Here is a 57469-nt window from a genome sequence, read left to right on the forward strand (position 1 = left end):
GCTGCGCGCCGAGACCCTGGAACAACTCCCGGAGCTGCGCATGGTGGCGGTAGCCGCTACGGGCACCGACAACGTCGACCTGGCCGCCTGCCGCGCGCGCGGCATCATGGTCGCCAATATCCGGGATTATTCGCTCGTCTCGGTGCCCGAGCACTGCTTCACCATGATGCTGGCGCTGCGCCGCAACCTGCGTGCCTACGTCGCCGACGTCGAAGCCGGACGCTGGGAACGCTCAAACCGTTTCTGCCTCCTCGACCACCCGATCGGCGACCTCTCCGGCAGCCGGCTCGGCATCGTCGGCTTCGGCGCGCTGGGACGGCGCGTGGCGCAGATCGGCCAGGCCTTCGGCATGACGATCGCCACCACCTCGCGCTCGAAGGTAGAGGAACCGGGCGTGGTGCAGCTGGAGCTGGACGAACTGCTGGCGACTTCCGACGTCGTCAGCCTGCACCTGCCCCTGACGGACGCCACGCGCCACATGATCGGCGCGCGCGAACTGGGCCTGATGAAGCCGACGGGGCTCCTGATCAATACCGCCCGCGGCGGCCTGGTCGACGAGGACGCGCTGGCCGAGGCGCTGATGCGGCGCACGATCGGCGGCGCCGGTTTCGACGTATTGAGCAAGGAACCGCCTTCGCAGGACAACCCGCTGCTGGGACTGCGCCTGCCGAACTTCATCCTGACCCCGCACGTGGCCTGGGCCAGCAGCGGCGCGATGCAGACGCTGGCCGATATGCTGGTCGATAACATCGAGGCCTGGGAAGCGGGACGGGCGACGAACCTGGTCGGGTAAGCGCAATACCGTGTTGGCAGGGCGGGCACGCCCTGCCCTCGATCACTGCAGGCGGATCGCCATGTCGAAAATCCAGGTACGCCGGATTTCTACCACGTCGTACTGGCGCGCCAGCGCCGGCGGGAACGGGCCATACGGCGCCTGGCTCGCGACAACCTGCCGGATCGCTTCGTCGATGGCCGGCACGCCGCTCGACACCACGAAGGTCACCTTCTCCACCGAACCGTCGGCACGCACCGCCACCGTCACGACCGGCTGGGTGTGGCGCTGCTTGACCAGTTCGCGCACGGAATCGAAGGCCATGTTCATTTCGATCTTGCGGCTCATGGCCTGCGCATAGTCGACCAGGTCGGCATTCGCGTCGGCGCGGCCGAACAGCCAGCCGCGGCGCAGGCTGCTGGTGGTGGGCGTCGTGCGCGGCGCGTCGGGCTGGGCCGCTTCCTGGTTCAGCTGCCGGCCGATGGCGCGCAGCCGCTCCTCGCGCTCGGCCTCCTGCGCGGCGCGTTCGCGTTGGGCCTGCTCCTGTTTCGTCCGTTCCTGGCGGGCCGCGTCTTGCCTGACAGCGTCTTCGCGCGCGGCCGCCTGCTTGGCGGCGTCCTGGCGGGCGGCTTCCTGGCGCGCCGCGTCCTCTCTAGCTGCTTCTTGTCTTGCCGCTTCCTGTCGTGACGCTTCCTGTCGAGCCGCTTCCTGGCGTGCCGCTTCCTGTCTTGCCGCATCCTGGCGCGCCGCTTCCTGGCGGGCTGCTTCCTGTCGTGTCGCGTCGTCGCGGGCGGCCGCTTGTTTGATTGCGTCCTGGCGCGCTGCCTCCTGCCTTGCCGCTTCCTGGCGGGCTAGCTCTTGCCTCGCCATTTCCTGGCGCGCCGCTTCCTGTCTCGCCGCGTCGTCGCGTGAGGCCGCTTGTTTGAGTGCGTCCTGGCGCGCCGCCTCCTGCCTTGCCGCTTCCTGACGGCCAGCCTCTTGCCTTGTCGTATCCTGACGGGCCGCTTCCTGACGGGCCGCTTCCTGACGGGCGGCTTCTTGCCTTGCTATTTCCTGGCGGGCCGTCTCCTGTCTTGCAGCCTCCTGGCGCGCGGCGTCCTGCTGCGCCGCCTCTTGCCGGGCCAGCGCCTGCGCCGTCGCCCGCTCCTGTTCCTGTTCCTGCTCCAGCCGGGCCTGTGCGAGCACGCGTTCGCGTGCTTCCTGTTCGATCTGTTTCTGGGCCGCCAGGTCCGGAGCCGGCATTTCCGCGCCCGGTGCGGGAGGATTGGGCGCTTCCGTCGCTGACGAAGCGCGCACGGCGGGGGCGTCGACCGCGAGCGGCAGGTTCACTTCGGGGCGCATTCCGGCAGGCCGAACGGGTTCCAGCACGGGCGCAGGAGCGGGTTCCGGCAAAGGCGCGGGGACGGGGGCTAAAGCGGCGGGTGCCGGAGCGGATTCAGGTGAAGGAGTCGATACGGGGGCGGCTTCGGTTTTCGGCGCAGCGGGTAGCGGCATGCGCATGGGCGCGGCAGCGCTCTTTTCGGCGACGGCAGGCGCAGGAGCAGCCGGCGCGGGTGCAGGTGCCGGTTCCGGTGCAGGCGGCTGCGCCGGCGCCAGCACGACGCGCAGATCGTCCGCCCCCAGGCGCCGCTCCTGCCACGGCAAACTCAGGCCTGGTAGTCCAAAGGTCTCGCCACCCAGCACCAGCGAGAGCAGCAGCACATGGGCCAGCAGGGACAGCGAAAAGGCGGTATTGACCCGGCGCGGGCTGCGCGCAAGGAGGAAAGCGGGCGCCGCCCCGAAAGCCACGGGCGCGGGCTCGTGCGGCGGCGCCGGTTGTACTGAGTGGACGAGTTGGAGCGGTTTGGCCATTGGGACGAATGCAAAGCTGCCAAAGAGGCAACGAACTGAGCGATGCTATCACAGGGCAGGCGCGAATCGCGCCCGCGCGCCGGCTCAGACGTGCAGGGTCCCCTGCGGGTCCGGCAGCGGGCGCGTCACGGGCGCGCGCAGGGGCAGCTCGAGCACGAACACGGTGCCGCTTCCAGGCGCGCTCTCGACCCGGATCGCGCCGCCCAGCAGCGAGGTCGCGATCGTGTGGGCGATGTTCAGGCCCAGGCCCGTGCCGCCCTGCCCCATGCGCGTCGTGAAGAAGGGATCGAACACGCGCGCCAGGTGCTCGCGCGCGATGCCGCGGCCGTCGTCGGCGAACGCGATCCGGACCCAGTCGCTGTCGATCAGCTCGGCCGACAAGCGCATGCTGCCGCCCGGGCCCTCGAAGGCGTGCAGCAAGGCGTTGTTGACGAAGTTGATCAGGACCTGGCCCAGCGGCCCGGGATAGCTGTCCATCGCGATCCCGCCCGGCACCTCCAGCACCAGGGCGTGGCCCGCCAGGCGCACCTTGTTCATCAGGGTCGCGACGATTTCCTGGCAGGCCAGCCCCAGCTCGAAACGGCGGCGCTGGGCGCTGGCCTGGTCGACCGAGACCTGGCGGAAGCTGTTCACCAGGTCGGCCGCCTGGTGCAGGCTGCGCACGATCAGCTCCGACGCCTCGCCGGCCGCACCGACATAGCCGTCCAGTTCCGAGCGCCGCAGCGCCGAGGTCTCGAGCGCCTTGCGGATGCCGAGCGTCTTTTCGTGCAGGGTGCTCGCCATTAAAAGGCTGTTGCCGATCGGGGTATTGAGTTCGTGGGCGACGCCGGCCACGAGCGAACCGAGCGAGGCCAGCTTTTCCTGGGCCGCGAGCTGGCCCTGCACGTCTTTCAACTGGCGATAGGCCTGGGCATTGTCGAGCGCGACGCCGACATAGGCCGCCAGCGTGCGCAGCATGTCCAGGTGCACGCGCTGGTAGGCGCGCGGCGCGAAACTCTGCACGGTCAGCGCCCCCAGCACGCGCTGGCCGACCGCGACCGGCACGTAGAGGAGCGAGCGCGGCAGCCTGGTGGCCGGCGCATCGGCGGCGCAGGGCAAGGCCTCGGAGGCGGCATCGGCCGGGTCCACGCCCGGCAGGTAGCGCGCCGCCTCGAGCGCCAGTTCGTTGATGAACACCTCGCGCCCGTGCTCGATGCACCAGGCGGCCAGCTGGCACGGATCGCGCCGCTCGCGCTGCGAGGGCGCGCTGCGGCGGCCCTCGACCACCGCGTAGGCGAAATCGAACAGCAGGCCGTCGGGGCGGGCCACCGCCACCGCGAACACCGGCGCCTCCATCAGCACCTGGACGTGTTCGTAGAGCGTGGCCATGATCGCCTCGGTGTCGAGGTTGGCGGTCAGGCGGCGGCCGATGTCGGACAGGAGCGTAATGTTGCGGCGTGCGCTGTCGGCGGCCTCGCCCTGCTCCTCGGCCTCGCGCTTGCGCAGTTCGGCCGCGTCCTTTTGCAGCACCAGTTCGGCCGTGCGGGCGCCGACCTCGCGCGCCAGCACTTCCTTTTGCTGCACCAGCGCGCGAAAGCGCAGGCGCCAGGCTGCCGCGGCGGCGGCCGCGATCGCGCCCAGCACGAGCAGGCGGAACCACCAGCTGCTCCACCAGGGCGGCGTGATCGTGATCGTCAGCGCGGCCGGCGCCTCGCTCCAGACCCCGTCCTTGTTGCTGGCCCGGACCCGGAACACATAGCTGCCCGGATCGAGGTTGGTATAGGTGGCGAAGCGCCGCCCGGCATCGGTCTCGACCCAGCCGGCATCGAAACCCTCGAGCCGGTAGGCATAGCGGTTGCTGGCCGGCGCGGCGTAGTGCAGGCCCGCGAATTCGAGCGAAAACACCGACTCGCGCTGGGTCAGCGTGATCTCGCGCGTGCGCTCGATCGGTGTGGCGAGGCGCTGCGGCTTGTTAAAGACGAGGAAATCGGTAATCCGCACGACGGGTGGGAAAGGATTGTCGCGGATCGCATCCGGGTCGAAGGAACTGAGCCCGTTCACGCCGCCGAAGTGCAGGCGCCCATCCGGCCCGCGCGCACTCGAACCGACAAAGAAGGTGCCGTCGATCAGGCCATCCTTGGCCGTGTAATGCTTGTACTGGCCGCTGGCCGGATCGTAGCGGCTCAGGCCATCGGTCAGGCTGGCCCACACGCGCCCGCGCTTGTCCTCGAGGACGGCGTCGATCGGCATCGGTTTGCGCGAGTCGTGCAGCTTCACCAGGCGGAAGGCCGTCCTGCCGGCGCGGTCGACTTCCATCCAGTGCAGCCCGCCGGCGCTGCCGACCCAGAGCCGGCCGTCCTTTGCCAGCGCCAGGCTGTAGATGCGGTTGTGGCGCAGGCTGCCCGGGTCGGCCGGATCGTGGCGGTAGTGCGTGAAGACGCCCGTGCGGCGGTCGAACCGGTCCAGGCCATTGTCGGTACCTATCCAGAGCATGCCCTGCGCGTCTTCCAGCATCTGGAACAGGGTGCTGTCGCCAAGGCCCTGCGGCTGGCGCGGGTCGTGGCGCCAGCTTTGCCGCACCGTCAAATCCTCGTTCAGCTGGTACAGCCCGGCGCGCGTGACCACCCACAGCGCTCCGTCGCGGGTACGCACGACTTCCTGCACCGCGGCCGTGCCCAGGCCAGGGAGCGCGATCCGGTGAAAGCGCGTGCCGCGCAAATCGCTCCAGGCCAGTGCCCCGGTGCTGCCCACAAACAGGCGTTCGCCCGCAATCGAGAGGCTGTGCACGACGTCGCTCGGAATGGTCGCCTCGTCTCCCTCGCGGTGGCGCAGCTGCATGGTGGCCCCGCTGTCGGGATCGAACAGCACCAGGCCGCCGCCGGTGGTGCCGATCCAGCTCTTGCCGTCGGGGCGCACGGCGATGTCGCGCACCTTTTCGAAGCCGATCCGGTAGCTGCCTTGCGGCCGGAAGCTGAAGTTCGAGAAGCCGCCGCTGGCCAGATCGGTGCGCGAGAGACCGCGAAAGCGGGTGCCGACCCAGAGCGTGCCGCTGCGGTCGATCCGGATCGAGCCGACCTGGTTGTCGGCCAGGCTGTGGGCGTCGAGCGGCTGGTTGTTATAGGTGACGAAGCGAGCGATGGTCGGGTCCAGCCATTTCACGCCATCGAGGTCGGTGCCGGCCCAGAGCGTGCCGCCGGCGTCGTGATAGAGCGCACCCACGCGCATCTCGCCCATGCCCTCGGCCGCGCCGATGGTGCGCCGCTCTGGCATGGCGCCGGCCAGGTCCCAGGCTTCCAGGCCGGCGTCGGTGCCGACCCAGAGCGTGTCGCGGGGCCCCATCGAGAGCGCATTGATGCGGGCGTGGCGCGGGTCCTTGCAGAGCGGGGCGATGTGTTCGAGCTGGGTGGCGCCAGGCGCCAGCCGCCCCACCCCGCGCGCCGTGCCGGCCCACAGCACGCCGTGGCCGTCGAAAGCGAGCGCGCTGACGGCATTGCCCTGGGCGGCGTGGTCGTGGCCGGGATGGCGGATCGTGGTGAAGGCGCCGCTGGCCGGGTCGAAGCGGGTCAGGCCTTCGCTCGTGCCCAGCCAGAGCATGCCCTGGCGGTCGGCGACGATCGCATTCACGCTGCGGTTGGCGCTTGCGGGCGCGCCGGCATCGGTCAGCGCATAGCGCACGAACTTGCCGGCGGCCGCATCGAAGCGCGCCAGGCCCCCTTTGGTGCCGAACCAGAGCCGTCCCTCGCCATCCTCGAAAGACGCATTGATGAAGCTGTCGGGAAGCGAGCGTGGGTCTTGCGGGTCGGTGCTGTAGACGGTCATCTTGTAGCCGTCGTAGCGGTTCAGGCCGGCCTGGGTGCCGAACCACATGAAGCCCTGGCGGTCCTGCAGGATGGTCAGCACGGATTCCTGCGACAGCCCATGCTGGATCGACACCTGCTCGAAGCGCAGGTTGCGCGCTGCGCTGGCGCCCGCAGTGGCGTGCAGCGCCAGCGTGCACAGGACCGCCGCAAGCAAGCGCAAGGTAATGCCAACCATAATCTCGTCACATCGAAATGCAGAATGGCTAATCTACCAGAGGAGCCCAAAGAGTTGCAATGAATTAAGACTTCCGGATTGCCGGCAGCGCTGCTATAATTCGTCTCACGGGCGGCTGTAGCTCAGCTGGATAGAGTACTTGGCTACGAACCAAGGGGTCGTGGGTTCGATTCCTGCCAGCCGCACCACGAATATGAAGGCCAGATCGCGAGATCTGGCCTTTTTCGTTTGGCCGTCTATCACCAGATGAGCCGTGCTTTGCGAGCCCTTCCCAATTTGCCGATGCCCCGCTATAATGCGTGCTCGGGCGGCTGTAGCTCAGCTGGATAGAGTACTTGGCTACGAACCAAGGGGTCGTGGGTTCGATTCCTGCCAGCCGCACCACGAATATGAAGGCCAGATCGCGAGATCTGGCCTTTTTCGTTGGGCCGTCCATTAACCGGATAAACCGTGCTTTGCGAGCCCTTCCCAATTCGCCGATGCCCCGCTATAATGCGTGCTCGGGCGGCTGTAGCTCAGCTGGATAGAGTACTTGGCTACGAACCAAGGGGTCGTGGGTTCGATTCCTGCCAGCCGCACCACGAATATGAAGGCCAGATCGCGAGATCTGGCCTTTTTCGTTTGGCCTCCATTCACCGGATCGGCAGGGCTTCGCGAGCACTTCCCAATTTGCCGATGTCCCGCTATAATGCGTGCTTCGGGCGGCTGTAGCTCAGCTGGATAGAGTACTTGGCTACGAACCAAGGGGTCGTGGGTTCGATTCCTGCCAGCCGCACCACAGTTTCAAGGAAATGGCTCAGAAGAGATTCTGAGCCATTTTTCTTTTCCGCTTCCCTTTTCCTCCCGCACCTGTCGCCGCGACAATCCGCCGCTTTGCATAAACACGCGAGTCTTAATCAGGGCTTAGCTCAGCAGAGGACGCGCCCTTTCATTTTCGTAGGAAGACGCTGACGTGTTTCGAGCAATTCGTCCGCATTTTCCACTCAACAATTGCCTCATCGGCGGCGTCCTATGAGCAGACTGCCTTTCAACGCATCCCCGCTGAAAATGTCCGAGCAGTATCGAGTGTCGCCGCAGAGTCACAGCTCTTGCAAATGACGCAAATCGGCCCTCCCCTTTGCTAGCATGAAGTCCCCGATTGCCATAACCCGGCCGCAGGACGCGGCTGATTTTCGCGAGAGGACGTTATGAAAAAATCGTTAATAGCTGCAGCGGTGCTGGCAAGCGCTGCATTCGCTGCGCCCGGAGCCTGGGCGCAGTCCGATGTCAGCAGTACGCCGCAAGCCCTCGACCTGGTGGACAATTCCGCCTTCTTCGGCGACAGCTTCGAAGCCGACAACAGCGGGAATACTTTTGCCGACCGCTTTACCTTCAGTGTGACCGGCACCGTCGGCCAGAACCTCGATGCCATCGTCGCTTCGGTCAGCCGCACGGCCGACGTCGGGCTCGATATCACGAGCATCTCGCTATTCGACGGCAACGACACCCTGCTCAGCCAGGGAACGTCGCTGGAAACCGGTGCGGTGGATGTCTGGTCGGTCGCAGGGGGCAACCTGAGCGCGGGGGACTATTACCTGCGCGTGAACGGCACCATCGTGTCCGATGATGGCGCATCCTTCGGCGGGGCGATGATGCTCATGCCGGTACCGGAACCCGGCGCCTACGGCATGATGCTGGGCGGCCTGGGCATCCTGGGCTTCCTGGCGCGGCGCCGCAAGGCCAAGCGCGAGGGATAAAGAAGTGCCGGTACGGCGGGACGCAGGCGCTCCGCCGTACCTTTTCAGGTCCGCAGCTTTTTAATAATGCTGCGGTTGCTGAGGATTTCCTCGATCTGCTCGAAACGCACCGGCTTGACCATGTGGTGATCGAACCCGGCCTCGAAGGCGAGCTGGCGGTCCTTTTCCTGGCCCCAGCCGGTAACCGCGATCAATACCGTCATCGGGCCGCAGGAAAGCTTGCGGATGCCGCGCGCCAGGTCGTAGCCCGACATCGCCGGCAGGCCGATGTCGAGGAAGGCGTAGTCCGGGCAGAAGCGCGCCGCGGCCGCCAGGGCGTCGGGACCGTTGTGGGTGATCACCACGCTGTGGCCCATGGCAGTGAGCAAGGCGCCGATGCTGTTGACGAAGTCGACGTTGTCGTCGGCCAGCAGGATGCGGTAGGTCTCGGTGCTGATGAAGGCGGCCGGCGTCGGTTTCGTCGGCAGCTCCGGTTCGACCACGATCGGCAGGCGCACCGTGAAGCGGCTGCCGCGGCCAAGGCCTTCGCTCGATGCCGCGATCGTGCCGCCGTGCAGCTCGACCAGCTTGCGTGCCAGCGACAGGCCGACACCCAGGCCCGCATTCGTGCGCTCGAGGGTCGAATCGACCTGCACGAACATCTCGAAGACCGAATCGAGCATGTCGGGCGCCAGGCCAATGCCGGTATCGGCCACGTCGAGCACCAGGGTCTTTTCCTCGACATGGGCCTTCAGGGTGACGCGCCCGCCGCGGTTCGTGTACTTCGCCGCATTGTTCAGCAGGTTCGACAGGATCTGCGCCAGGCGCGTGGCGTCGCCGTGCAGGAACACCGGACGGTCCGGCAAATCGATCGCCAGTTCGTGCCCGTGCAGCTCGATATAGGTGCGTACCACTTCGAGCGCATCGTTCACGACGGCTTTGAGTTCGACGCGGCCCATCTTGATGGCGAACTTGCCGGTATTGATGCGCGAAACGTCCAGCAGGTCGTCGACCAGGCGCACCATCTGGCGCAGCTGGCGTTCCATGATGTCGGTCGCGCGCTGGGTGGCCTGGGCGTCGCCGCTCCTGATGCGCAGGATGTCCAGGCCCGTGCGGATCGGCGCCAGCGGATTGCGCAGCTCATGCGCGAGGGTCGCCAAAAATTCGTCCTTGCGGCGGTCGGCCACGATCAGCGCATCCTCGGCCTTCTGGCGCACGTCCATTTCGTGTTCGAGGGTGCGGTTGGCCGTCTGCAGGGCCTCGGCGCGGCGCCCGATCTCGGCCAGCATGTCGTTGAAAGCTTCGACCAGCACGCCGATCTCGCCGCTGTTATTGCCCGGCACCCGCAGCGTGAAATCGCGCTGCTGCATCACCTGGCGCGCCACGTTCGTCACCGCCTCGAGCGGACGCGTGATCGCCGCCTGCAGGCGCGAGGCGACCAGGGCCGCGATCACCAGCGCGCCCAGCATCACGCCACCGAGGATGGCGCCGTAATTGAGAAGACGCTCGAGCAGGCCGTAGCGCGCGCGCAGGAAGACGGTGCCCACCAGCTCCCCGTTTTCGACGACCTTGTGCCAGACCTCGAGCTGGCCGCGCTCGATCCGGTAGCCGGCCGGCTGCGGGCTCGACGGCAGGGTCTGCTCGGTGCCGGCCTTGGCATAGGTGGCAAAGCGCGCGCCGGTGTTGGCATAGACGGCGCCGGCCAGGATCTGCGGACGCGCGCGCAGCACGGAGAGCTGCTGGCGCGCGGTCACGGCATCGTTGAAGGCCAGGGCCGGCGCGGTGACGCTGGCCATGATGTCGGCCTGGGTGGTGAGGTCGTCGACCCAGTAGCGCTGGAAGGTGCGCAGGTCGAGCAGCAGCATGGCGATCGAGGCCGACAACAGGGCCGCCAGCGTCGTGAAGACCGCCATCTTGATCAGTTTGCTGCGGACGGAACCGCCGTCGTGGGAATGCTGGCGTGACTGCATCAGCTGTTTCCCTTTACCACGCGATTAGCGACCGTCAACAGGCGCGAACTGAGTTTCACGTTATTCCTCTCTGCCGAGTCGAGCGAGACGTCGAACCGCACCCGCTCCTCGATGATCCTGAAATTGATGACGCTGCCCTGCTGCAGCCCGAGCTCGCACTCGGTGACCGGCAAGGGAGCGGACGAGGCCGCGCGCAGGATGCGTCCCGAGCGGGCGCTGTCGCCGCCGGCCACGAACAGCAGGTGCACCTGGGCCTGCTCGCCTTCGCGCAGCGTGCGCACGATGATCGGGCGCCCGCGCACCTGGCGCCCGGCCACCACGCGCGACAGTTCGGACGCCATCTCGTCCGAGCCCACCACGCCGATCGTCACCGGGGAGCCGCTGTCGGCAAACGCCGCGGCGGGAAAGTCGGCATAGCCGAGAAACTTGTAGAGAAAGGCGGCCTTGACGCGGCGCTCGAGCGCCTGGCTGGTTCCGCCCTGGGCGAAGGCCGGCACGACCGGCAGGGCGCCGCCCGCGAACAGGGCCGCGGCGCAGGCCAGCGACCAGCCGACGGCGCGCCGCCGCTGCCGGAGCGCGGGGGACGACAGCGGCGGGGTTTGGAAGAAGCGGTGTCGGGTCATTGGCCGGGGTTAAATTTGCAGGTCACGCTCATTGCCGATGCGTTCGAAGGTCTGGCACACACCCGGTTCGCCAGACTCGTCATGTCCGTGCCGAAGCAACGGGCGTGCAACCACCACCCGCCATACGGCATGCATCGAACGCATGATAGCCCGGCAAGATCAATTCCGACAGTGCGGGCATGGAAACCCGCCGCTCGCTGGGAGGCCCGATGTTGCGCAGCGATGAAATGTTTCGTGACATATATGTCATGGTAAAACATTTTCTTCAATGCACCAAGCGAGTGCGGGGGATCGCCTCCGCATGCAGCGCGCATATGCAACAGCCATATGAAACATCAATGACCGTCATCAGAAATCTAAATTGGCAATCGGTATTGCAATGCAACATAATTCTTCCTGTCTCCTCTATTGTCCTTCTCGGAAAATAGATTCAGCCCGCTTCTCTGGAGTGGGCTTTTTTTTAGGCGCTGTTCGCGTTAAGTGTGGAATTCTCCGGAACGGCTGAGGTCCAACCTCGACCGTACTGAGACCGGAGACGCCATGCAAGCACTTCCGTTCGAGCACTTTCTCAAGCAACTTTCCACCCTGACCCGGCGCCAGCGCGAGCGCTTGCTTGCGCTGCTGGTGCCGGCGGCCAAACGCGACCAAGCCGTCGACCTCATCGAGCAGGCGGCGGCGCAGCGCCTCGTCTGTCCAGGCTGCCACTCGCGCCAGCTGCACCGGCACGGCCGCGCCCACGGCCTGCAGCGTTATCGCTGCACGGAATGCGGACGTACCTGCAACGCCTTGACGGGCACGGCACTGGCGCGCCTGCGCCACAAGGAGCGCTGGGTCGACTACCTCGGCGGCATGCTCGACTCGCGCAGCATCCGCCGTGCCGCCGCCGAGCTGGGCGTGGCCGGCGCCACCAGTTTTCGCTGGCGCCACCGTTTCTTAAAGGTGAGCAAGGACGACCGGCCGCAGTGCCTGGGCGGCATCGCCGAGGCCGACGAGATGTATGTACTGGAGTCGCAAAAGGGATCGCGCACGCTCGATCGCCCATCGCGCAAGCGCGGCGGCAAAGCAACAAAACGCGGGATATCGAACGAGCAGATGTGCGTGCTGGTGGCCCGCGACCGCACCGGCCAGACCCTGGACTGGGTCCCGGGCAAGGGCGCATTAACGCTGGCGCAATTGCACCAGCACCTGCTGCCGCGCCTGGAACGCGATGTCCTGCTGGTCTCCGACGGCCATCCCGCCTACCGGGCCTTCGCCCGGCAAGCCGGCATCACCCATGAGGCGGTCAACCTGAAAGCGGGGATCCGGGTACGCGGCGCAATTCACGTGCAGAACGTTAACAGCTACCACAGCCGGCTGCGCGGCTGGCTGCTGCCGTTTCGTGGCGTGGCCAGCCGTTATCTGAGCAATTATCTGGGTTGGCGCTGGGCGCTCGATGGCGGGCGCATCAACACAGCCGAAGGATTGCTAAGGACGGCGCTCGGCATCGGGCGCGCGACGGATCTCCACACTTAACGCGAACAGCGCCTTTTTTTACCTCTCGTCTTGGCGATTTGTTATCATTTCCCGATCAGCCCGGGAGACGCCATGACCCAGCCCATCGAATTCTGGTTCGAGTTCGGCAGCAACTACAGCTACCTGTCCGCAATGCGCATCGAGGCCCTGGCATTTGATGCCGGCGTCGATGTGCTGTGGCGCCCTTTCCTGCTCGGTCCCATCTTTCGCGAACTCGGCTCGAGCAGCTCGCCCTTCGTGCTGCAGCCGGCCAAGGGCCGCTACATGTGGCGCGACATGGAGCGCCAGGCCGAGAAATACGGTTTGCCCTGGCGCCGCCCGAGCGCCTTCCCGCGCAGCGCCGTGCTACCGATGCGGGTGGCCGCGCTGAGCGCGGGCGAACCCTGGATCGGCGCATATTGCCGGCGCGTGATGCAGCAGAACTGGGTGCAGGACCGCGAAATCGACGACGCGGCGGCCGTGCGCGAGGCCCTGGACGGCCTGGTGCCGGACCCGGAAGCCGTCCTGGCCGCCGCCCTCGCTCCTGACAACAAGCTGCGCCTGCGCGCGAATACCGAAGCGGCGGCGGCGCGCGGCATCTTCGGCGCGCCGACCTTTTTCGTGGGCGACGAGATGTTCTGGGGCAACGACCGGCTCGAGGATGCCATCGCCTGCGCCGCCGCGCGCCCATCCTGAAGGCCGAAACCGGCCGCGCCCGCCCGGGCTGCCGCACTCCCCGCTTCAGCGCGCCGCCAACAGGCCATCATTTAGTGTACGATTCGGCCATGTTTTTGAATACACAACAGGCCGTCTCCATGCACGCTCCAGGTAATTCCCTCCGCACCGTTTCCTCCTACGACTGGAGCGCCAGCGCGCTTGGCGACCCCGCGGGGTGGCCGCTGGCGCTGCGCACGGCGGCAGACCTGATGTTCAATACGCCGCTGCCGATGCTGCTGGCCTGGGGCCCGCAGCCCCTGGTGCTGTGCAACGAAGCGTATGGCGAACTGGCCGGACCGGGCTTTTGCCGCGTGCCGGGTGGCTCGGTGCCGGCGGTGCTGCCCCCGCCCTTTGCCGCCGCCGGCGAGGCGCTGGCTGGCGCCTGGCGCGGCGAAGCGGCCTGCGCCGCCGGAACCCGCGTCAACTTCGGCGCCGCGGCCGCCCATTTCGACCTGTATTTCACCCCGCTGGCGGGCGAGGCCGGCCAGATCGGCGGCGTGCTGTGCGCGCTGAACGCGACGCAGGCGGCGCAAGCTGCGCCTGGCGAGGAGGCCGGGACGCTGTCGATCCTGGTGGTCGAAGACAACCTCGATTCGCAATACCTGGTCTGCGAGATGCTCAAGGCCTTCGGCTACGAAGCCGACGGCGTGGCCCATCCCGACGACGCGCTGGCGCACCTGGCCGCGCGCCACTACCACGTGCTGTTTACCGACGTCAGCCTGCCCGGCATGTCGGGCGTCGACCTGGCGCGCCTGTCGCTGGGACGCTACCCGCACCTGAAAGTGATTTTCGCGTCGGGTTATGGCGACATGCTGCTGCGCCATCTCGACTTCCCTTACCAGTCGCTGCAAAAGCCGTACGAGCTCGATCAGCTGCAGGATGCGCTCGGGCGGGTCTCCGGCGCGCTGCAGGCGGGCGCCTGAGTGGCGCGCACGCGTGTGCAGGCATTCAGGGCGGCCGGGCTAGAATGCCCGGAAGCCGCGCCCCTGCGCGCGCGCCGCATCCAGCCAGGCCCCGCTCTTGCCATGACCTTCATTCCTATCTCGTCCCATGGGGCAGCGCGTGAGCGATAACCGCGACGACCTCGAACTGATGCGCTCGGCCGCGCTGCGCAATGCCACGACCGTGCTGGCCGCGCGCCAGCAGGCCGAAGCCGAGCTGGCCGCCGCCAAAGAAGCGCTGCGCCTGGCCAATGCGCGCACCGAAAACATGCTCGAAAGCCTGACCGACGCCTTCTGCGCGGTCGACTTCGACTGGTGCATCACCTATGTCAACGGGCGCGCGCTGCAGCTGCTGGCGCCCCTGAACAAGTCGCGCGAAGGGCTGCTCGGGCGCTCCCTGTGGGAGGAGTTCGAGGAACTCAAGGGCACCAACCTGGCCTCCGAACTGGAACGCGCGATGCAGACGCGCCAGGCCGGCAGCCGCGAATTCTTCTATCCGCGCCTGGCGATCTGGGTCGAGGCGCGCATCTATCCCTCGCCGGACGGCCTGACCCTGTATTTCCACGACATCACGCGGCGCCGCGCCGACCAGCAGGCCCTGATTGACGGCAACAGCCGGCTGCAGGTGGCGCTGGCCGCCGGACGCCTCGGCGACTGGCGATGGGACGCCGCCAACGACCGCGTCAGCCTGGGCGAGCGCGCCGCCGAAATCCTCGGCCTGGACCCGATCGCGGCGCATGCCTGGCCCGAGCTGCGCGCGCGCCTGGACGAACCGGACCGCGAAACCGTGCGCCGCGAAGTGCTGCATGCCTTTGCCACCCACACCGGCCTGAACATCGAATGCCGGCTGCTGCCCGATGGCGGCCCGGCGCGCTGGATCGCCCTGGTCGGACGCGCCGACTATGCCAACCCGGCCGTGCGCGACAGCGTCACCGGCATGACCGGCGTAGTGCAGGACATTTCCTCGCGCAAGAGTGCCGAAGACAACCTGCGCCAGAGCGAGGAAGTCCTGCGCGCGCTCGCCAACACGATCCCGCAGCTGGCCTGGATGGCGCAGGCCGACGGCGCCATCGTCTGGTTCAACGAACGCTGGTACGAATACACCGGCACCACTCCAGAGGGCGCAACCGGCTGGGGCTGGCAAGACACGGTCGAACCGGACGCCCTGCCCGCCATGCTCGAACACTGGCGCGCCTCGATCCGCAGCGGCGCGCCCTTCGAGATGGAATACCCGATCCGCGGCGCCGACGGCCAGTACCGCTGGTACCTGACGCGCGTGAACGCCGTGCGCGACCGCCACGGCAAGGTGGTGCGCTGGTTCGGCACGAATACCGACGTCGACCAGGTCAAGCGCGTCGAACAGGCCCTGCGCGAAGAATCGAAAGTACTCGAACTCCTGAACAGCACCGGCGGCGCGCTGGCCTCGACGCGCGACCTGCGCTCGCTCCTGCAGGTGGCCACCGACGCCGCCAGCGGCATCGCCGGCGCGCGCTTCGGCGCCTTCTTCTATCACGGCAAGGAAAGCGACGGACCGAAGTTTTCGCTCTACACGCTCTCCGGCGGCACTGCCAAGGAATTCCAGAGTTTCGGCGAGCCCCAGGCCAGCGCCCTGTTCGGCCCGAGCTTCCGCGGCGCCGGCCTGATCCGCATGGACGACATGCAGGGCGACCCGCGCACCGGCCGCAGCCCGTCGCAGTTCAGCCTGCTGTCGGGCCAGCCGACGGTGCGCAGTTATCTCGCCGTGCCGGTCACGGCCGGTTCCGGCGAAGTGCTCGGCACCATGTTCTTCGGTCACCCGGAGCCAGGCATCTTTACCGAGCGCACCGAACGCATCGTGCGCGGGATCGCCGCCCAGGCCGCGGTCGCGCTCGACAATACGCGCCTTTACGAAGCGGCCCAGCAGGCCGCCGAAGAGCGCAAGGTGCTGCTGGAAAGCGAGCGCGAGGCGCGCGCCGAAGCCGAGCGCTCGAGCCAGATGAAGGACGAATTCCTGGCGACGCTCTCGCACGAACTGCGCACGCCGCTCTCGGCCATCCTCGGCTGGGCCCAGGTGCTGCGCCGCGGCGGCAAGGACGAAAACGACCTGCAGCGCGGCCTGCAGACCATCGAGCGCAACGCACGCGCCCAGGCCCAGCTGATCGAAGACCTGCTCGACATGAGCCGCATCACCTCGGGCAAGGTGCTGCTCGACATGCAGACCCTGAAGCCCGAGGGCTTCCTCGACGCCGCCATCGAAACCGTGCGCCCGGCGGCCGACGCCAAGAACATCCGCATCGAGAAGCGCTATGCACTGGCCCCCGGCATGGTCGCGGGCGACCCGGCGCGCCTGCAGCAGGTGGTCTGGAACCTGCTCTCGAATGCGATCAAGTTCACGCCTCGCGACGGCCTGGTGACGGTGGAACTGGCGCCGCGCGACGGCTCGGTGGTCGTCACCGTGCGCGACACCGGCGCCGGCATCCGCCCGGAATTCATCACCCACGTGTTCGAGCGCTTCCGCCAGGCCGACGCCTCGATGACGCGCCGCCACGGCGGGCTGGGCCTGGGCCTGGCCATCGTCAAGCACCTGATCGAGCAGCACGGCGGCACGGTGCGCGCAGAGAGTGCCGGCGAAGGCCTGGGTGCGAGCTTCTCCTTCGAACTCCCGCTGGCCAAGGCCATGACGCGCGCCGAGCGGCGCAGCGCCATGATCCTGGGCAGCCCGCCGCCGGCCGCTCCCGACCTGACCCTGCGCAACCTGACCGGGGTGTCGGTGCTGGTGGTCGACGACGACCGCGACGCGCGCGAGCTGATCCTGCGCATCCTGACCGACTGCCACGCCAAGGTACGCATCGCCGGCAGCGCCCGCGAAGCCTTCGAAACCCTGCAGGCGGACATGCCGGACCTTCTCATCAGCGACCTGGGGATGCCCGAAGTCGATGGTTTTGAGTTATTGTCGTGGATACGGGCTCTGCCGCGCGACCGCGGCGGGCTGCTCCCGGCCGTCGCCCTGACCGCGTTCGCACGCTCCGAAGACCGGCTGCGCGCGCTCGAAGCGGGCTTTTCCTCGCATATTTCCAAGCCCGTGGAGCCGAGCGAATTGATCGATGTGGTGGGTTCGCTGGTGCGTCCGGCGGCCGCACGAAAGCATTAATGAAGTTCCTACTATAGGACGCGGCGCTGTCCTACAAGAAATTCTTTAGCCTTTGATAGACTACGTGAAGTGGGAAAGTTGGATTTCTGAAGTGAACTTAGTTTCCTTCCAGTACCTATTTCGAAGAGACAAAGCATGCCGAGCAGACAAGAAATTTTGAACGCCAAGATCCTGGTCGTGGACGATTCGCCAGACAATATCGAATTGATGGAAGAGATATTGCGCGAAGAAGGCTACGCCAACGTCAGCTCGACCATGGAGCCGGAGCAGGTTTGCCCGCTGCACCGCGAGCACAACTATGATCTGATCCTGCTCGACCTGCAGATGCCGGGCCTGAACGGTTTCCAGGTGATGAAAAGCCTGAAGGAAATCGAAAAAGGCGGCTACCTGCCGGTGCTGGCCCTGACCGCCCAGCCGAGTTTCAAGATCGCCGCCCTGGAAGCAGGCGCGCGCGACTTCATCAGCAAACCCTTCGACCTGCTGGAAGTGCACAAGCGCATCCACAACATGCTCGAAGTGCGCCTGCTCTACAAGGAGCTGGCCCAGTATTCGAAAGCCCAGCAGGAGCTTGCCCTGCACGACGCCCTGACGGGCCTGCCGAACCGGCGCCTGCTGGAAGACCGCATCGAAACGGCCCTGCAGCACGCCAACCGCAGCCATGCGAAGGCCGCGATCATGTATCTCGACCTCGACGGCTTCAAGGCGATCAACGATACCTATGGCCACGCCTATGGCGACGAGATCCTGAAAATGGTCTCGCAGCGCCTCCTGGCCACCTCGCGCAAGGAAGACACGGTCGCACGCCTGGGCGGCGACGAATTCATGGTCGTGCTGGGCGACATCCACAGCCTGGCCGATGCCCAGGGGCCGGCCGCCAAGCTGGTCGATGCCCTGGTCGAGCCTTTCTTCATCAACGACCTGACGCTGCGCCTGTCGACCTCGATCGGCATCAGCATTTACCCGGACGATGCCGAATCGGTCGACGCCCTGATCAGCATCGCCGACTACGCGCTCTACGAAGCCAAGCGCTCGGGCAAGAACCGCTACTGCTCCACCGGCAGTGGCCCGAAGGTCGCGCTCAAGACGCCGGCCAAGCAGGTGCCGGAGCTGGTGCCGCACAGGTAAGGCGCACGCCATAAAGAAAGGCCCGATTCCAATGCGTTGGAATTGGGCCTTTTTTACATGCGTGAACCGTTGATGGATTCAATCTGTAAACGACAACGGCGCCCGCACCCGCATTGCTGCGGGCGCGTGCGCCGCTCTATCGGATCAATCGATTGTTACGACTGGCCCGGGGTCCTGCCGACATTCGTATGCCCGCACGCTTCTTCATTGTGCGCGCCGATGGCCGCCGCATTCTGGTGGTCGCGCGCCGCTTCGACCTTCTCGGGCGCCACCTCGATGCGGGTGATGCCGGAATCGACCGAGATCGGGTCGCTGGCCGGGAAGGTCATCTCGACGGCGTCGTCGAGCAGGGTTTCCTTGGCCGTTTCCGAGGCAGACAGCGAGCCGGGGGCGGCAATCATTTCGATGGCGAAGGCGTTGGCAATGACCTGGTGCCGGGCCAGCTGGCCGATGGTGGTCACGTTGAAGGCCTCGCGCAGTGCCCTGGCCTCTTTTTCGCCGATGCCGCACAGGGCCGTCAGCGGTGCATCCACCAGTTCCATGGGCGTTTTGCCGCGGTACTGCTCGCTTACGATGGTATCGATGTTCATTTTTGTCCTCTCAAGTAAGCAGCCTGTTCAAGTTCGACCGGGTCGAACTGGACGTGGTTCCACTATCGCATGCGGCACCCCGTTCGTATGTGCGCTGGCGAACACGCAACACCCGGCACGATTGCCCACAAGCATTAGAAATCGGCGTGCTATGATTCGCTCGCCTGATTTGTGTCTTTACTTTGGAAAACAAAGGCTCTCTGCTATCCTTTCAGTCCCGCAGAATCTTGGCCCACTACGACGAACGCAGCAGGAACGACGTGCCAACAATCGACAAACCAAAAATTCTGGTCGTGAACGACGATGCCGCAAGCCTGCTGGCCTTGAGCAGTCTGCTCGACCAATGGGCCGACGAAACGGGCTACACGGTACTGGCCGCGCGTTCCGGCCAGGAAGCGCTGCGCCAGGTGCTGCTGCACGACTTTGCCGTGATCATCCTGGACGTCAACATGCCCGGCATGGACGGGTTCGAGACGGCCGAAGCGATCCACCAGCGCGCCCGTTCCGCCGACATCCCGATCATCTTCGTCACCGCCTTCCTGGCCGATGAGATCGATCGCCTGAAGGCCTATCAGCGCGGCGCCGCCGACTTTCTGTTCACGCCCGTCATTCCGCAGATCCTGCATGCCAAGGTGTCGGTCTTCGTGGCCCTGGCCAACAAGAACGAGCAGCTGCGCCGCCAGACCGAAAAGCTGTCCCAGCGCACCGAGGAACTGACCGGCACCAACGAGCGCCTGATGCGCGAGATCGAGGAACGCCAGGCAGCCGAGGCCAAGAGCCACGCGAAAGACGAATTCCTCGCCATGCTGGGCCATGAACTGCGCAACCCGCTGTCGGCGATTGCCAGCGCCGCGGCCCTGATCGACATGCCGGGCGCGCACGCCGAGATGGCCTCCCGCGCGCGCCAGATCATCCAGCGCCAGACCCAGCACCTCTCGCGCATCGTCGACGACCTGCTCGACCTGTCGCGTGCGATGTCGGGCAAGATCCTGCTGGCGCGCAAACCGGTCGACATGGCCAGCCTGGTCGGCGCCTGCCTCGACACCTTCCGCGCCACCGGCCGCACCGGCGGCTACCGCATCAATGTCGACCTGGCGCCGAACTGGGTCGACGGCGATCCGACGCGCCTGGAACAGATCGCGACCAACCTGATCGACAATGCGCTGAAATACACGCCGGCCGGCGGCACGATCGACATCACGATTGGGCTTGGAGGCGAGGACGTGCTGCTCACCGTGCGCGACACCGGCGTGGGCATCGCGCCCGACCTGCTGCCGCACGTGTTCGACGTGTTCGTCCAGGGCTCGATCAGCCTGGACCGCGCCCAGGGCGGCCTCGGTATCGGCCTGTCGCTGGTGCGGCGCCTGGTCGAACTGCATGGCGGCAGCGTCGGCGCCACCAGCAGCGGCGCCGGCGAAGGCAGCGCCTTCACGATCCGCCTGCCGCGCGCCGAAGCGATGCAGCCCCAGCACACGCCGCAGCCCGTTGCGGCCAGCGAAGCGCCCGGCAAACCGGCCGTGCTCCTGATCGAAGACAACGAGGATGGCCGCGAAATGATGGCGACCATGCTCGACGTGTATGGCTATCCCGTGCTGCAGTCGGCCGACGGGCTCGATGGCGTGTCGCTGGCCACCGCCCACCTGCCGAACGTGGCCCTGGTCGACATCGGCCTGCCCGGCATCGACGGCTACGAAGTGGCACGGCGCCTGCGCGCCAATCCGGCCACCAGCGCCATGCGCCTGATCGCCCTCACCGGCTACGGCCTGGCCGAAGACCAGCGCCGCGTGCTCGAAGCGGGCTTCGACATGCACCTGGTGAAACCGGTCGATATCGCCCAGCTGCTCGGCGCGCTGGGAGAACCGGCAGCCTTGCCTGCCGCGGCGGGGTAAGCGCGGCACGGACGTAAAAAAGCGGCGCTTCGGCGCCGCTTTTCATTGCTCCCGCACTGGACGGGATTACTGCGTCGCTTCGATTTCCATCTGGCGCGCCTTCATTTCCTGGCCCAGTGCCTTCAGGTCCAGCTTCAGTTCGCGCGTCTTCGGGAACATTTCTTCTTCCTCTTCCTGGACGTGGTGCTCGACCAGTTCGCCCAGCACCTTGACCTTGGCGTCGTACAGGTCGTCGCCCGGATCCATTTCCATGATCTGCGCGATCAGGTCCTTGGCAGATGCGTGTTCGACCACGGCCTCGTCGACCATGTCTTCGGTCTCTTCGCTCGCTTCGCGGGTAGCCGGGTAGTAGATCTCTTCTTCGATCGTCGTGTGCATGATCAGCGCATTGCAGATCTCGTCAGCCAGCTTTTTCTTGCTGACCTTGGCGCGGTCGGTCATGTTCTCGAAGCGGTCGAACATCTCCTTGACCTCGCGATGCTGTTGCTTTAACAGCGCAATGGCGTCAATCGGTTCATTGCTTTTCGTCATGAGAACTCCCTGATGGTGTTTGTGGTTTTAACAAGATATCCAGGCCTCCAGCATCGTCCGAAACGCCTTGACGCACTGTTCGGCAGCGCACGCAGTGCGCCCACTGTGCGCGCTGCGTGCGCGAAGCTGATGTATTATTTGGGAAACATTCAACCGAGCCTACGATGACCGCACCGGACCCGCAACACCTCGACCCGGACCTGGAACGGCTGGTTGCAGAACGCACCGCCGCACTGACCGAGCTGGTCACGCACCTGATGAATTGCTGGGACGACGAGCGCCGCCTGCTGGCGCGGCAACTCCACGACAGCCTGGGTTCGTCGATGACGGCGCTCACCATGCACCTGGGCCTGCTGTCGAAGGGCCTTAGCGACGGCAAGGCGCTCGACCGCGCGCAGCAGATGAAGACGCTCCTGAACGGCATCATCGAAACCAACCGCCAGGTGCAGCTAAACTTGTGGAACGACAAGCTGGAATTCCTGGGCATCAAGGCGGCGCTGTCGGAGCTGGTGGCCGAGTTCGGCCAGGAACACGGCATCAAGGCGAGCGTCAGCCTGCCCGACGACGACGACGCCTATCCGCGTGGCCAGGGCGTGGCCCTGCTGCGCTGCGCCGAAGAAGGCCTGCGCAACGCCCTCGAACATGCGAAGGCGACGGCGGTCGAGGTGATTCTCGATGACGACGGCGAGCAGCTCATGCTGACCGTACGCGACAATGGCGTCGGGCTGGCGCGGCCGGCGCCGGCGGAGTCGCTGCATTGCCATGGGCTGCGCCTGCTGCGCGAACGGGCGCGGGGGCTGGGTGGGAGTGTGGCGCTGGGGCGGGTCGAGGGTGGCGGGACCGCGCTCACCATGATTTTGCCGCGGCATGCGGTGGATTGACGGCCCGGGTAATCAGCGACACGTAAAAACGCGTGGACTCCCGAGTCCACGCGTTACGTGCCCCCGCACACCCCCAAGCGTCAATGCAATTTGACCAGCGGCGTCGTCCTGCGAATCAGGAAACGCGCAATCGCCAGCACCCCGGTGCGCATCGCCCCCAGCACCGCCTGGTGGTGCATCAGGTGCAGGCTGGTGTACATCACGCGCCCGATCATGCCCTCGACGAACCAGCTCGCGCCGCTCAGCGACCCCATCAGGCTGCCGACGCTGGTCGTCTTGCCGAGCGAGACCAGGGAACCATAATCGCGGTACAGATAGGGCTTGTCGTCCTGCGGCTTGCCGGCCGCGCGGCGCACGAAATCCTTCACCAGGTAGTCGGCCTGCTGGTGCGCGGCCTGAGCGCGCGGCGGCACGGGCTTGCCGGCGCCATCGAGGCAGGCGGCGCAATCGCCCAGCGCATACACGCCAGTGACGCCCTGCACGCGTAATTGGGCATCGACTTCGATCTGGCCGCCCTTGTTCACCGGCAGGCCGAGCGCGCCAAGGAATTCCGGCGCGCGGATGCCGGCCGCCCAGACGCACAGGCTGGCCGGATAGACGTTGCCGTCGGCATCATGGATGCGGTCCGCTTCGATTTTGGTGACGCGGCAGTTATTGACGACGCGGATGCCGCGCTCATCGAGCAGCTTGAGGGCCGCCTTCGACACCCGTTCGGGCAGCGGCGCCAGGATGCGCGGCGCGCCTTCGAGCAGCGTGATGCGCACGTCGCGCTTGACCTGCAGACGCGAGAAACCGTAGGTAGCGTACACGCCGGAGGCTTCGCGCAGTTCCGCCGCCAGTTCGACGCCGGTGGCGCCGCCGCCGATGATGACGATGTCGAGCGCGGCTTCCAGATCCTTGGCTTCTTCGCGCGCCTGTTCGGCCGTGGCCATCAGGCGCAAGAGGCGCAGGCGGAAGCGCTCGGCGTCTTCGGTGGCGTTCAGGGAAATGGTATGTTCGCGCGCGCCGGGCACGCCGAAATAGTTGGAGGTACTGCCGACTGCGATGACGAGCGAACCGTAATCGATGCGCCGTTCGTGCAGCACATCTTCGCCATCAGGGGCGCGCACGGCGCCGACCGTGATGCGGCGCGCCGCATGATCGAGCGCCGTCATCGGGCCGTAGACGAAGGTGAAACCGTTATCGTGGGCCAGCATCTGGTAGGAGAGGCCCTCTTGGTGGATGTCGAGGGTACCGGCCGCCACCTCGTGCAGCGAGGGCTTCCAGATGTGATACAGGCGCATGTCGACCAGTATCACCTTCGTGGGACCGAGCTTGCGCCCGAGTTTGCAGGCCAGTTCCAGCCCGCCCGCCCCGCCACCTACGATCACGATTTCGCTCTGCAAGCCACACTCCCCAGGTTGCGCCGCCGGCCAGGCGGGTTATTGGCTACATGGCAAGTGTACACCCGGCGCGCATTTGGCGTGCGCGGCTGTGTGCAGGATCAGTGGCCTTTGCCGTGGCCGTTGCCGTGACCCTTGCCATGCTTGTCATGCTTGTCATGCTTGTCATGCTTGTCGCGCTTGTCATGCTTGTCGTGGCGGTCGTGGCGGTCTTCGTGGCGCACTTCATGCACCACGTGACGCACTTCGCGTACTTCACGGACTTCACGCACTTGACGTCCGTCGCGGTAGCCATGGTGACGCTCGCGATAGCGCGGCGCATAGGTGTTGGTATACCACTCGTCGCGCACGAACATGACCGGACGGCCGCAGGCATCGTAGCGGCCGCAGTAGCGCGACCAGTTCTGGCGGTGCTTCGTCGGGACGCGCAGGTAGACCGGCTCGCTGCGCACGTGGCGCACTTCGCGCACGATGATCGGACGCTGGGTGTAGACCACCGGCGGCTGGGCGAAGTCGCCGAGGTCGAGGCGGCCGTAGAAGCCGGGCTGGCCGATATTGATGCTGACACTGGTCTGGGCCAGTGCGGGAACGGCGGCAGCGGCCAGGGCGGCGCCGACGAGCAAGCTGCGGAACAGGGATTTCATGGTAGTCCTCTCATTGTGATGATGAGCGGACTTTAACAGGTGCGAACGGAAACCTTTGTTCGCTGCAACACACATTTACAAATGGTGTACCTACGCCCATCGTGGCGCACCCCGGGCCGAAATCTGGCTATCATGAAGATGAAGGAGAATCGCCATGAAGATGCGTGTCCTGCGCTACGGCGCCGCCGCCCTCGCCTGCCTGGTCCTGGCCGCCTGCAAGGACCGGCCCGAGCCGGTCAAGCCGATCGCCTCGCTGCCGCTGGTCTGCTTCATCGACTTCTAAGGCCTGGCGCAAAATCGTCCACCGGCACGCGCCGTGCAGGGTAAACTGTCGGCTGTTCATTTGCCCCAAGGTTGACATGTCGTTTTCCTCGCTCGGCCTGATCGACACGATCACGCGCACCCTCGAGACCCTCGCTTATACCCAGCCGACGCCGGTCCAGACCCAGGCGATTCCCGCCGTGCTGGCCGGACGAGACGTCATGGCCGCGGCCCAGACCGGCACCGGCAAGACGGCCGGCTTCGCCCTGCCGCTGCTGCAGCGCCTGACCATGGGCGGGGTGCAGCTGGCGCCCAACTCGGCGCGCGCGCTGGTGCTCGTTCCCACCCGCGAACTGGCCGAACAGGTGCACGCGAGCTTCAAGGCCTATGGCGCCGGCTTGCCGCTGCGCACCATGGTGGCCTATGGCGGCGTGAGCATCAATCCGCAGATGATGCGGCTGCGCAAAGGGCTCGACCTGCTGGTGGCCACCCCGGGCCGCCTGCTCGACCTGCAGCGCCAGAATGCCCTGAAACTCAACGGCGTCGAAGTGCTGGTGCTCGACGAAGCCGACCGCATGCTCGATCTGGGCTTTTCGCGCGAACTCGACCAGGTGTTCGCGGCCTTGCCGAAGCGGCGCCAGACCCTGCTGTTCTCGGCCACCTTCTCGGACCCGATCCGCGCGCTGGCGGCCAAGCTGCTCAACGACCCGGTCAGCATCGAGACCGCGCCGCGCAACACGACGGTGAAGGCCATCAAGCAGTGGGCCGTGACGGTCGACAAGAAGCGCAAGCCGGAACTGTTCATGCACCTGCTCCAGCAGCATGGCTGGAGCCAGGCGCTTGTCTTCGTCAAGACGCGGCGCGGGGTCGACGAACTGGTCGAGCTGCTGCACGCCAAACGCATCGGCGCCGACTCGATCCACGGCGACAAGCCGCAACCGGCACGCCTGCGCGCGCTGGAACGATTCAAGGCGGGCGACGTCAAAATCCTGGTCGCCACCGACGTCGCCGCGCGCGGGCTGGACATCGACGACCTGCCGGTAGTCGTCAATTTCGACCTGCCGATCGTGGCCGAGGACTATGTGCACCGCACCGGCCGCACCGGGCGCGCGGGCGCTTCGGGCGAAGCCGTCTCGCTGGTCTGCGCCGACGAAGTAACCCAGCTGGCGGCGATCGAGCAGCTCACCGGCCAGGCCTTGAAGCGCGTGGAAGAACCGGGCTTTGCGGCGGAGCACCGGGTGCCGGAGACGAATGCGACCGGGGAGATCGTCAAGAAGCCAAAGAAACCGAAGAAGCCGAAGGGCGATGCGAAGGTGGTGAGCGAGGACGTGCGCTTCCGGCGCTGAAAGACGCTCAGGCCCACATGAAATAATATTTCGCTGAAGGCCACTTCATGAAATATTATTTCACAAGGTCAGCTTGAACTTGCGCACCCCTTCCTCGTCCGCCCGCATCACTTCGAAGCCCAGCTTCTTCACCAGGGCGATGATCCGGTTATTCTGCGGCAGCGCCTCCCCCACGATTTCGCGCGTGCCGCGCATGCGGCAGTAGTCGATCAGCTTCTGCATCAGGATCTTCCCCAAGCCCATCCCTTTCAGGTCCGAGCGCACCGTGACGGCGAATTCGGCGCTGACGTTGTCCGGATCGGCCACCACGCGCCCGACGCCGAGCGTCTCGGGCAGGCCGTCCGGGCCGGGCCGGGTGGCGATGAAAGCCATCTCGCGGTCATAGTCGATTTGCGTGAAGCGCGCCAGCTGCGAAGGCTGCAGCTCGCGGATGCGCACGAACATCCGGTAGCGCACGTCGTCCGGCGTGAGCGCGTCGAAAAAGCGCAGGTGGGCCGGGCCGTCCTCGGGACGCACGGGGCGCAGCAGGAGCGGCGCGCCGCCGAATTCGATCGTCTCTTCCAGCTCGCGCGGATACGGCCGGATCGCCAGCCGGTCGAGCGTGCTGCCGGAATGGTCGGCCAGCGCCAGGCGCATGCGCGCATCCAGCACGATGGCGCCGTTCGCGTCGGCCAGCAGCGGGTTGATGTCGAGTTCGACGATTTCGGGGATGTCCGACACCAGGCGCGACACCTGCACCAGCGTGGCGACGATCGCATCCATGTCGGCCGGCGGGCGGTTGCGGTAGCCGGCCAGCAGGCGCGCAACGCGGGTGCGGGCAATCATGTCGCGCGCCAGCACGGCGTTCAGGGGCGGCAGCGCCACGGCGTGGTCGTCCGCCACCTGCACCGCGATGCCGCCCTGGCCGAACAGGATCACGGGGCCGAACACCGGATCGGTCGCCGCGCCCAGGATCAATTCATGCCCTTCGGGACGGCGCGCCATCGCCTGCACCGAAAAGCCCTCGAAGCGCGCATCCGGACGCAGTTGCGTCAGGCGCTTGCGTACCCGCTCGGCCGCGGCGCGCACAGCCTGTTCCGAGTCGAGGTCGAGCGCCACGCCGCCGACGTCGGACTTGTGCATCACGTCGGGCGAGAGGATTTTGACCGCCACCGGAAAACCGATGCCGCGCGCCGCAAGCACCGCTTCGTCGACCGTGCCTGCTGCGCGCGTCTCGACCAGGTCCATGCCATAGGCGCGCAGGATGGCCTTGGTCTCGGGGTCGCTCAGAAGATAGCGCCCGCCGGCCAGCGCCTCGCGCACCAGCAGGCGCGCCGTACTGCGCGCGCTCGCGGCGATGCTCGACACCGAGGGCGGCACCTCCATCAGGAGGTGCTGGTTCTGGCGGTAGTGGACGATCTGGAGGAAGCCGGCGACCGCATCTTCGGGGGTGTCGAAGGTCGGCATGCCGGCGTTGGAGGCGATCTCGCGCGCCTCGAGCACCGAGTCGCCGCCCAGCCAGCAGGCCAGCACGTTGCGCGAAGCGCCCTTGGCCAGCGGCGCAATCGCCCGCGCGACGTCGGCGCTGTCGACCGTGGCGGTGGGCGCATGCACGACCAGCACGGCGTCGATGCCGCCATCCTGCAGCAGGATCTCCAGGGCCTGGCGGTAGCGTTCGGGTTCGGCGTCGCCATGCAGGTTGATCGCGCCGTGCTGGCCCCCGGCACGCGCGGCGCCGGGTGCCAGCACGGCGGCCAGGCGTTCGAGCGTCTCGGGCGAGAACGTCGCCGCCTTGCCGCCGCCGCAGACCAGCGCGTCAAACGCCAGCACGCCCGGCCCGGCGCCGTTGGCGACGATCGCCAGGCGCTCGCCGTGCAGCGGCTTGGCGTGGGCCAGGGTTTCGACGGCGGCGAACAGCTGCTCGGTGGTGAACACGCGCAGCATGCCGGCGCGCCGGATCGCCGCGTCGAACACGTCGTCCATGCCGGCCAGCGCCCCGCTCTCGCTGGCGGCGGCGCGCTCGCCATTGGCCACGCGTCCGGCTTTCAGTACCAGGGTCGGTTTGCTGCGCGCCGCCGCGCGCGCCGCCGACATGAACTTGCGCGCATAGCGCAGGTGTTCGACATACAGCAGGATCGAACCGGTCATGCCGTCGCTGGCCAGGTAATCGAGCACGTCGCCGAGGTCGACGTCGGCCGAGTCGCCCAGCGCGATGAAATGCGAAAAGCCGATCCCGCGCGAGCGCGCCCAGTCCAGCACGCCGGTCATCAGGGCGCCCGATTGCGACACGAAGGCGATCCGGCCGGGCAGCGCGCCGCTGGTGGCGACGCTCGCGTTCAGGCCCAGACCCGGGGCCAGCAGCCCGGCGCTGTTGGGCCCCAGGATGCGCAGCAAATACGGATGGGCGGCATCGAGCATCGCCTGCTTGAGCGAGCGGCCGCGTTCGTCCCTGGCGTCGGCCAGGCCGGCGCTCAGCACCACGGCCGCGCGCGTGCCCTTCTCGCCGAGCTGGCGGATGATCGCCGGTACCGTGGCGGGCGGCGTGCAGATCACGGCCAGGTCGGGCGCGAAGGGCAGCTCGGCCACGCTGGCCACCGCCGGCAGGCCGGCGACTTCGGGATGCTTCGGGTTGACCGGATGGATGGTGCCGCGAAAGCCGCCGGCCACCAGGTTGCGCAGCAGCGTTGCTCCCAGGCTGCCGGGACGGTTCGAGGCGCCGATCAGGGCCACCGAACGCGGCGCGAACAGCTTGTCGAGATTGCGTACGCTCATGGATGGTTCCCCTTCGCTCGTCGGCTCCGTGTGCGAAGGATACCGCCGCAGCGGTTCACGGCGCGCACTGAACAGCGGGCGCGGCGCGGGGAAGGTTGGCGAGGCGCCCTAGTTGAAGGCCACGGCCTTGCGCGCCGTGTTCTCGAGGCGCTGCGCAGGCAGGGCGCGCAGCGCTGCCGACTGGGCCAGGAGCGCGGGCATGAGCTCGTCGACCATGCGCAGGATCTGGTGCTGGCGCGGCTGGGAGGCAAGCGCGCCGCGCGCGTGCACGCCGCGCAGGACCCGGGCATGCACCAGCGTATCGGCGCGCACCGCCGCATGCACCGCGCCGATGGCCGACGGGCAGCTGACGAAGCGCACGCGCAGCGCACGGTCGACCAGCAGCGTGCCCTGGAGGAAGCGGTCGATGCCGATGTCGAACAGCACCTTGGCGATCACTTCGGCAGCGCGGCCGGCGAGCTCCTGGCGGTTCTTGCGGCGGCGCGGAATGAGCAGCTGGACAATCCAGGCCATCGCGGCCTCCTTGTAGTAATTTCAACAACTGCATGTTAACAAGAGCAATATATATTGACAACCAGAAAATGTGGCGCTGCCGAGACAGCGTGCTAAAATATTTTGGTGAACACTTTCCTGCGCTCGCTGATCGTCTGGCTCCTGCTGCTGGCCGTGCCCTACCAGGGCATGGCCGCCGCGGCGATGCTCGCCTGCGCGCCTTCACCTGCCAAGGCCGAGCACCAGGTCCATCAAGCAGAACTGCCCCCTTGCCATGAAGCGGCGCCGCCGGCCGCTGACGCTGAAACAGGCCAGAAGCCGGTGCCGCACGCCAAGGCCGGCACATGCGCAAGCTGTTCGGCCTGCGGCATCAGCACGGCGGCGATCCCTGCGCGCCTGCCCGCACTCGCGGTCCATGCGCCCGCAACGGTTTCCAGTCCGGCTAGTTTCGGCCACCTGCCCTCGGTCCACCTCGATCAGCCGGAGCGGCCGCCGCGCCACCGCCTCGCCTGACCCGTCCCTTGCCGCGCCCCTGCGCGGTCCAGTCGAACGCTTCTTTCGAGGTTGTCATGAACTACGCCACCACGCTTTCCCGCGTGGCCACGCTGTGCCTTCTGGCCGGCGCCGCCCACGCTTCTCCTGTTGTCGTTTCTCCTGCCGCTGCCGATGCCGGCATCGCGGTACCCGCCACCGTCTACAGCCCGGCCCTGCCCGCGCGGCCCGCCGCAGCTGAAGCGGCCAGTCCCGACCGCGCCTGGCGCGAACAGAACCGCATCGTCGCCGGCTACGACCCGATGATGCTGACCATGGCCGCACACGGCGCCGCTGCGCACGCCGGGCATGCGGCGCCGGCCGCCGATCCGCATGCCGGCCACACCATGGCGCAGCACGGCGCACAGGCTGGACACGGCGCCGCAGCGGCCACATCGGCCCCGGCTGCCGATCCCCACGCAGGCCATCGGATGCCGGCCGCGCAGGCCATGGACGGCAAGGCCGCGCCGATGTCCGCCGGCGGCTGCTGCAAGGACGGCTGCTGCTGCAAAGGCGCCGCCGGCGCCGGCCATGCCGGCATGCAGGGCTGCTGCGCGAAGGGCGGCGCCGATGCGCCGCAGTCCTGCGCCCCGGCCCACCCGGCCCCGGGTGCCCCCGGCGCGCCGCCGCATCCCAAGCATCACGGCGGGCAGCCGTGAGCGCGCGCTTTTCTCTCCTGGGTTGCGGCGCGCTGGTGCTGCTGGCCGGCTGCGCCGGCGTCACGCCCGACGGCGGCTTCGACGCCGTCGCGCAGCAGGCGCACCAGCGCGCCAAGCTGGCGCCGCGCATCGTCGCCGGCGAGGCCGATGCGCGCGCGGTCGCCGACACCACGCGCACACTGCTGGCCACACCGCTCGACATGGACGCGGCGGTGCGCATCGCGCTCCTGAACCATCCCGGCCTGCAGGCAAGCTACTGGAAGGTCGGCATCGCCCAGGCCGACCTGGCCCAGGCCGCGCGCCTGCAGAATCCCGCCTTCGGCTTCAAGCGGCTCGCCGGCGGGGGCGATGTCGAGATCGAGCGCTCGCTCAGTTTCAGCCTGCTGCAGGTCTTGACCCTGCCGCTCGCGCGGCGGGTGGAGGCCGGCCGTTTCGAACAGGTCAAGCTGGACGTCGGCGCGGAGATCGAGCGCCACGCGCTGGAAACGCGCCGCGCCTGGATCGCCGCAGTGGCGGCCGGCCAGGGCCTGGACTACGCGCGCCGCGTGCATGCGGCGGCCGACGCCAGCGCGGAACTGAGGGCACGCATGGCGCGCTCGGGCAACGCCAGCAAGCTGGACCTGGCGCGCGAACAGGCTTTCCGCGCCGAGGCCGGCGCCGCCCTCACGCGCGCCCAGCACCAGTCGCTCGCCGCACGCGAACACCTGACCCGGCTGCTCGGCCTGTGGGGGGGCGACACCGCCTTCACCCTGCCCGCGCGCCTGCCGGACCTGCCGCCGGCGCCAAGCGAGGTGGCTGACGTCGAACGGCGCGCGCTCACGCAGCGCCTCGACATCGCCGCGGCGCGCCAGGACGCCGCGGCAACGGCGTCCAGCCTCGGCCTGACCCGCGCCACGCGCTTCATCAACGTACTGGAACTGGGCATCGAGCGCAAGAGCGAGACCGGCATGCCATCGGCGCGCGGCTATGAAGTGTCGATCGAACTGCCGCTGTTCGACTGGGGCGGCGCACGCAGCGCGCGCGCCGAAGCGCTCTACATGCAGTCGCTGCGGCGCGTGGCCGAAGTGGCCGTGAATGCCCGCAGCCAGGCGCGCGAGCGCTACCTCGGCTACCGCGCGGCCTGGGACCTGGCGCGCCACTACCGCGACGAGGTAATCCCGCTGCGGCGCCAGATCTCGCAGGAGACGCTGTTGCGCTACAACGGCATGCTGGCCAGTCCCTTCGAGCTCCTGACCGATGCGCGCGAGCAGGCCGACGCCGTCAACGCCACGATCGGCGCCCTGAAAGATTTCTGGAGCGCCCATGCCGACCTCGAGGAAGCGCTCGGCGCCCCGGTCGCCCATGCCGCGCCGGCACAGCACAAGGAACACGCACAATGACATCTCGCCGTACATTTTTGAGTAAAACCGGGGTCGCCATGGTCGGCGCTTCGCTGGTCAGCAAGGCCGGCGCCGCAACCCTGCCGGAAGCCCCGGTGCAGTCCTCGGGCGCCACGGCCGCACCCTTGATGCCGCCGAACGGGCGGCCCTACAACCCGGTCGTCACCCTGAACGGCTGGACCCTGCCCTGGCGCATGAAGGACGGGGTCAAGGAATTCCACCTGGTGGCCGAACCGGTGGTGCGCGAGCTCGCGCCCGGCATGCAGGCCAACCTGTGGGGCTATAACGGCCAGAGCCCGGGGCCGACGATCGAGGTGGTCGAGGGCGACCGGGTGCGCATTTTTGTTACCAACAAGCTGCCCGAACACACCAGCATCCACTGGCACGGCCAGATCCTGCCCTGCGGGATGGATGGCGTCACCGGCCTCACGCAACCCGGCATCGCGCCCGGCAAAACCTTCGTCTACGAATTCGTGGCACGCCACGCCGGCACTTTCATGTACCACCCGCACGCCGACGAGATGCAGCAGATGGCGATGGGGATGATGGGCTTCTGGGTCACGCACCCGAAAGACATCCGCCAGCATGCGGTCGAGCGCGACTACGTGATGCTGCTGGGCGCCTATGACATCGAGCCGGGCAGCTATACGCCGCGCACCAACACCATGCTCGACTTTAACCTGTGGACCTTCAACAGCCGCGTCTTCCCGGGCATCGACCCGATGGTGGCGCGCCTGGGCGACCGGGTCCGGATCCGGGTCGGCAACCTCACCATGACGAACCACCCGATCCACCTGCACGGGCACCGCTTCGAGGTGGCCGGCACCGACGGCGGCTGGGTGCGGCTTGATGCGCGCTGGCCGGAAGTGAGCGTCGATATCGCCGTGGGCCAGATGCGCGCCATCGAATTCGTGGCCGACAATCCGGGCGACTGGGCCTTCCACTGCCATAAATCGCACCACACGATGAACGCGATGGGCCACGACGTGCCGAACCTGATCGGCGTCGACCACCGCGGCGTGGCGAAGAAGATCAACGACCTGATCCCGGGCTACATGGTCATGGGCGACCGGGGCGGCTCGATGGGCGACATGAAGATGCCGCTGCCGGAAAACACGCTGCCGATGATGGACGGGCGCGGCCCCTTCGGCAACCTCGAGATGGGCGGCATGTTTACGGTGCTGAAGGTGCGCGAAGGCTTGAAACGGGGCGACTACCGGGATCCGGGCTGGTACAAGCATCCGGCCGGCACCGTGGCGCGCGAATGGACCGGGGACGTGCCGGCCGCGCCCCAGGCGCCGGGCAGCGCTGCTGCGTCATCCGGCCACGCCGTCACCGTGCGCAAACCCACCAGCCACAAGCACTGACGGTGGACGGCGCGCTGCCCGGGCTCAGGCCTTGGCGCGCGCCGTTACCGGATAGCCGGCGCCGTTGATCGCGGCGGCGATGCGCTCCAGGTCTGCGCCGCTGTCGATCCGCACCTTCCTGGTCGCCAGGTCGACCTCGACCTTCGCGCCGGCGTCGACTTCCTGCACCGATTTGGTCACGCGGCCCACGCAATGGCCGCAGCTCATGCCTTCCACCGTCAATTCATACATCGTCTCTTCTCCAGTCGTGTGTGGCGCCGGCGCGGCGCCGGCAGTTATAACAGCTTGCGGCCGCCAGCGGCGCAGCAGCAGCGCATTCGCGACCACGCTGACGGAACTGAGCGCCATCGCCGCCCCGGCCAGCATGGGATTGAGCTGGCCGAAAGCCGCCAGCGGAATACCGACCAGGTTATAGATAAAGGCCCAGCCCAGGTTCTGGCGGATCTTGGCGTAAGTCTGCTGCGAGATGTCGATGGCGTCCGACACCAGGCGCGGGTCGCCCCGCATCAGCGTGATGCCGGCGGTGTGCATCGCGACGTCGGTGCCGCCGGCCATCGCCATGCCGACGTCGGCCGCGGCCAGCGCCGGTGCGTCGTTGATGCCGTCGCCGACCATCGCCACCGTCGCGCCTTCCGCCATGGCCGCGCGCACCGCATCGGCCTTCTCGCCGGGCAGCACCTGGGCGCTGTAGCGTTCGATGCCGAGCGCCTCGGCCACCAGGCGCGCCGCACCTGGATTATCGCCCGTCAGCATCATGGGCGTCACTCCCCTCGCCTTCAGGCGCGCCACGGCCTCCAGCGCGCCTTCCTTGAGCCGGTCGCCAAAGGCCAGCAGGCCGAGCACCTCAAGGTTTCCAGGCACGCCGCGTGCGAGCAGCGACACCGTGCGCCCGGCGTCCTCGTGGCGGCTGGCCGCGGCGCGCAGTAGCGCCAGCTCGCCGCCCAGTTCTTCGATCAGGCGTGCGTTGCCGAGATAAACGATGGCGCCATCGACCTCGGCCTGCACCCCGCGCCCGGGCAAGGCGCGCGCCGCGCCCGCCGCCGGCACGGCCAGGCCGCGCTCGCGCACGTAATTGGCGACGGCCTGCGCCAGCGGGTGTTCGCTGTGCTGCTGGACGGCGGCGGCCAGGCTGGCGACAAGCGCGGCGTCCAGGCCCTCGACCGCGACCAGCTGCGGCCGCCCTTCGGTCAGGGTGCCGGTCTTGTCGAACACCACGGTAGTGACGGCGTGCGCGCGCTCGAGCGCTTCGGCGTCGCGGATCAGGATGCCATGGCGCGCCGCGGCGCCGGTGCCGACCATGATCGCAGTCGGCGTGGCAAGGCCGAGGGCGCAGGGACAGGCGATCACCTGCACCGCGACCGCGTTCAGGAGCGCCGCCTGCCAGTCGCCGGTGGCCAGGCCCCAGCCGAGGAAGGCCAGCAGCGACACCAGCAGCACGGCCGGCACGAAGACGGCGCTGACGCGGTCGACCAGGCGCTGCACCGGGGCCTTGACCGCCTGCGCATCCTCGACCTGGCGAATGATCTGGGAGAGCATGGTCGCCGCGCCCACCGCGCTCACCTCGACCAGCAGCAGGCCTTCGCCGTTCACGGCGCCGCCCGTCACGCGCGCGCCCGGCCCTTTGGCCAGCGGCAGGCTCTCGCCGGTCAGGAGCGACTCGTCGAGCTGGCTCTCGCCTTCGCGCACGCGGCCGTCGGCGGCCACGCGCGCACCGGGACGCACGACCAGCAGGTCGCCCACGCGCAGCTCGTCCAGCGCAATCACGCTGTCGACGCCGCCACGGCGTACGATGGCCTCCGGCACGCGCAGCGCCTGCAGGGCGCGGATGGCTTCTACCGTCTGGCCCTTGGCGCGCGCTTCCAGCCACTTGCCGAGCAGGACCAGGGTGATGACGACGGCCGAGGATTCGAAGTACAGGTGCGCGGCGCCATGCGCGCCGCCCTGCAGCAGCAGGTACACGGACAAGCCGTAGGCGGCGCTGGTGCCGATCGCGACCAGCAGGTCCATGTTGCCGCTGCCGGCGCGCAGCGCCTTCCAGCCGGCCCGGTAAAAGCGCGCGCCAAGCCAGAACTGCACGGGCGTGGCCAGCAGCCACTGGAGCACGCCCGGGAGCGACCATTCGCCGCCGAGGAATTGAATGAGCATCGGTGCGGCCAGGGGCACGCTCAGCAGGGCCGCCAGTGCGACCGGCCACCAGGGCTGGGAGCTGCTTGCGGCCAGCGGCGCGGCGGTGTCGGTGCTGCGCGCTTCGAAGCCGGCGGCGCGCACGGCCTCGGCCACGGCGCCGGGTGCGGCGGTGCCGCTGACGCTGGCACGCTCGAGCGCCAGGTTGACGCTGGCATCGCGCACGCCGGGCACCGCACGGATGGCTTTCTCGACACGCGCGACGCAGGAGGCGCAGGTCATGCCGGAGATGGCAAAGCTGGCATTGGCAGGCTCGGCAAGCTCGCTGGAGTGCTTGTTCATAGGGTCTTTCCTTTTCGGTTCATCCAGCCTGTCGCCTGGAGAACGCATGAAGCTCTCAATCCCCTATTGTATGGCCTTGTTCGCCTGCCTGCTGGCCACCGGCTGCAACCCTCAACCCAGTGGGGCCATCGGCAACATCAGGTAGCGCATGTCGGCACGGTCCGCAGCCGGCCTGCCGCTGACGAGAAAGCTGTCGCGGCCAAGCCGGCGAGGCGCGCATGGGGCGCCTGCCTGGGCCGCCAGCTGCAGCGGCAGCACGTCCTGCGCACGCAGAACCAGTTGCAGCTCGAAGCCGACCGTCGGCTCGGCAAAGCTGCGCAGGATGGCGCGCAGCGCGGCGCTGGCGTCGCCGCTGGGCAGGAAGCGCGCGAAGGTGGCCGCGTCGAGCGGGCCGATGCGCAAGCGCGCACGCAGGTCGGGGCGCCAGCTGCGTTCGCCGAGCAGCACGTTTTCGCCCAGTTCGGCATTCATGCCCAGCGCCGGCTGCTCAGCGGGCAGCAAGCGCTCCCAGTGCCCGACCGCCTCCTCGAGCCGCACGGCCACGCCGAAGTAGTCGGCGACGATTCGCTCCAGCACCACGGCCGAACACGGGCGCTGCGCCAGCATCCCGGCGAAATGCGCGCACAGGCTCGCGGGCGCTGCGTGGGCCGCGTCGTGCTGGCCCGGCGGGCTGCCGGCCAGGGCGAGCAGCAGTGGCCGCAAGCGGTCCGGGTGGGCCGATCCTGCGCGAGGTGCGTGCTCGGGCCGGCTTTTTTGCCAGGCGCGGTAGAACAAGGCCAGCATGCGGTTCGAAAGCAGGTCGAGAAAGGCGCGCGGCGCGCCATCGCCGCTCGTGCCCTGCCAGGCGGCGATGCGTTCGGTGACGTGGGCCGGCAGCGCGCCATGCGCGCCGAGGAGGCCCATGAAGGTGGGCGTAATGGTGAACCGGTGCCCGGCCTCGCTTTGGGTGTGGACGATGGCCTCGATCTCGGAGGCCGGAAAACCCAGCAGCAGGCTGTTCTCGAAGCGCAGGCAGTCGCGCCAGGCCTGTTCAGGCGGCACCCCCTGGCGCTCGAGCCAGGCCAGCAGGATAGCGACCGCCTGCACGAACTCGAAGGACTGGGGCGCGGCCAGCAGGCGCTCGATCAGGCGCGCAGCGGTTCGGCCGTGCGTGGGGCGCATGCGAGGATTTCCTCTCCGGTCTGGGTTGACACGATCGTCAGCCGCGTGAAGCAGTTGAGCTGGCTGTTCAGCGCAAAATAGCGGTCCATCACCTGCGCGAACACATACAGGGCGCTGCCGGCAAAGGCGTCCTCGTCGAGCGTCATGCGGATGCCCACGCCCGGCATCAGCGACGACACCGGGCGCGTCCTGAGCCAGGCCCGCACGCTGCCGTGCTCGAGGCCGACGATGCCGGCGATCTGGCGCCGCGCAATCGGCGAATGCGGCAAGTCGTACAAGGCCAGCATCCTCTGCAGGTCCGGCAGGCCGGCGCTGGTGAGCCCGGCGTAATTGAGCGCGAGGTGAGAGATCAGGCGCCAGTGGGCGCCGTCGCCGCCGGCAAAACGCAGGCTCGGCGTTGGTTTGCGCAGCAGCGTGAAGGGTGCGGCGCCGCCGGCCGATTCGGCCATCAGGTCGCCCTCGCCCTGGCCGATGCGCAGCTGCGTGGGGAGATCGCGGTTGGTACAGGTCAGTTCCGTGGAAATGGTGGCGCCGGCCGCTGCAAGCGGGGAGAAGTCCGGATCGACCAGCGACAGCCGCAGCGCGTGGCCGGGACTGTTCGAGGCCAGCGTCTCGTCGCGCCGCGCGACCCAGAAATGCTCGAGCGCGCCCGCTTCGTCGTGGCGCACCGCGTACAGGGGGCTGAACTGCGTGACGCTCGCCGTCCCCCGCGCTTCACGCACCACGCTGACCTTGTCGATGCTGTGGATCTCGAAAGCGCCCGCATGCGCGCCGTCGGCGGCAAGCAGGTACTCGGCCTTCGCATGGGTCAGCGCGATCGGGTCGCCCGCCTTGCGAAACAGGTTGACGACCGGCGTGCAGCCGAGCAGCAGATGGCGCGCCGACAAGGGGGCGAGGAGGCGCGCGCTGTTGCCATCGGCGGCGATTCCCGCCAACCCCAGGTGCAGCGTGAAACGCGTGCAGTCCGCGGGCAGGCGGCCGGCGAGCGCCTGCAGGTCGATATCGATGAAGTTGAATTTGTCCGGGTAGGTAAAATATTCGGTCAACAGGCGAAACGCGGGATGGGCGCGCGCGCAGGCCGGCAGCAGCGCCTCCTCGTCGCCAAAGCCGGCCAGGGAAAGCGGCACGGCATCGAGCGCGCACCAGGGGGCGTTGGCCCCGGCCTGGACCCAGGCGCCGCGCGCGTGCAGGAAGAGCGCGTCGACCAGGGCAGCGCGCAGCGCCGGGTCGCCGTCGACGAAGACGCGCACCCGGCCAAGGCTTTGCGCACACAGGTTCGCCAGCGAGCCCTTGAGCGCGAAACCGATCGACAGGCCGGCGCCGGCGCCGCGCGGCAGGGGCGCCGTGCGCGGCGCTTGAATCGGGTTCGAAAACGCCGCCTGGACGATGGACAGCGGGCCGGCCAGCACCGGATAGACGGTGCGGAACTGGCAGACCGTCCCGCCTACCGGACTGCTGCGCAGCGGCGTGCCGCGCGGGATGACGGCGAACTCCCCGGCCTCGCGGCCAGGGGCGGCGAGCCGCGCCACCGAATACGAAGGCAGCGGGCGCAGGTAGTGCGGGTACAGGCTTTCCAGCAGCGACTCGGTGAATTTCGGATAGTCGTCGTCGAGCCGCTTGTGGATGCGCGCGCTCAGCAGGGCTACCGACTGGATCAGGCGCGCAACGCTCGGATCGTCGTAGCGCTCGCCCGTGATGTGCAGGTCGCCCGCCGGCTTGGGAAAGCGGCTGCGAAATTCGCGCGCATAGTGGCCGAACAGCCCCAGCTCTTCCTCGAAATAGCGTAATAGCTCGTCCATAGGTGCCAATCAGGTGCTGGAAACAGGCTATGCTCCCATCGGCGCCGCGCCGTGGCTTTGACTGGCGATAAGAATGACTGTCAGCAAGAAAACAGCGTGTCGTTGAGCCAGTCAATATCGCCGTTTGGCGCGCTGATTTGATCTAGCGCAAAGGTAGTGTCGATATCAGGGGCACACTGGCCGAATAACCGCCGCCAGCGCCGTTTCCATGGCTCCGCTCTCCCCTTCCCCTGCCCACACGGCCGCCGCCGCTTTGCGCCGCGCGCGCAAACTGCTGTTCGTGCGCATCCACGAACACGCGGCCCTGCCTGACGAGCAATTCTGTGCCGGATTCGAGGCCATCGTGGCCGCGATCGAGGCCGACCTGGCGCATGAAGAAAGGGTGATGGAAGCGCTTGCCTTCGACGGCCTGCATGAGCGCCTGGCCGCGAATGCCCTGCTGCTCGCCTCGCTACACCGTATCGTCACCCAGGTCGAGATGGGAAATGCCCCGCTCGGCAAGGCTGCGCTGGCGGCCGCGTGCGACCTGCTGTCGCTGCACCGCCTCACGACGGATCTGGCGCTGGTGCTGGCGCGGCCGGCGAGCGTGGCACCCGGGCATGTCCGAACGGCAGCGGGCGCGATTGGGCGCAAGAGGAAACCTTGAAGACCCCGCAGGACGCCAACCCTGCGACCAGCAGGACCCATGGGGCAGGTTCGGGAATCGGTGCGACGCCGACGGCAAGTGCACGTGTTTGCGTCCTGATGTTCCCGGTGCCGGCGAACTCACCCGTAAAGGCATCGACGGCCAGCCGCAAAGCGCCCTCGGTGGGCGTGCCGGTTTCAAGAAAACTCTCGAAGTGGGTGCGCTGGCCTGGAAAACTCGCGATCTCGCCGGTCAGCCCCGCCGCCGCTTCGCTTCGGTCGGGGGGTGAATTCGTATGGTCATGGAAAACGTCGACCTGGGCGTTGGCCGAAAACCTGACCCGGGTGTGGGGCGTGAGCGTGAACCCGTAGCCCGAGTTGCCCTCGCCCGAGAATGCGCCACGCCCGGCGGCCGCCTCGGCGCGTGCAGCCCAGGGCGATAGCTCGACCAATGCGTGGCCCTGTGCTTTGTCGATCGCTGTCTCTCCAAAGGAATCGGTGCTGAAGAGCTGTTCGTCCCAAGGATCTCCGGGCTCGTTGTTCACGTTGGCGAACACGGCCGCATCGACGATACCGGTGGTGATGGTGAGTGAAGGCGTAATGCCGTCGGCGGGAACGAGGTCGAACAATTCATACGAAAAATTCGAGACCGATGCCGCGCCGCGCGACGCATGGGCAGAACCGGTTGCAAGGGCGGCCGCCGCGGCCAGTGCGCCTGCCATGACGGCGCGAACCCGGCGGCGGCGCAGCGCGCCCGCCACCATGCCGATCCCGGCAAGCAGCATCGCGAACTGTCCGGGTTCCGGAATCGGCAAGGCGGAGGTGGCGTAGACGTTCCCGAGCAACGCTATCTCGCCTTCCAGCGGGCTATCGCCGGACGCCGTTTCGACCGCGACCGGCAGCTCGCTGCGGCCCGATTCGGTCCACACGTTAAACGACTCGAACGTGGGGGCCTGGCCGAGGACGTTGGTCAGGCGCCCGGCCAGGCCCACCGAGGCAATTGCCGAGCCGTAGGAGGTGGCGGTGACGGTGGACTCGGTCAGCGCGCTGAACACGGCGCGGGTCTGCGGCGTCAGCGTGAAGGTGAATTTGTCGCTCAGCGCGGCCGCATAGGAGCCTGCACCGGTGGAAACGGCTTGGGCTTCCTTGAACGCGTCGAGCATGACGACCGTTGCGCTGCCGTTGCTGTCGGCCAGGTTGGTGCCCCCGCGTATGAAGATATGCTCCTCCCGCAATGGCGGCCAACTGGCTTCGGGGAGTGAATGCTGCGATACCGAGCCGAAGCTCTCGGACAACTCCAGCGACATTTGCGGCACGATCCGATCCGTGGGGTTCAGGTCGAACAGGTCGACGTTGAGTCCGTAGAAGGTCACAAAGGCCGTCGGATCGGCACGCGCATTGCCGGCGAGCCCGAGCAGCAGCGACAGGATGCAGAGTGGGATGAACTTCAGCGAGGACGACATAGGGCATCCGGAGTGGCTGGTCAGCCTTGCCGGCGCGGGGCTGTGCGCGAACTATGCGCGGCCAAGTTCACTGAGTTCTGGCGGGCGTCAATCGTGCGGGCAAACTTCGCGGGCTGGATACTGTCTTAGCAAGCGTTTCGGGATGGGTCAATCTTCGCGGAGACAGGCGCCTCGGGCGCCCCGCCGCACAGCGGCGGAGAATGGGCGATTCGGCGAGCCTCGCGCTAGTACGCGCGAGTCTTCGAATCTGCCGCCTTGGCGACACCGTCTCCACCAAGTTGCAAAGAAAAAAGCCACCTTGCGGTGGCTTTCTTCTTTGCAACTTGGCGGAGACGGTGGGATTCGAACCCACGATACAGGTATAAGCCGTATGCATCCTTAGCAGGGATGTGCCTTCGGCCACTCGGCCACGTCTCCAATCAACTCCAGCAGATTGCGCTAGCGCTGAGTGCAAGCATATTAATGGCCGGTGCCGGATTGGTCAAGGCGGCGCGGCCAAAAATATGGAAAAAGTTAAGCTTTCTCCAAGTCAAAAGCTTTATGGAGGGCACGAACTGCCAGCTCCATGTACTTCTCGTCGATCAGCACCGAAATCTTGATCTCGGAGGTCGAGATCATCATGATGTTGATGCCCTCTTCGGCCAGCGTACGGAACATCTGCGAGGCCACGCCGACGTGGCTGCGCATGCCCACGCCCACGGCCGAGACCTTCGATACCTTGGCGTCGCCGACGACGCGGTCGTAGCCCAGTTCCTCGCGCTGGCCTTCCAGCACCGCCAGCGCGCGCTGGTAGTCGCCGCGCGAGACCGTGAAGGTGAAGTCGGTCTTGCCGTCCACCGACTGGTTCTGGATGATCATGTCGACTTCGATGTTGGCGTCCGACACCGGCCCCAGGATGTGGAAGGCGACGCCCGGCTTGTCGGGCACGCCGATGACGGTGATCTTGGCTTCATCACGGGTGAATGCGATACCGGAGATGACGGCTTGTTCCATGTTGGTTTCTTCCTCGAACGAAATCAGGGTACCGGAGTTGGCTTCTTCGGCCAGCGGCAGTTGGGGGTCGGTCAGCGACGAGAGCACGCGCGTCGGCATCCGGTAGTTGCCGGCGAACTCGACCGAGCGGGTCTGCAGCACTTTCGAGCCGAGCGAGGCCAGTTCCAGCATTTCTTCAAAAGTAATCTTTTCCAGGCGGCGCGCTTCGTCGACGACGCGCGGGTCGGTCGTGTAGACGCCGTCGACGTCGGTGAAGATCAGGCATTCGTCGGCCTTCAGCGCGGCGGCAATTGCCACGGCCGAGGTGTCGGAGCCGCCGCGACCCAGCGTCGAGATATTGCCCTGCTCGTCCACGCCCTGGAAACCGGTGATGATGACGATCTTACCCGCGTCCAGGTCGGCCAGCACGCGCGAATCGTCGATCGACTGGATGCGCGCCTTGGTGAACGAGGAATCGGTGCGGATGCCGGCCTGCCAGCCGGTGTAGGAGACGGCGTCCTTGCCGATGGCCAGCAGCGCCATCGCCAGCAGACCCACCGACACCTGCTCGCCGGTCGAGGCGATCATGTCCAGTTCGCGCGGGTCCGGCTGCGCCATGATTTCCTTGGCAAGGCCGATCAGGCGGTTCGTTTCGCCCGACATGGCGGACGGGACGACGACAATCTTGTATCCGGCGTCATGCCACTTGGCGACGCGTGCCGCAACGTTCTTGATGCGGTCCGTCGAGCCCATCGACGTACCACCGTATTTGTGGACAATTAATGCCATAGCAGGAAGGTTCCCAGCGTGGTGAGGGTGAAAAGGGAACATCCACTCTAGCATGTTGCAGTGCAAGGTCGCAATGAGGGAAGGCCGAAAAGCTATACGAAAAGAAAATAAAGTAATACGCTTTTCGCATAGAAACTATTCGGTCCTCGCCTCCCAGCGCAGGGCAACGGGCTCAGCCGTATCAGATGCAAAGTGATGGCAATCCATGCCGAGACCAGCCGCGAACAGCAGGTCGCGCCCGCTGCTGACGGTCGGCAGGCGGGCACGCTCCCAGGCTGGAATATCCGCTGCCTGGTAATGCGCCTTGAGCCCACGGGTCGGCCGGTTCGGCGCCAGCTTCAGGCGCTCTCCCCCCTTGCGGAAATCGATGACGAGCTTCTGTTCGCGCAGCCAGGCCGGATCGAAGCCAGGCGTACCCGGCTCGAAATGGAGGACGCCGCCATACGCCGGAAATGCCAGTTGCGCCTCGCCCTGCCAGCGGAAGGACTCGCCCGCCTTGAAGATGATGCCTTCGTCGTCCGGGTCGCGCATGCCGGCAAGTTCCGGCAGCTTCGGCGTGATGTAGAGGCGGTCGCGGTGGCGCCGGATGTGGCAGGCGGGATGCGTGACGAGCAGCTGGGCGTCGTGGCGCGCTTCGATCAGTTGCGCCACCATCTCGGTCAGCCAGGCGGTCGAGGGCATGGCCAATCCTTGCGTGGCGAACCAGTGGCGCAGCAGGTTGTAGACCCGGTCCAGGCTCATCGGCCGCAGGCGCGCCACGTCGATCGCGCCATCGACGAGGAGCGCCGCGACGTCGCCTTCGGCCAGTTCCGTCAGCAGGCGCTGGGCCGACTGGGCGTGCGCGGCGCTGCGCGCGAAGCGCTGCTGGAAGCCGGGAAAGGCCTGCGCCAGGGCCGGCATCACGCGGTGGCGCAAGGCGTTGCGGGCATAGCGGGTGTCACTGTTGGACTCGTCCTCGACCCAGTCCAGGCCCAGGGCGCGTGCATGGGCTTCGAGATCAAGGCGCGAGAGCGGCAGCAGCGGGCGCGCCATCACCAGCTCCGGGTTGCCCAGCAGTTCGGGCGCGCTGTTGGCCGCGTCCATGCCGGACAGGCCGGCCGGTCCCGAGCCGCGCAGCAATTGCAGCAGCACGGTTTCGGCCTGGTCGTCCAGGTGATGAGCGGTCAGCAACAGGGTCGCGCGGTGTTCGCGGCACAGGTCGCCAAGGGCGCGGTAGCGCAGCTTGCGCGCCGCCGCTTCCACGCCGGAGCCTCCGGTGTCGATCTGCACGTGGCGGTGGTCGGCGCGCACGCCCAGCGCGGCCGCACTGGCTTCGACGTGGCGCTGCCAGGCGTCGGCGTTCGTGCTCAGGCCGTGGTGGACGTGGAAGACGAGGAGCGTGTGGCCGTGCTCGCGGCACCAGCCGGAGGCCAGGTGCAGCAGGACCATGGAATCGAGGCCGCCGCTGCAGGCGATCGCGATGGTGGTGGGGGAAAACCGGGCGCGCAGCGCGTCGAGCGCGCGCGCAAAGGTGGCCGGGACGGACCCGGCGGCAGGACTACTCACAGGCTACAACTCACTCTTCGCTTGGGGTCGTTTCCTTGAACTTACCGTAAGCCATCAGTTTCGCGTGACGGGCTTCGAGCAGGTCGCGGGTCTTCATGCCCTGGAACTGGCGCAGGGTATCGGCCAGCGCGCGCTTGAGCATCTGCGCCATGTTGCCCGGATCGCGGTGCGCGCCGCCCAGCGGCTCGGTGACGATCTTGTCGATCACGCCCATGGCTTTCAGGCGGTGCGCGGTCAGGCCCAGCGCTTCGGCGGCGTCGGCCGCGCGTTCCGAGGTCTTCCACAGGATCGAGGCGCAGCCTTCCGGGGAGATGACCGAATAGGTCGCGTATTGCAGCATCAGCACGGCGTCGCCCACGGCAATGGCCAGCGCGCCCCCCGAACCGCCTTCACCGATGATGGTGGCGATCAGCGGCACCTTCAGCTCGGCCATGACATACAGGTTGTGGCCGATGGCTTCGGACTGGCCGCGCTCTTCGGCATCGATGCCGGGGAAGGCGCCCGGGGTGTCCACAAAAGTGAAGATCGGCAGGTTGAATTTCTCGGCAACCTTCATCAGGCGCATCGCCTTGCGGTAGCCTTCCGGGCGCGGCATGCCGAAATTGCGCATCGCGCGCTCTTTCGTGTCGCGGCCCTTCTGGTGGCCGATGATCATGCAGGCCTGGCCATTGAAGCGCGCCAGGCCGCCGACGATGGACTGGTCATCGGCAAAGCTGCGGTCGCCGCGCAGTTCGTGAAAGTCGGTGAAGATCGCGTTCACATAGTCCATCGTGTAAGGACGCTGCGGGTGGCGCGCGATCTGCGAGACTTGCCATGGCGTGAGCTTGGCGTAGATGTCCTTGGTCAGCTGCTGGCTCTTCTTGTCCAGGCGATCGATCTCTTCCGAAATGTCGACGGCGGAATCGTCCTGGACGAAACGCAGCTCTTCGATTTTCGAATCGAGCTCGGCAATAGGCTGCTCGAAACTGAGGAAAGTTGTTTTAGTCATTGTACCTCCGGGGTTGTGCTGAGGCCGGGGCGCGGGGCGTCCACACGGCGATTTGGCGTTATTCTACCGTACCGGACGCCGCTGCGGAGGCCAAACCGGATGCGGCGGCGGAGTCCAGGCTGCGCCACAAGTACCAGGTGGCAACCGTGCGCCAGGGTTCCCAATTGGCCGCGACCTCGCGCGCATCGCTGCGCGAAACGGGCTCGCCCGAGAAATAGTTCTGGCTGATGCCCTGGATCAGGCCCGGGTCGTCGAGCGGCAGGACGTTCGGGCGCAGCAGGTTGAAGATCAGGAACATCTCGGCCGTCCAGCGGCTGATGCCGCGAATCTGCACCAGCTCGGCGATGACCGCCTCGTCGTCCATCTCGGACCAGAGGTTGGCATGCACGCGCTTGGCCTTGAAATGGTCGGCCAGGTCCAGGATGTATTCGGTCTTGCGTTTCGACAGGCCGCAGGCGGACAGTTGCTCGGCGCCGAGCTTGATGATCTGGGCCGGGGTGAGCTTCGGGCAGCAGGCGCCCAGCTTGGTCCAGGCGGCGTCGGCCGCTTTCGGGGTGACCTGCTGGCCGACGATCGAACGCGCCAGCGTCGTGAACGGATCCGGATGCCCTTTCAGGTGCATGTCGCCGAATTGCGGGATGAGGCGCTTCATGATGCGGTCGCGCTTCATGAGTTCGGCTTTTGCCTCGGCCCAATACGCGGGCACCTCGAGTTCCGGCACGCTCGCGGCGCCGTTGTCCTTTTCCGCTGCCATCATGCGCGACGCCAGTTCGTCGTCCCGCCGGGTTTGTCTTCCAGGATGATTCCGGCGGCCACCAGCTCGGCACGGATGCCATCGGCCTCAGCGAAATTGCGCGCTTTCTTGGCGGCGGCACGGGCGGCGATCAGGCCGGCAATCTCGGCTTCACCGAGGCCGCCCTGCCCCTCTTGCCCGCTGCCGGCGCGCAGGAATTCCTGCGGCGCACGCTGCAGCAGGCCGAGCACGCCGGCCAGGGCTTTCAGTTGGCGCGCGGTGGCGACCGATTTGGTGCGGTTGACTTCGCTCGCCAGGTCGAACAGCTCGGCCACGGCCAGCGCCGTATTGAAATCGTCGTCCATCGCTTCGCGGAAACGCTGGGCATGGGTCTCGTCCCAGTTGACCGCAGGCGCCTCGGTACCCAGGTCGACATCGGCGAGCGCCGTGTACAGGCGCGTCAGCGCGCCCTTGGCGTCGTCGATATGGACGTCGGAATAGTTCAGCGGGCTGCGGTAATGGGCGCGCGCGATGAAGAAGCGGACCACTTCGGCATCGTATTTCTTGAGCACGTCGCGGATCGTGAAGAAATTGCCCAGGGACTTGGACATCTTCTCGTTATCGACGCGCACAAAACCGTTGTGGATCCAGTAGTTGACCATCGGCGCGCCGAAGGCGCCTTCGCTCTGGGCGATCTCGTTTTCGTGGTGCGGGAACTGCAGGTCCTGGCCGCCGCCATGGATGTCGAAGTGCTCGCCGAGCGTGGCGCAGCTCATGGCCGAGCATTCGATATGCCAGCCCGGGCGGCCGCGGCCCCATTGCGAATCCCATTTCGCCTCCTCGGGCTCGGACTCCTTGGCCGCTTTCCAGAGCACGAAGTCGAGCGGATCGCGCTTGCCGGTGTTGACGTCGACGCGTTCGCCAGCGCGCAGGTCGTCCAACGACTTGCCGGAAAGCTTGCCGTAGCCGTCGAAATTACGGACGGCGAAGTTCACGTCGCCGTCATCGCTGCGGTAGGCCAGCCCTTTTGCCTCGAGCATCCCGATGATCGACAGCATGCCCGGCACGTGCTCGGTGGCGCGCGGGACGAGGTTCGGCGGCAGGATGCCGAGCGCGGCCGTGTCCTCGTCCATGTAGCGGGTGAAGCGGTTCACGAGCGAGGCCATGGTTTCGCCGTTCTCAGCGGCACGGCGGATGATCTTGTCTTCGATGTCCGTGATGTTGCGCACGTACTTGACCTCGTACCCCGATTCCATAAGCCAGCGATAGATGACGTCGAAGGCCATCATCATGCGCGCGTGGCCGACGTGGCAGTAGTCGTAGACGGTCATGCCGCAGACATACATGCCGACCTTGCCGGCCTCCATCGGAACGAACTTCTGTTTCTCGCGCGCCAGCGTGTTGTAGATCTTTAATTGGCTCATTGGGTGTGATGATTCGAGAGAGGATCGGACGCCCGGAGCAATACGAATCCCGGGCACGTTCGCCGTTGGGGCGCGCGCCGGGAATCAATCTTTGCGTCGAGGCCGCCTACCGCTCTGTGTTGTTCTTATTTGATAGAATGGGGACGTTCTGCGCAAAGTATAGCATTGATAAAATCCCGACTGGCCGCATATGGCTCAGGTTTATTTTTCTGTAAAAGACTTGACAGGGCTTTGCGCCACGTCCACCCAGGAGACGCTCCATGCACGCACAAAAACAATCCCGCCGCACCCTGTTTGCCCACCTCGCCGGCGCCGCACTGGCCCTGGGCCTGGCCGGCAGCGCCTTTGCCTTCGAGAATCCGCAGGTGTCGATCAAGACCAGCATGGGCGACATCGTGGTCGAACTCGACGCCGAAAACGCACCGAAGAGCACGGCGAACTTCCTGCAATATGTGAAGTCGGGCTTCTATAAGGGCACCGTCTTTCACCGCGTGATCGACGGCTTCATGATTCAGGGCGGCGGCTATACCGAGAAACTGGTCGACAAGCCCGGCGTCGGCAAAGCGATCCCCAGCGAATCGAAAAACGGCCTGTCGAACAAACCCTACACGCTCGCCATGGCGCGCACGGCGAACCCGAATTCGGCGACCTCGCAATTCTTTATTAACGTCAACGATAATACCGGCCTCGATTATCCGGGCCAGGACGGCCACGGCTATACGGTATTCGGGCGCGTGGTGCAGGGCCAGGAAACGGTCGACAAGATCAAGGGCGTGGTGGTCGACGACATGCGCGGCATGCAGAACGTGCCGGTGACGCCGGTCTACATCCGCTCGGCCACCGTCCTCGCTGGCGAAAAGCTTGTCAAATAAGTTGTAAAATACGCGACTTGCACGTTTAATCAACAAATAAAGAACAGGATTCCACATGACCTCCGTACTGCTGACCACCAACAAGGGCAACATCACCCTCGAACTCGACGCCGAAAAAGCGCCGAAGACCGTTGCCAACTTCCTGGACTACGTGAACAAGGGTCACTTCACCAACACCATCTTCCACCGCGTGATCAAGGACTTCATGATCCAGGGCGGCGGTTTCGAGCCGGGCATGAAGCAGAAGGACACCGCGGTTACCGTCGAAAACGAAGGCAAGAACGGCCTGAAGAACGACAAGTACACCGTCGCCATGGCCCGTACCTCGGCGCCACATTCGGCATCGGCCCAGTTCTTCATCAACACCAAGAACAACGATTTCCTGAACTACCCGGGCCAGGATGGCTGGGGTTATGCCGTCTTCGGCAAGGTCACCACCGGCACCGAGATCGTCGATGAACTCAACAACGTGAAGACTTCGCGTTCGGGCATGCACGCCGACGTGCCGGTCGAGCCGATCATCATCGAAAAAGCAGAAGTCGTTCAGTAAATTCCTCATCACGCGCGGGAGCCCGGTAATTCCATGTCCACTCCCGCGCGCATAGCCGCGCTCTTCATTTCCGACCTGCACCTGCAGGAATCGCATCCGCACACGGCCGACGCCTTCTTCCGCTTCCTGGAAGACCATGCGGCGCATGCCGTCCAGCTTTATCTTCTTGGCGACATCTTCGAATACTGGGCAGGCGACGACGACCTCGACGCGCCGTTTCATGCGCGCGTGATCCAGGCCTTGCGTGCCTTGTCGGACGCCGGCGTCGAACTCTTCTGGATGGCGGGCAACCGCGACTTCCTGGTCGGCGCGGGCTTCGCCCAGGCCGCCGGCCTGTGCCTGCTGGACGAGCCGCATGTGGCGACCATTGGCGGGCAGCGCATCGCCCTCGTGCACGGCGACGCCGAATGCACGCTCGACACCAAGTACATGGAATTTCGCGCGATGGTGCGCAGTCAAGCCTGGCAGGCGCAGTTCCTGGCCATGCCGCTGGCCCAGCGCAAGGCCATCATCGCCGGCTTGCGCGAAGGCAGCCGCGAAGCGCATTCCACCAAGACCTACGAGATCATGGATGTGACGCCTGGCGCGATCGAGGCCGTGTTCGCCGCCACCGGCGCCGACGTCCTGATCCATGGCCATACCCACCGCCCTGCCCTGCACCTGCACGGCGAGAAGCGCCGCTACGTCTTGCCCGACTGGGAACTCGATGCCCAGCCACCGCGTGGCGGCTGGATCGCGGTCGATGAGCATGGCGCGGTCACGCGGCATGGCATCGACGGCTCGCCCACGCCTGGCTGAGGCCAGGAAAAACCGCCCGCGTTAACGAAACCAGCCGCCTTGCGGCGGCTGGTTCGTCATGCCCCCGACGGGGCACGGTCATCGATGCTCGGCCTGGATCAGTTGGCCGGCACGTCCGACTGCAACAGCGCGTAGCGCGTCATCGCATACAGCTTGCCGTTCAGGTAAGCAACGGCGCCGATGTCGGCATTACCCCAGATATAGCTTGGCGTCGACACGATACCAGCCGGGCTGATCTTGCGGACGCTGCCCTGTCCACTCAGGTACAGGTTGCCGAGATTGTCGATCGTCATGTGATCGATTTCGTAGAAACCGAGCGTCGCGGTGCCTGGCCCGCCATCGCGATTTCCGGCTTCATTGAACGGCGTGCCTGCAAACAGGGACAGTTGACCCGCCGTCGACAGTTTGTAGACTGCCACGGTACCGGTATCGGCGATGTAAATATTGCCGGCTGCGTCAACCGCGACCGATTGCGGCCTGAAGTCAGGATTCGTGCGGCTGATCACCGTTCCGATTTGCGCCTTGGTCACGAGCGTTGTACGCACGCCCGCCGCAGTCAACCTTACCACCTCGCCCGAGACGGCGCCGGTCACGATGATTGCATCGTTGGTCCTCGGATCGACGGCGAGATTGATTGCGCGGATCGTCGCATTCGGAGTCGTCACGTTACCGCCGAAGATGCGGCGCACGCCTTCCGATTGCGCAATCCACAGGCTGCCATCGCCGCCAGCCGCAATACGCTGCGGTGTCGCGAACGTCGCCGTCGCCAGCGCGCCATCGACCTTGCCGGTCACGCCGGATCCGCTGATCGTCGTCACGACGCCGGCCGGGGTGGCCATGCGCACCACGTGCTTGGCCGGATCGACCGAGTACAGGTTGCCGTCGGCGCCTGCGGTGAGCGAGCTGAACGAGCCGAAGCGCGCTGCCGTGCCGGTGCCGTCGACGCGTTCGCGCAGCGCAGGGGTTGCATCCGGCGTGGTGACTGCGCCGCTCAAGCTGACCTTGCGCAGGATTTCCTGTCCGGCGTCGACCACCACCAGGTCCGTGCCGTCGAAGGTAATCGAGAGCAGCGTGCCGAACATGGCTGCCGTGCCCTGGCCGTTCTTGAAGCCGCGGCCAGTGTCAAGATTGCTGCCGGCCAGGGTCGACACGGCGCCGTTTGCGAGCGTCACTTTGCGCACGGTCGCGAGGTCGGTCACGTACATGTCGCCATTTACCACCACCATGCCGGTAATGGCGCTGAAGCGCGCGCCATCGCCGGTACCATCGATCGAACCGGTGCCGACCAGCCGGCCAGCCACCAGCACCAGGGCGCCGCCAACGTCTTTCCAGATGCGGCTGCTCGCCGTGCCATCGGAGAAGTACAGCGTCCCGTCAGCACCGCGCGCGATGCGCTGCAGGCTGAAATTGGTGCTGTTGACCGGATCCGGGTTGGCATAGGTCGTGGTGGTCACCACTCCGGCGGCACTGACGCGGCGCACGGCCGTCGACGTGGCGCTCGAGTCGAGGACGATCACACCGCCACTCCCGTCGGCCACCATCGAGCCTGGGCTGACAAAGCTGGCGGCGCTGCCGGTGCCGTTGACGCCAGGCGTCGGCGATACAGGCGCCACGTTGTTGCAGCTGGCCGAACCGCGGCCGGCCAGCGTCGACACGCTGCCGTCGGCGGCGATTTTACGAATTTCGCCATTGCAACCATCGGAGACGAACAGGTTGCCTTGCGCATCGAGCGCGAGGCCACCGGTGCCGCCAAGCCAGAATTGCGCGCCATCGGCATTGCCATCGGCGATGCCGGGCTTGCCTGTCTTGCCGGCCAGGGTACTGATCTGGCCAGCCTTCGTCATCTTGAGGATGCTGTGCGGGCCGGCGTCGGCGACATACACATTGCCCGCGGCGTCAGAAACAACGGCGAGAGGTTCCTTCAAGGCCGTCGAATAGCCGGCAATCTGGCCTGCAATGACAATGCCCGGAATCGCCGCAACCGGCGCGCAGGTCACCGTCGCGTTGGTGACATTGGCGTTAATGGTGCCCGAGCCATTCGCGATCTGGCAGGTATAACCCGGCGACGGCGCCGCATCGAGGTTATAGCTTGCCCCTGCGGCGAGCCTGACGTCCATGGTGAACGGGCCATTTGCACTGACGATTTTCTTGTCGGCGCCGTTGCCGATGGTGACGATGGCACCGGCCGGTAGACCCGTGACAGTGCCGCCCAGGGTGAACTGGGTCGCAGGCGAAGTCGGCCCGGTCGGCGGGGGCGTGGCCCCCGTGCCACCGCCACCGCCACCGCCACCACCACCACCACCACCGCCGCAGCCAGCCAGCAACACAACCAGCGCCGTAGCGACTGCAAATTCAAAGCGTTTGAGTTTCAATTTTTTCTCCTTGAGCACTGACTGGCGCAGCTGCGCCGTTCACATATTGGGATACAGGTTTGATGATGCAAAAAATACAAGAAATTTTGTTAATTGATTTTCACACATTTTTTTTTATGGTGTCGCTCAATAGAAATTTCCTCGTGGCGATGAACGACCGGCGATTTGAGGCGCGTGGCAATAGTTGGTGAGTATTCTCACAGCTATTTCCGTTATGATTCCTGGATGAAATAAAGCGTTGCCTACGCCGGCTTGGGTTGGCCGCGCGGTTTCGCTAGCGGTCTGGTCCAGGCATACGCAGTTCATGCCGGGATTCATGCAGTTCGTCGCATGCTGCGAGTGCTGAAAAATGTCACTGTTATAGTTCACTACAACACCAAGCGACATTTCAACACAGGAGCCAGACATGCAAGAACTTGCTGCAGCACACCGGCGACAGGGGGGCCATCCATGAATATCGGCTGGAACGACAACGCACCCATTTACCGCCAGCTCAAGGACCGGGTCATCGACATGATGCTCGACGGTGTCTTGAAGGCCGGCGACGCCCTGCCCTCGGTTCGCCAGATCGCGGCCGAATACCAACTGAACCCGATCACCGTTTCCAAGGCTTACCAGGAACTGGTGGACGAAAACCTAGTAGAAAAACGAAGGGGGATTGGCATGTACGTCACTGAAGGAGCGAGCGAGAAACTGCTTGCCAGCGAACGCGAGCGCTTCCTGCGCGAAGAATGGCCGGCCATGGTGGAACGCATCCGCCTGCTGGGCCTGAACGTCGAACAACTGCTGCATACCTCGCAGCCGGGAGGCACAGCATGAGCGCCGTGATCTCCGCCCGCGGCCTGACCAAGCGCTACGGCAAGCACGTCGCCATCGACGGCATCGACTTCGACATCCCGGCCGGGCGCATCGTCGGCCTGATCGGCCCGAACGGTTCGGGCAAGACCACGACCCTGAAAGCGGCGCTCGGCCTGATTCCCTTCGACGGCGAATTGACCGTGATGGGCAAGGATCCGCGTACCCAGCGCGACGCCCTGATGCAGGACGTGTGCTTCATCGCCGACGTGGCCATTTTGCCGCGCTGGCTGCGCGTGATGGACGCCATCGATTTCGTGGCCGGCGTGCACCCGCGTTTCGACCGCGCCCGGGCCGAGAAATACATCGCCAATACCCGCCTGCGTCCGACCATGAAGGTCAAGGAAATGTCGAAGGGGATGATCGTCCAGCTGCACCTGGCGCTCGTCATGGCGATCGACGCCAAGCTCCTGGTGCTGGACGAGCCGACCCTCGGCCTCGACATCATCTACCGCAAGCAGTTCTACCAGAACCTGCTGGAAGACTATTTTGACGAGAACAAGACCATCATCATCACGACGCACCAGGTGGAAGAAGTCGAGCACATCCTGACCGACCTGCTCTTCATCCGCGACGGCAAGATCGTGCTGGCCGCCTCGATGGACGAAGTCGGCGAGCGCTATGTGGAAGTGATGGTCGCCGCCGACAAGGTCAATGCTGCGAATGCATTGCAGCCGCTCGACCAGCGCACCGTGTTCGGCAAGTCGGTGATGCTGTTCGATTCGGCCAGGGCCGGCGGCGTGTCGCGCGCCCAGCTCTCGGCTTTGGGTGAGACGCGTAATCCAAGCGTCGCCGACCTGTTCGTGGCAACGATGAAAGGAACCTACGCATGAATACGATGAAATGGCTGCTCCGCCGCGAGTTCTGGGAGAACAAGGGAGGCTTCGTCTGGGCGCCGCTGATCGCCGCTATCATCATGGTGGTGCTGGTCGGCGGCGTGGTCGGCTACGGCCTCGCCAGCGGAAAGCTGAGCTCTGAAGACGTGACGATCCGGGTCGAGGGCAAAGAGGTGCACACGACGTCGGTGTCGCTGGCGAAAGCCGTCACGCCCGAGAAGCGCACCCAGATGGCGAGCATCGCCGCCAACAACTACATCGCCGTCGGCGCGCCGATCTTCTTCGTGCTGCCGATCGTCGCCTTCTTCTACTGCCTGGCCGCGCTCTACGACGACCGGCGCGACCGCAGCATCCTGTTCTGGAAGTCGCTGCCCATATCGGATGCCGACACGGTGCTGTCGAAGCTCGTTACCGTACTCGTCGTCGCGCCCCTGATCACGATCGGCGTGGCCACCGCGGCGGCCCTCGCCATCCTGTTCTTCGCGGGGATCGCGACCAGCTACCACGGCGTGAGCCTGTTCGGCGCGGTGCTCACCAACGTCAACTTCTACCTGGCGCCCTTCTACCTGGTAGGCATGCTGCCGGTCTACATCCTGTGGGCGCTGCCGACTGCCGGCTGGCTGCTGCTGGTGTCGAGCTGGGCCAAGTCGAAGGTCTTCCTGTGGGCCGTGGGTGTGCCGCTGATGGCCGCCGTGCTGCTCAAGTGGCTCGACTACCTGCTGGGCATGGCCGGCGGCGTCACCATCAATGCCGACTGGGTTATCAACAACGTGCTGGAAACCATCCTGCTCGGCCTGATTCCCGGCACCTGGTTCATGAATGCCGGCGGCGACCTGCCGCTGCCGACCACCAACGGCGTCGACATGATGACCATGCTGCAGTACTCGTATGCCACGCTGGGCAAGCCGGCACTCTGGACGGGCGTCGTGGCCGGTGTGGCGATGATCCTCGGGGCGATCCGCCTGCGCCGCTGGCGCGACGAGGGTTGAAGGTGAAGCGCACATCGATGGCATGTGCGCTGGCCGCCTCCCTGCTCCTCGGCGGCCCGGCCGCCGCCGAGCAGGCGGCGGAGCAGCCGGAAACGATTCACGTAAAAGCGCTGCGCAACCCGGAGATCCAGAAGTACAAGGCGATCCTGGCGGGCCTCGACAGTTTCGACAAGCACCACGCGCTGGCGCCGCGCGTACCGGAGCTGCGCTTCCGGTTGGAGCAGCGCCAGGGTGCGGGCAAGCCGGAACAGCCCCGCGTACGCATCGAAGGCGATCGGGATTTCGTGATGCCGCTCACCCTCGATGCCGACAACCGCTTCACCGTCCCGCGCAGTGAAGCGGCGCTCGACGCCAAAGGCGAACTGGTACTGAACCAGAAGCGCAAGTATTACCGGATCGTGCCCGAGGTGCGTACCCCTGGCCTGCCGGACAATGTGCGGCGCCTGGGCGACCTGCGGCTCGAATGCAGGGTCATGTTCGACATCGCGAAGGAAGAGATTCCGCTGTTCTGGGTGCTGACGATTAACGGCGTCCTCATGACGCGCGATTGGTGCAGCTTCTTCTCGGCGAAGAATTACGACGCCACCTTCGCCTTCAAGGCCGGCGCGCCGCTCGTCGAAGCGATCCTGGTCGACGGCAAGCGCAGCAAGGCGCTCAAGGTCGACAAGGAGGAATTCAGCATCGGGCTGGGCAACCTCGACTGGAGCGACGACGCGCTGATCGAGTTGCGCTTTGACGTGCCTCTTACTGGAACTGCTGGCGGAACGCCTCGAACTGCGCCTTGAGATCAAGCACTTCAAGACGCAGCTTGGCCACCTCCTCTTCCAGCTGGCCGATGCGGCTGGAGGGGGCCGGCGCCGAGGCCGCACCAAACGCCGAGTCGTCGCGCGCCGTCGAAATTTCGCCGCCCAGCAGCTGGCCGTAGCGCGGCTCCTTGGTGCCCGGGGCGCGCTCCAGGCGCGCCACCAGCGGCGGGTATTTATCGATCAGGAATTGCAGCGGCGTCTCGACGTCGGCCACGGTCTTGAACTCGTGCAGGCGCCCGCTGCGGGTGCGGATCTCGCCGGCCGTCTGCAGGCCGCGCAGCATCAGGATCGTCAGCACCGCCACCTTGTCCTGCTCGAGCGTCCACTTGATGCGCATGCGGTGCTCGTACTTCGTCACGCGCGCGCCGGCCGCACTGATGCCGCTCACCAGGCGCCGCTCGATCAGGCGCTGCAGCGTGTCCTGCACCGTTTCTTCAGAGAGCTGCATCACCGGGTCGCGGCTCGAGAGCTGGTTGCAGCCGTTGACGATGGCGTTGAGCGACATCGGATAATTGTCCGGCGTGAGCGCTTCTTTTTCGGCGAGTACCGCGAGCACGCGGATTTCGAAAGGATCGAGCGTGTCCGGGCTGCTGTTCGTTTCTTCAGTCATGGGTTCCTTAGTCGACCAGCCGGTTGAGTGTGACCGAATCGAGTTTATCACCCTCGAGCACGTTCGGACAGGCGATGCCGGCCGCCTTGATGGTCGCCGTCAGCCGCTCGAGCTGCTCGTCCTGGCGCGCCACATGGTCGATCAGGCCGCGCAGGGCTTTCGAGATCGGGTCGTCGCCGTTCGGCGCGACGCCATAGGCCGCGAACATGCGGGCGCTTCGCGACTGCTCTTCCTTGCGGATGATGTGGGCCGGGTTGCCGATCGCGGTAGCGCCGGCCGGCACCGGCTTCACGACCACCGCGTTCGAGCCGACCTTGGCAAACTCGCCGACCGTGAACGCCCCCAGCACCTGGGCGCCGGCGCCGACGATGACGCCGCGCTCGAGCGTCGGATGGCGCTTGGTGCCGGCCACCAGCGTGGTGCCGCCCAGGGTCACGCCCTGGTAGATGGTGCAGTCGTCGCCGACCACCGCCGTTTCGCCGATCACCACGCCAAAGCCGTGGTCGATGAAGACGCGCCGGCCGATGACCGCGCCAGGATGGATTTCAATGCCGGTGATGACGCGCGCAATGTACGAGATGAAGCGGCCGAGCCACTTGAAGCCCAGCTTCCAGCAGGCGTGCGCCCAGTTGTGCATGACGATCGCGTGCAAACCCGGGTAACAGGTGAGCACTTCCCAGCCGTTACGGGCGGCCGGGTCGCGGTCGATGATGCTCTTGATATCTTCGCGCAACGAGGAAAACATAATCAGTACAGGAGGAAAACAGGCGGCCATGTTAGCGTATCCGCCCGGTGGCTGCTTGAGAGCAGGCAATTTTAACGTCCACATCGCTGCTGCCATGTTACCGCGCCTGTGTTTACGCTGCGCCGAATAAAAAATGGGCCGCCCGGAATTGCCCGGACGACCCATTCGACTGATCCTTGGAGCTTGCTTAGGCCTGGATACCGCGCTGGCGGCGCGCTTCGTACAGGCAGACGCCCGAGGCGACCGAGACGTTCAGGCTTTCGACCGAGCCGAACATCGGGATGTTCACCAGCAGGTCGCAGGTCTCGCGCGTCAGGCGGCGCATGCCCTCGCCTTCGGAACCCATCACCAGCGCCGTCGGCCCGGTGAAGTCGGCTTCGTACAGGCCCTTGGGGGCGTCGTCCGAGGTGCCGATCAGCCAGATGCCGCGGTCTTTCAGGTCGCGCATGGTGCGCGCCAGGTTGGTCACCGTGATGTAGGGGACGGTCTCGGCGGCGCCGCTGGCGACCTTGGCGGCGGTGGCGTTCAGGCCGACCGCGCGGTCCTTCGGCACGATGACCGCGTGTGCGCCGACGCCGTCGGCCACGCGCAGGCAGGCGCCCAAGTTGTGCGGATCGGTGATGCCGTCCAGGATGAGCAGCAGCGGCGGGCCTTCGATGGCGTCGAGCAGCTCATCGAGGTTGCGCGCCAGCGCGAGCTGGCTGGCAAACGCGATCACGCCCTGGTGGCGGCGGGTGCCGACGATCTTGTCGAGACGGCCCGCTTCGACCGGCATGACGCGCACGCCGGCCGCTTTCGCGTTGGCGATCAGGTCCTTCATGCGGCCGTCGTTGCGCTCGGCGTCGACAAAAATTTCTTCCACCGACTGGGCTTCGTGACGCAGCCGCGAGGTCACGGCGTGGAAGCCGAAAATCATTTTATTCTTCATGCGTTACTTTTCTTCGTGCTTTTCTTGGCACTGCTTGTTTTGGAGGTGGTACTCGCTGCCTTGGCGGCAGGCTTGGTGGCGGCGCTCTTTTT

47 protein-coding genes and 5 tRNA genes (2 of these 52 running past the window's edge) are annotated in these 57469 nt (G+C 66.4%); 27 read left to right on the plus strand and 25 right to left on the minus strand.

Annotated elements, in window-relative coordinates; translation table 11 throughout:
* On the plus strand, positions 1 to 793 hold the 3' portion of the coding sequence (locus NMB41_RS14940; RefSeq protein WP_494378605.1) for a D-2-hydroxyacid dehydrogenase. It extends 155 nt beyond the left edge of the window; only the last 793 of its 948 coding nucleotides appear in the window; the start codon falls outside the window, past its left edge; its stop codon occupies positions 791 to 793.
* Positions 794 to 835: 42 nt separating this feature from the next.
* Here the strand turns inward: NMB41_RS14940 and NMB41_RS14945 are convergent, their stop codons facing one another.
* Both NMB41_RS14945 and NMB41_RS14950 read right to left on the minus strand, forming a co-directional pair.
* A complete protein-coding gene (locus tag NMB41_RS14945) occupies positions 836 to 2623 on the minus strand; it encodes a histone H1-like repetitive region-containing protein (RefSeq protein WP_494378606.1) in 1788 nt (595 codons plus the stop codon).
* Positions 2624 to 2707: 84 nt separating this feature from the next.
* Entirely contained in the window at positions 2708 to 6637 is a 3930-nt protein-coding gene (locus tag NMB41_RS14950; RefSeq protein WP_494378607.1) for a sensor histidine kinase, read from the minus strand.
* 111 nt (positions 6638 to 6748) lie between these two features.
* Here NMB41_RS14950 and NMB41_RS14955 point away from each other — a divergent pair.
* The 5 genes from NMB41_RS14955 to NMB41_RS14975 all read left to right on the plus strand — a co-directional run bounded on the left by NMB41_RS14955 (position 6749) and on the right by NMB41_RS14975 (position 8373).
* Positions 6749 to 6825 (plus strand) — tRNA-Arg (locus tag NMB41_RS14955).
* A gap of 119 nt (positions 6826 to 6944) precedes the next feature.
* Positions 6945 to 7021 (plus strand) — tRNA-Arg (locus NMB41_RS14960).
* Positions 7022 to 7141: 120 nt separating this feature from the next.
* A tRNA-Arg gene (locus NMB41_RS14965) sits at positions 7142 to 7218 on the plus strand.
* Positions 7219 to 7338: 120 nt separating this feature from the next.
* Positions 7339 to 7415, plus strand: a tRNA-Arg gene (locus NMB41_RS14970).
* Positions 7416 to 7824: 409 nt separating this feature from the next.
* A complete protein-coding gene (locus NMB41_RS14975; protein WP_494378608.1) occupies positions 7825 to 8373 on the plus strand; it encodes an FxDxF family PEP-CTERM protein in 549 nt (182 codons plus the stop codon).
* Positions 8374 to 8417: 44 nt separating this feature from the next.
* Here NMB41_RS14975 and NMB41_RS14980 read toward each other — a convergent pair whose 3' ends face one another.
* Both NMB41_RS14980 and NMB41_RS14985 read right to left on the minus strand, forming a co-directional pair.
* The gene (locus NMB41_RS14980; RefSeq protein WP_494378609.1) at positions 8418 to 10322 is read right to left on the minus strand and encodes a sensor histidine kinase, YfiR-like protein-associated; all 1905 of its coding nucleotides are present in this window, start codon (positions 10320 to 10322) and stop codon (positions 8418 to 8420) included.
* The gene (locus NMB41_RS14985; RefSeq protein WP_494378610.1) at positions 10322 to 10945 is read right to left on the minus strand and encodes a TOL_0243 family YfiR-like periplasmic protein; all 624 of its coding nucleotides are present in this window, start codon (positions 10943 to 10945) and stop codon (positions 10322 to 10324) included. The genes NMB41_RS14980 and NMB41_RS14985 overlap by 1 nt, the downstream gene beginning before the upstream one ends.
* 540 nt (positions 10946 to 11485) lie before the next feature.
* On the opposite strand from NMB41_RS14985, the gene NMB41_RS14990 reads away from it, so the two are divergent.
* The 5 genes from NMB41_RS14990 (at position 11486) to NMB41_RS15010 (ending at position 18349) form a co-directional block, all read left to right on the plus strand.
* Complete coding sequence (locus tag NMB41_RS14990) at positions 11486 to 12457, plus strand: IS1595 family transposase (protein ID WP_494378611.1); 972 nt, start codon at positions 11486 to 11488, stop codon at positions 12455 to 12457.
* 72 nt (positions 12458 to 12529) lie between these two features.
* A complete protein-coding gene (locus tag NMB41_RS14995) occupies positions 12530 to 13132 on the plus strand; it encodes a 2-hydroxychromene-2-carboxylate isomerase (protein WP_494378612.1) in 603 nt (200 codons plus the stop codon).
* 89 nt (positions 13133 to 13221) lie between these two features.
* Complete coding sequence (locus tag NMB41_RS15000) at positions 13222 to 14076, plus strand: response regulator (RefSeq protein WP_494378613.1); 855 nt, start codon at positions 13222 to 13224, stop codon at positions 14074 to 14076.
* A 139-nt stretch (positions 14077 to 14215) separates the two neighbouring features.
* A complete protein-coding gene (locus NMB41_RS15005) occupies positions 14216 to 17224 on the plus strand; it encodes an ATP-binding protein (RefSeq protein ID WP_494378614.1) in 3009 nt (1002 codons plus the stop codon).
* Positions 17225 to 17359: 135 nt separating this feature from the next.
* Positions 17360 to 18349 (plus strand): response regulator, encoded by a 990-nt coding sequence (locus tag NMB41_RS15010; protein ID WP_494378615.1) that lies wholly within the window; start codon positions 17360 to 17362, stop codon positions 18347 to 18349.
* 155 nt (positions 18350 to 18504) lie between these two features.
* On the opposite strand, the gene NMB41_RS15015 is transcribed toward NMB41_RS15010, so the two are convergent.
* A complete protein-coding gene (locus tag NMB41_RS15015; RefSeq protein ID WP_494378616.1) occupies positions 18505 to 18939 on the minus strand; it encodes a hypothetical protein in 435 nt (144 codons plus the stop codon).
* A 260-nt stretch (positions 18940 to 19199) separates the two neighbouring features.
* On the opposite strand from NMB41_RS15015, the gene NMB41_RS15020 reads away from it, so the two are divergent.
* Entirely contained in the window at positions 19200 to 20828 is a 1629-nt protein-coding gene (locus tag NMB41_RS15020) for a response regulator (RefSeq protein ID WP_494378617.1), read from the plus strand.
* Positions 20829 to 20894: 66 nt separating this feature from the next.
* Here the strand turns inward: NMB41_RS15020 and NMB41_RS15025 are convergent, their stop codons facing one another.
* Positions 20895 to 21359 (minus strand): hemerythrin domain-containing protein, encoded by a 465-nt coding sequence (locus tag NMB41_RS15025; RefSeq protein WP_494378618.1) that lies wholly within the window; start codon positions 21357 to 21359, stop codon positions 20895 to 20897.
* Positions 21360 to 21523: 164 nt separating this feature from the next.
* On the opposite strand from NMB41_RS15025, the gene NMB41_RS15030 reads away from it, so the two are divergent.
* Positions 21524 to 22240, plus strand: a complete 717-nt coding sequence (locus NMB41_RS15030; RefSeq protein ID WP_494378619.1) for a sensor histidine kinase — start codon at positions 21524 to 21526, stop codon at positions 22238 to 22240.
* A gap of 80 nt (positions 22241 to 22320) precedes the next feature.
* On the opposite strand, the gene NMB41_RS15035 is transcribed toward NMB41_RS15030, so the two are convergent.
* Both NMB41_RS15035 and NMB41_RS15040 read right to left on the minus strand, forming a co-directional pair.
* The gene (locus NMB41_RS15035) at positions 22321 to 23625 is read right to left on the minus strand and encodes an NAD(P)/FAD-dependent oxidoreductase (protein ID WP_494378620.1); all 1305 of its coding nucleotides are present in this window, start codon (positions 23623 to 23625) and stop codon (positions 22321 to 22323) included.
* Between the two features lie 98 nt (positions 23626 to 23723).
* Complete coding sequence (locus NMB41_RS15040; protein WP_494378621.1) at positions 23724 to 24266, minus strand: hypothetical protein; 543 nt, start codon at positions 24264 to 24266, stop codon at positions 23724 to 23726.
* 154 nt (positions 24267 to 24420) lie between these two features.
* Here NMB41_RS15040 and NMB41_RS15045 point away from each other — a divergent pair, with 154 nt between their 5' ends.
* A complete protein-coding gene (locus NMB41_RS15045) occupies positions 24421 to 24549 on the plus strand; it encodes a hypothetical protein (RefSeq protein ID WP_494378622.1) in 129 nt (42 codons plus the stop codon).
* Between the two features lie 76 nt (positions 24550 to 24625).
* On the plus strand, positions 24626 to 25873 hold the full coding sequence (locus NMB41_RS15050; RefSeq protein WP_494378623.1) for a DEAD/DEAH box helicase: 1248 nt from the start codon (positions 24626 to 24628) through the stop codon (positions 25871 to 25873).
* A 60-nt stretch (positions 25874 to 25933) separates the two neighbouring features.
* Here NMB41_RS15050 and NMB41_RS15055 read toward each other — a convergent pair whose 3' ends face one another.
* A complete protein-coding gene (locus tag NMB41_RS15055; RefSeq protein ID WP_494378624.1) occupies positions 25934 to 28624 on the minus strand; it encodes a bifunctional acetate--CoA ligase family protein/GNAT family N-acetyltransferase in 2691 nt (896 codons plus the stop codon).
* A gap of 108 nt (positions 28625 to 28732) precedes the next feature.
* The gene (locus NMB41_RS15060; protein WP_494378625.1) at positions 28733 to 29137 is read right to left on the minus strand and encodes a hypothetical protein; all 405 of its coding nucleotides are present in this window, start codon (positions 29135 to 29137) and stop codon (positions 28733 to 28735) included.
* A gap of 105 nt (positions 29138 to 29242) precedes the next feature.
* On the opposite strand from NMB41_RS15060, the gene NMB41_RS15065 reads away from it, so the two are divergent.
* The 4 genes from NMB41_RS15065 to NMB41_RS15080 are packed head-to-tail and all read left to right on the plus strand — an operon-like array spanning position 29243 to position 33052.
* Positions 29243 to 29629, plus strand: coding sequence for a hypothetical protein (locus tag NMB41_RS15065; protein WP_494378626.1), 387 nt, complete (start codon positions 29243 to 29245; stop codon positions 29627 to 29629).
* Positions 29630 to 29685: 56 nt separating this feature from the next.
* The gene (locus NMB41_RS15070) at positions 29686 to 30306 is read left to right on the plus strand and encodes a hypothetical protein (RefSeq protein WP_494378627.1); all 621 of its coding nucleotides are present in this window, start codon (positions 29686 to 29688) and stop codon (positions 30304 to 30306) included.
* Positions 30303 to 31685, plus strand: coding sequence for a TolC family protein (locus tag NMB41_RS15075; protein WP_494378628.1), 1383 nt, complete (start codon positions 30303 to 30305; stop codon positions 31683 to 31685). Before NMB41_RS15070 ends, NMB41_RS15075 begins: the two co-directional genes overlap by 4 nt.
* Positions 31682 to 33052, plus strand: coding sequence for a multicopper oxidase family protein (locus tag NMB41_RS15080; protein WP_494378629.1), 1371 nt, complete (start codon positions 31682 to 31684; stop codon positions 33050 to 33052). Before NMB41_RS15075 ends, NMB41_RS15080 begins: the two co-directional genes overlap by 4 nt.
* A gap of 24 nt (positions 33053 to 33076) precedes the next feature.
* Here the strand turns inward: NMB41_RS15080 and NMB41_RS15085 are convergent, their stop codons facing one another.
* From NMB41_RS15085 to tssF, 3 genes are all read right to left on the minus strand, one after another.
* Complete coding sequence (locus NMB41_RS15085) at positions 33077 to 35518, minus strand: heavy metal translocating P-type ATPase (RefSeq protein ID WP_494378630.1); 2442 nt, start codon at positions 35516 to 35518, stop codon at positions 33077 to 33079.
* Positions 35519 to 35629: 111 nt separating this feature from the next.
* On the minus strand, positions 35630 to 36679 hold the full coding sequence (tssG, locus tag NMB41_RS15090; protein WP_494378631.1) for a type VI secretion system baseplate subunit TssG: 1050 nt from the start codon (positions 36677 to 36679) through the stop codon (positions 35630 to 35632).
* Positions 36643 to 38478, minus strand: coding sequence for a type VI secretion system baseplate subunit TssF (gene tssF / locus NMB41_RS15095; protein WP_494378632.1), 1836 nt, complete (start codon positions 38476 to 38478; stop codon positions 36643 to 36645). The genes tssG and tssF overlap by 37 nt, the downstream gene beginning before the upstream one ends.
* Before the next feature lie 208 nt (positions 38479 to 38686).
* Between tssF and NMB41_RS15100 the strand changes: the two genes are divergently transcribed.
* Positions 38687 to 39124 (plus strand): hypothetical protein, encoded by a 438-nt coding sequence (locus tag NMB41_RS15100; protein WP_494378633.1) that lies wholly within the window; start codon positions 38687 to 38689, stop codon positions 39122 to 39124.
* Here the strand turns inward: NMB41_RS15100 and NMB41_RS15105 are convergent.
* The 7 genes from NMB41_RS15105 to cysS form a co-directional block, all read right to left on the minus strand.
* Positions 39024 to 40565, minus strand: coding sequence for a PEP-CTERM sorting domain-containing protein (locus NMB41_RS15105; RefSeq protein ID WP_494378634.1), 1542 nt, complete (start codon positions 40563 to 40565; stop codon positions 39024 to 39026). The genes NMB41_RS15100 and NMB41_RS15105 overlap by 101 nt on opposite strands.
* A 324-nt stretch (positions 40566 to 40889) precedes the next feature.
* Positions 40890 to 40982, minus strand: a tRNA-Ser gene (locus NMB41_RS15110).
* A gap of 96 nt (positions 40983 to 41078) precedes the next feature.
* The gene (locus NMB41_RS15115; protein ID WP_494378635.1) at positions 41079 to 42326 is read right to left on the minus strand and encodes an aspartate kinase; all 1248 of its coding nucleotides are present in this window, start codon (positions 42324 to 42326) and stop codon (positions 41079 to 41081) included.
* Between the two features lie 135 nt (positions 42327 to 42461).
* Positions 42462 to 43871, minus strand: coding sequence for a tRNA lysidine(34) synthetase TilS (gene tilS, locus NMB41_RS15120; protein WP_494378636.1), 1410 nt, complete (start codon positions 43869 to 43871; stop codon positions 42462 to 42464).
* 10 nt (positions 43872 to 43881) lie between these two features.
* Complete coding sequence (locus tag NMB41_RS15125; RefSeq protein ID WP_494378637.1) at positions 43882 to 44859, minus strand: acetyl-CoA carboxylase carboxyltransferase subunit alpha; 978 nt, start codon at positions 44857 to 44859, stop codon at positions 43882 to 43884.
* Between the two features lie 58 nt (positions 44860 to 44917).
* The gene (locus NMB41_RS15130; RefSeq protein WP_494382849.1) at positions 44918 to 45613 is read right to left on the minus strand and encodes a DNA-3-methyladenine glycosylase family protein; all 696 of its coding nucleotides are present in this window, start codon (positions 45611 to 45613) and stop codon (positions 44918 to 44920) included.
* Entirely contained in the window at positions 45613 to 47016 is a 1404-nt protein-coding gene (gene cysS / locus NMB41_RS15135; protein WP_494378638.1) for a cysteine--tRNA ligase, read from the minus strand. The genes NMB41_RS15130 and cysS overlap by 1 nt, the downstream gene beginning before the upstream one ends.
* Positions 47017 to 47276: 260 nt before the next feature.
* Between cysS and NMB41_RS15140 the strand changes: the two genes are divergently transcribed.
* The 3 genes from NMB41_RS15140 to NMB41_RS15150 are packed head-to-tail and all read left to right on the plus strand — an operon-like array spanning position 47277 to position 49236.
* On the plus strand, positions 47277 to 47888 hold the full coding sequence (locus NMB41_RS15140; protein ID WP_494378639.1) for a peptidylprolyl isomerase: 612 nt from the start codon (positions 47277 to 47279) through the stop codon (positions 47886 to 47888).
* A gap of 55 nt (positions 47889 to 47943) precedes the next feature.
* Positions 47944 to 48438 carry a peptidylprolyl isomerase gene (locus tag NMB41_RS15145; RefSeq protein ID WP_494378640.1) on the plus strand — a complete coding sequence of 165 codons (495 nt, stop codon included), beginning with the start codon at positions 47944 to 47946 and terminating at the stop codon, positions 48436 to 48438.
* Positions 48439 to 48471: 33 nt separating this feature from the next.
* Positions 48472 to 49236: a UDP-2,3-diacylglucosamine diphosphatase gene (locus NMB41_RS15150; protein ID WP_494378641.1), complete on the plus strand. Its 765-nt coding sequence runs from the start codon at positions 48472 to 48474 to the stop codon at positions 49234 to 49236.
* A 98-nt stretch (positions 49237 to 49334) separates the two neighbouring features.
* Here NMB41_RS15150 and NMB41_RS15155 read toward each other — a convergent pair whose 3' ends face one another.
* Complete coding sequence (locus NMB41_RS15155) at positions 49335 to 51608, minus strand: NHL repeat-containing protein (RefSeq protein WP_494378642.1); 2274 nt, start codon at positions 51606 to 51608, stop codon at positions 49335 to 49337.
* Positions 51609 to 52058: 450 nt separating this feature from the next.
* Between NMB41_RS15155 and NMB41_RS15160 the strand changes: the two genes are divergently transcribed.
* The 4 genes from NMB41_RS15160 to NMB41_RS15175 are packed head-to-tail and all read left to right on the plus strand — an operon-like array spanning position 52059 to position 55073.
* Positions 52059 to 52427, plus strand: coding sequence for a GntR family transcriptional regulator (locus tag NMB41_RS15160; protein WP_494378643.1), 369 nt, complete (start codon positions 52059 to 52061; stop codon positions 52425 to 52427).
* Positions 52424 to 53296, plus strand: a complete 873-nt coding sequence (locus tag NMB41_RS15165; RefSeq protein WP_494378644.1) for an ABC transporter ATP-binding protein — start codon at positions 52424 to 52426, stop codon at positions 53294 to 53296. The genes NMB41_RS15160 and NMB41_RS15165 overlap by 4 nt, the downstream gene beginning before the upstream one ends.
* Positions 53293 to 54288, plus strand: a complete 996-nt coding sequence (locus NMB41_RS15170; RefSeq protein WP_494378645.1) for a hypothetical protein — start codon at positions 53293 to 53295, stop codon at positions 54286 to 54288. Before NMB41_RS15165 ends, NMB41_RS15170 begins: the two co-directional genes overlap by 4 nt.
* A gap of 2 nt (positions 54289 to 54290) precedes the next feature.
* The gene (locus NMB41_RS15175; protein ID WP_494378646.1) at positions 54291 to 55073 is read left to right on the plus strand and encodes a hypothetical protein; all 783 of its coding nucleotides are present in this window, start codon (positions 54291 to 54293) and stop codon (positions 55071 to 55073) included.
* On the opposite strand, the gene NMB41_RS15180 is transcribed toward NMB41_RS15175, so the two are convergent.
* From NMB41_RS15180 to rnr, 4 genes are all read right to left on the minus strand, one after another.
* The gene (locus NMB41_RS15180; RefSeq protein ID WP_494378647.1) at positions 55033 to 55704 is read right to left on the minus strand and encodes a YceH family protein; all 672 of its coding nucleotides are present in this window, start codon (positions 55702 to 55704) and stop codon (positions 55033 to 55035) included. The two genes, NMB41_RS15175 and NMB41_RS15180, sit on opposite strands and share 41 nt — an antisense overlap.
* Positions 55705 to 55711: 7 nt before the next feature.
* Positions 55712 to 56449 (minus strand): serine O-acetyltransferase, encoded by a 738-nt coding sequence (cysE, locus tag NMB41_RS15185; protein ID WP_494378648.1) that lies wholly within the window; start codon positions 56447 to 56449, stop codon positions 55712 to 55714.
* A 187-nt stretch (positions 56450 to 56636) separates the two neighbouring features.
* Positions 56637 to 57377, minus strand: a complete 741-nt coding sequence (gene rlmB, locus NMB41_RS15190; RefSeq protein ID WP_494378649.1) for a 23S rRNA (guanosine(2251)-2'-O)-methyltransferase RlmB — start codon at positions 57375 to 57377, stop codon at positions 56637 to 56639.
* Positions 57374 to 57469, minus strand: partial view of a ribonuclease R gene (gene rnr, locus NMB41_RS15195; protein WP_494378650.1) — the final stretch only. The gene runs 3186 nt beyond the window's last position; only the last 96 of its 3282 coding nucleotides appear in the window; its start codon lies off the right edge, out of view; its stop codon occupies positions 57374 to 57376. Before rnr ends, rlmB begins: the two co-directional genes overlap by 4 nt.

Source organism: Massilia sp. FBCC-B171, from assembly GCF_059134155.1.

Excerpts from the sequence above, each read along its gene's own strand:
- NMB41_RS15025 (WP_494378618.1), bottom strand. The coding sequence starts at position 21,359 with ATGACGAAAAGCAATGAACCGATTGACGCCATTGCGCTGTTAAAGCAA.
- NMB41_RS15180 (WP_494378647.1), bottom strand. The coding sequence starts at position 55,704 with ATGACTGAAGAAACGAACAGCAGCCCGGACACGCTCGATCCTTTCGAA.
- NMB41_RS15055 (WP_494378624.1), bottom strand. The coding sequence starts at position 28,624 with ATGAGCGTACGCAATCTCGACAAGCTGTTCGCGCCGCGTTCGGTGGCC.
- NMB41_RS15150 (WP_494378641.1), top strand. The coding sequence starts at position 48,472 with ATGTCCACTCCCGCGCGCATAGCCGCGCTCTTCATTTCCGACCTGCAC.
- NMB41_RS14985 (WP_494378610.1), bottom strand. The coding sequence starts at position 10,945 with ATGACCCGACACCGCTTCTTCCAAACCCCGCCGCTGTCGTCCCCCGCG.
- NMB41_RS15060 (WP_494378625.1), bottom strand. The coding sequence starts at position 29,137 with ATGGCCTGGATTGTCCAGCTGCTCATTCCGCGCCGCCGCAAGAACCGC.
- NMB41_RS15030 (WP_494378619.1), top strand. The coding sequence starts at position 21,524 with ATGACCGCACCGGACCCGCAACACCTCGACCCGGACCTGGAACGGCTG.
- NMB41_RS15170 (WP_494378645.1), top strand. The coding sequence starts at position 53,293 with ATGAATACGATGAAATGGCTGCTCCGCCGCGAGTTCTGGGAGAACAAG.
- NMB41_RS15010 (WP_494378615.1), top strand. The coding sequence starts at position 17,360 with ATGCCGAGCAGACAAGAAATTTTGAACGCCAAGATCCTGGTCGTGGAC.
- NMB41_RS15140 (WP_494378639.1), top strand. The coding sequence starts at position 47,277 with ATGCACGCACAAAAACAATCCCGCCGCACCCTGTTTGCCCACCTCGCC.
- cysE (WP_494378648.1), bottom strand. The coding sequence starts at position 56,449 with ATGTTTTCCTCGTTGCGCGAAGATATCAAGAGCATCATCGACCGCGAC.
- NMB41_RS15070 (WP_494378627.1), top strand. The coding sequence starts at position 29,686 with ATGAACTACGCCACCACGCTTTCCCGCGTGGCCACGCTGTGCCTTCTG.
- cysS (WP_494378638.1), bottom strand. The coding sequence starts at position 47,016 with ATGAGCCAATTAAAGATCTACAACACGCTGGCGCGCGAGAAACAGAAG.
- NMB41_RS14990 (WP_494378611.1), top strand. The coding sequence starts at position 11,486 with ATGCAAGCACTTCCGTTCGAGCACTTTCTCAAGCAACTTTCCACCCTG.
- NMB41_RS15105 (WP_494378634.1), bottom strand. The coding sequence starts at position 40,565 with ATGTCGTCCTCGCTGAAGTTCATCCCACTCTGCATCCTGTCGCTGCTG.
- NMB41_RS15085 (WP_494378630.1), bottom strand. The coding sequence starts at position 35,518 with ATGAACAAGCACTCCAGCGAGCTTGCCGAGCCTGCCAATGCCAGCTTT.
- NMB41_RS15145 (WP_494378640.1), top strand. The coding sequence starts at position 47,944 with ATGACCTCCGTACTGCTGACCACCAACAAGGGCAACATCACCCTCGAA.
- NMB41_RS14995 (WP_494378612.1), top strand. The coding sequence starts at position 12,530 with ATGACCCAGCCCATCGAATTCTGGTTCGAGTTCGGCAGCAACTACAGC.
- NMB41_RS15040 (WP_494378621.1), bottom strand. The coding sequence starts at position 24,266 with ATGAAATCCCTGTTCCGCAGCTTGCTCGTCGGCGCCGCCCTGGCCGCT.
- tssG (WP_494378631.1), bottom strand. The coding sequence starts at position 36,679 with ATGCGCCCCACGCACGGCCGAACCGCTGCGCGCCTGATCGAGCGCCTG.
- NMB41_RS15080 (WP_494378629.1), top strand. The coding sequence starts at position 31,682 with ATGACATCTCGCCGTACATTTTTGAGTAAAACCGGGGTCGCCATGGTC.
- NMB41_RS14950 (WP_494378607.1), bottom strand. The coding sequence starts at position 6,637 with ATGGTTGGCATTACCTTGCGCTTGCTTGCGGCGGTCCTGTGCACGCTG.
- NMB41_RS15045 (WP_494378622.1), top strand. The coding sequence starts at position 24,421 with ATGAAGATGCGTGTCCTGCGCTACGGCGCCGCCGCCCTCGCCTGCCTG.
- NMB41_RS15050 (WP_494378623.1), top strand. The coding sequence starts at position 24,626 with ATGTCGTTTTCCTCGCTCGGCCTGATCGACACGATCACGCGCACCCTC.
- NMB41_RS15160 (WP_494378643.1), top strand. The coding sequence starts at position 52,059 with ATGAATATCGGCTGGAACGACAACGCACCCATTTACCGCCAGCTCAAG.
- NMB41_RS15015 (WP_494378616.1), bottom strand. The coding sequence starts at position 18,939 with ATGAACATCGATACCATCGTAAGCGAGCAGTACCGCGGCAAAACGCCC.
- tssF (WP_494378632.1), bottom strand. The coding sequence starts at position 38,478 with ATGGACGAGCTATTACGCTATTTCGAGGAAGAGCTGGGGCTGTTCGGC.
- NMB41_RS14945 (WP_494378606.1), bottom strand. The coding sequence starts at position 2,623 with ATGGCCAAACCGCTCCAACTCGTCCACTCAGTACAACCGGCGCCGCCG.
- NMB41_RS15165 (WP_494378644.1), top strand. The coding sequence starts at position 52,424 with ATGAGCGCCGTGATCTCCGCCCGCGGCCTGACCAAGCGCTACGGCAAG.
- rlmB (WP_494378649.1), bottom strand. The coding sequence starts at position 57,377 with ATGAAGAATAAAATGATTTTCGGCTTCCACGCCGTGACCTCGCGGCTG.
- NMB41_RS14980 (WP_494378609.1), bottom strand. The coding sequence starts at position 10,322 with ATGCAGTCACGCCAGCATTCCCACGACGGCGGTTCCGTCCGCAGCAAA.
- NMB41_RS15000 (WP_494378613.1), top strand. The coding sequence starts at position 13,222 with ATGTTTTTGAATACACAACAGGCCGTCTCCATGCACGCTCCAGGTAAT.
- NMB41_RS14975 (WP_494378608.1), top strand. The coding sequence starts at position 7,825 with ATGAAAAAATCGTTAATAGCTGCAGCGGTGCTGGCAAGCGCTGCATTC.
- NMB41_RS15115 (WP_494378635.1), bottom strand. The coding sequence starts at position 42,326 with ATGGCATTAATTGTCCACAAATACGGTGGTACGTCGATGGGCTCGACG.
- NMB41_RS15100 (WP_494378633.1), top strand. The coding sequence starts at position 38,687 with ATGGCTCCGCTCTCCCCTTCCCCTGCCCACACGGCCGCCGCCGCTTTG.
- NMB41_RS15130 (WP_494382849.1), bottom strand. The coding sequence starts at position 45,613 with ATGGCAGCGGAAAAGGACAACGGCGCCGCGAGCGTGCCGGAACTCGAG.
- NMB41_RS15125 (WP_494378637.1), bottom strand. The coding sequence starts at position 44,859 with ATGACTAAAACAACTTTCCTCAGTTTCGAGCAGCCTATTGCCGAGCTC.